Here is a 44,688-nt window from a genome sequence, read left to right as displayed (position 1 = left end):
GGGCGGGAAGGTGAACTTCTTGAACCCGAGCAAGAGGCCGTAGTGGCGCTTGGTGTAGTCCACGGCGTTCTTCGTGGGCAGGTGCTCACGGAACCGCTTGGCCGCCATGAGCGTGTTGGCGCCGTAGTAGAAGGTGCCGAACAAGAACATCACCACGAAGGCGAAGTGGACGTTCATCCACGTCCAGACCCCTTCGCCGCCCGAGACGAGCGCCGGTGTGAAGAACAGCCCGAGCGCGATGCCTGATATGAGCAGCATCATCGTGCCCACGCCGTGCGTCCAGTGCGTGATCCGCGCCGGGACGTCGTGCCGCAGGACCTTGTCGCCTTCGATCACCGGGTCCCTGCGTCTGCTGAGCCCGGCGGCGAGCACGCCTGCAAACGGCGCGAACCACACCAGCCAGGTGGCCGAATCGAACCACAGCGTCTCAGCCATGGCCTCACCCCTTTCCCCTATGTCTGTGATCGCGCCCTTGCCGGGGGCGGCGCCCCACGGCGGGGCACCGCTACATCACGCCGAAAGCGCCGGAACTGTGCAACTTTCGGAAATCGATAGTTTGCTATAGAGTGGGCTTGTGGCAGATGGAGAGGTCGGCCATCCCTGCGTTGACAGCATTCAAACGCTCCAACTGACGAGAATCGATAGAAAGTCAGGTGGGTATCATGGTCGAGCCCGGGGTGACTCCCTCGAGGCAGCAACTGCGCGATCTTCTTGCGGTGATGACCCCGGAAGACCTGCATACCTTGCTGCGCCTGGCCAACCAGGACTACGCCTACGAGGAGGAGCTCGCCAAACGAACCGCCACGCTGGACGAAGATGCGCGAACGACCGCCTGGTCGATCCTCGACTTCGCGCGTCGGGTCTGCGCGCACGAGATCACGCTCGGCACCGTGGACTCGCGGTGGTTCATCCCTACGCCGGAGATACTCCGGCACCTGCACGAGATCGACACGCTTGCCTTCGGACGCCTGTCCACCGCGCTTGGCAGGCTCGGAGACGAGCAGCAGCGCTTCGCCAGCCAGACGCTGATGGACGAGACGACCGCGGCTTGCCTGATGCCCGACGAGAGCAAGAGCTTCCAGGATGTGCGCGAGTTCCTCGGTCACGGCACCAAGCCCCGGACCCGAACGGAGCGGTTGGTGGTGAACTTCTACACCACGATGCGTGACGTACCCAGACTGGCCTCGGCTCCCCTCGGCATGGACACAGTCCTCCAGGTGCAGCGCATGCTCACGAAGGGCCTGTGTGCCGAAGGTGAGTGCACCGCGCTGCGGCGGAAGAACATACCGCGGCGGACGACCGTCGACCGGTGGCCCGGGGCATACCAGGTGCCCTTGGCGCGCGAGGTCGAACCGACGCTCCAGCGTATGCTCGCAGCCGCAAAGCGTGAGGATCCGTGGGTCCACCCGTTGGTCCGCGGCCTCCTCCTGTACTTCTCGCTCCTCAACCTCCGTCCGTTCGAGCTCAGCGACGTGGGACTGGCGCGCGCGATATTTCAGATCTACATGCACCGCGCCGGGTATCCGGTACTCCAGCTCATGCCGATCTCACAGGTCCTCCTCCACCGCTATGGTGAGTACGCGAGACGTTGGCCTGCCGAGAATCACGGAGATCTCACCGGATTCGTATCCTGGGCGCTCGAGAGCGTGTGGAGGGCCCTCGAGACGCTCGGTCGCAACATCGATGCGCGCGTGGACGAGAACGAGCGCCTGCGGTCACAACTGCGCTTCGACCCGTCTCTGAACCACCGTCAGCGGACCGTCCTCGGCCGGGCTATACGGCTCCCGGGGGCGACGTTCTACATCGACTATCACCGTCGTTCGTACGACATCGCGTACTCCACGGCCCGCGCCGATCTGATCGGCCTCGTCGACCGCGGCTACATGAGGGTGCAGCGACAGGGACATGCGTTCATGTTCACGGCGGCTCCCGGACTGAGACGACTGGTGACGACGAAGTCGAAGGGACGAACTTAGACGCCCGCGTCCAACCTCGTGTGTGGTTGCCCCCTCAGTCCCTGACCGAGAGCACGCCCCAGACGATCGAGAGGGCGCCCAGCACGAGCGACCACGCCCCGGCGGCCACTCCCACGACCGCAAGCCCCGAGATGTCCTCCACGATCACCCACACACCCGCTCCGATGAGCAGCAGACCTCGCAACAGCCGCAACCACCACCAGCTGAAGACGCGCGCGATCGCCAGAGCGCCAGCGAGATCGTTGAGGCCCGCGATCACCGCAAGCACGGCGACTATGGTGAGCACGAGCGTGCTCACGAGATCCGGACTGGTGAGCACCACGATGCCGAACACCATCAGGGCGACAGCGGGCACCAGCGATACCACCCAGAGGCCGCCCCAGACCGGACGCAGCCGCCAGGCGCTGTAGAGGAGCACCGCACCGGCGGCAGCCAGGAAGACGCCCACGATGGTCATGAGCACGGTGCCGGTGAGGTTGGGCCACGCGAGGAGCGCCATGCCGAGCACGATCAGGAGCACGCCCCAGAGGATGAACGTCACCGCCCTCGTCCGCAGCGACTCCCGGTCGGTCGTCCACGGTGATCGCATGGTGACTCCTCCCTCTCAGTTCCCTATGGTGCCTCTACCCGTTGAGAGCTTCTTCTGAAGCCGTCTGGCGACCGTGGAGATGACGAAGTTCACGGCGAAGTAGACGAGGGAGATCACGATGTAGATCGTGATGATCTGAGATGGCCGCCAGTACTTGGCCGCCAGGATGGTGCCCTTGAACATCAGCTCGTACGCGCCGATCGCCATAGCGAACGACGAGTCCTTGATGACCGTGACGAACTGGGAGACGATCGGCGGGATCATCTTCACGACAGCGGGGGGCAGCACGATATACCGCATCGACTGCAGGAACGAGAACCCCTGCGACCGGGCGGCTTCCCACTGACCCACCGGCACGGAGTTCAGCCCACCGCGGATCACCTCGGCGATGATGGCCGACGTGTAGATGGTGAGGCCGATCGTGGCCGCCCACATCGCGGGAAGCCCGAGCACGAAGTAGCTCACCAGGATCAGCAGGAGCTGCGGGAGGTTCCGCACCACCTCGATGTACGTGGTGGCCAGGTGGCTGACCACCGGGAAGCCCGAGTAGCGCATGGCGCCGATGATGGTGCCGAACACCGAGCTCAACACGATGGACATGCCCGCTATCTCCAGCGTGAGCAGCAGGCCCTGCCCAAGCCCGATGTACAGGACCGGGTCAGAGAGCATCTGGATCACGGGGTTGCTCATGATGGCGTCCATCAGGCAGCCCTCGCTCTCGACTCGAGCCTACGTGCCAGGCGCGCGAGCGGGAAGCACATGAGGAAGTACAGCAGACCCACGACCACATACGTGGGACCGTAGTGCCCGTAGCGCCCTGCGAACGAGTCGCCGGCGTACATGAGATCGCCGCCCGCGATGATTGCGATGACCGAGGTGTTCTTGATGAGGCTGACCGCCTGGTTGGTGAGCGGCGGCAGCACGACCCGCATCGCCTGCGGGATGATGATGTAGCGCATCGCGCCTACGTAGCCGAAGCCCTGCGACAGGGCGGCTTCGAGCTGACCCCTGCCGATCGACTGGATGCCGGCGCGGACCACCTCGGCGATGTAGGCACCGTGGTACATCCCCACGCCGATGATGCCGATCGTGACCACGGGGATGAACATGCCCTTGAAGATGATCGGCAACGCGTTGAAGATCATGAACACCTGGATGAGCAGCGGGGTGTTCTGGTAGAACTCCACGTACGCCCTGGCGAACGCACGAGGCGCGCGCCAGCTCGACGCCGACATCACGCCGATGATCGTCCCCAGGGCCAGCGCGAGCGCCAGCCCCAGGGACGCCACCAGCAGTGTCACGAGCGCGCCTTGCCAGAGCACGTCCATGTTCGCGAACAGCGCCTCCCAGCGCGGGACCGAGAACGGCCCCTGCTGCAGGAAGCCTATGCTCGCGATGAGCTCAGACATGCGCGTCTCCGGTCTGATCGCGAACGATCAGCCCAGGTTCCACTTCTCGAGCAGGGTGTCCATCTCGCCGCTGGCCTCCATGTCCGAGAGCATCTCGTTGATGAAGTCGCGGAGCTCATCGGTGCCCAGCTTGGTGGCGACACCGTAGTCCTGGGGCGAGAAGCCGTCGGGCAGGATGACGGAGTCATCGGTGAGGTATCCCGAGAGGATCGATTTGTCCACGGAGAACGCGTCGACGCGACCCGACTCAAGGGCTGCGTTGATCTCCGGGTACGTGGCGAACTCAAGGAACTCCACATCGATGCCGAGAGCGTCGGCCTCGACCTGGACGGCGTCACGCGAGGTCGCGCCCTGAGCCACGCCGATGACCTTGCCATCGAGGTCCGCGAGGCTCTCGATACCGGCGTCCTTCTTCACGAGCAGGCCGACCTCATCCTGGTAGTACGCGTCCGAGAAGTTCCACTGCTCGAGACGCTCGGGCTTGATGGTGAAGGTGGCGATGACCACGTCGAGCTGGCCGTTGTCGAGCAGCGGGCCACGGGTCTTGGCCGTGACGGCCTCGAAGACCACGTCGTCCCTGGAGAGGCCCATGCGCTCGGCGAGCTCGTAGGCGAGGTCGATCTCCATGCCGGAGAACTCACCGGTAGCCGCATCCTGCAGACCGAAGTTCGGAACGTCGGCCTTCACACCCACACGGAGCTCGCCCTCGTCGGCGATCTCCTGGACGCCGGCGGGAAGATCGCTGGCGGCCGGCTCCTCGGACCCGTTGTCGGCGGGCTCGGCGGGCTCCTCCGAGCTGCAGCCCGCCAGCGCGGAGACGCTCAACACGAGCGCAAGCGCAAGGAGCAGAGACAGTACGGTCCTCTTCATGCTTCCTCCTTCTCCCCGGGATACCCGGGATGCGTGATCACGCGTTCACTGCCAACCGGCCACGGAACCCGATCGGTCCCGGAGAGCCCCGCTTGCGATCCCCTACCGCAGGATCTTGCTCAGGAAGAGCTTGGTGCGCTCGTGCTGCGGGTTCTCGAAGAAGTGCTCGGGAGTACCGTCCTCGAGGATCAAACCGTCGTCCATGAAGACCACGCGGTCCGCCGCTTCCTTTGCGAATCCCATCTCGTGAGTCACGACCACCATCGTGATGCCCCCATGGGCAAGGCCGATGATGACCTCGAGCACCTCCTGGATCATCTCCGGATCGAGCGCCGAGGTGGGCTCGTCGAAGAGCATGATCTTGGGATGCATGTTGAGTGCCCGGGCTATGGCTACGCGCTGCTGCTGACCGCCCGAGAGCTGTGCGGGATACTTCTCGGCCTGGCTGCTCAGCCCTACGCGCTCCAGGTACGCGAGTCCCGACTCGGTGGCCTCTTCACGCGACACGCCCGAGACCACGATCGGCGCGAGCGTGACGTTCTCCAGCACTGTCTTGTGCGGGTAGAGGTTGAACGACTGGAAGACCATCGCCACCTGCTGACGCACCTTGGCGATCGGCGCCCGGGGAGCGGTGACCTCGATGCCGTCCACGATGACACGGCCGGCGCTCGGCTTCTCCAACATGTTGATGCACCGGATGAGCGTTGACTTGCCGGAGCCCGACGGTCCGATGATGACCAGCTTCTGTCCGGACGGGACGAACAGGTCGATCTCTTTGAGCGCTTGATGGTTCCCGAAGTGTTTGCTCACTCCGATGAGTTCGATCAATGCATGCTCCTAGTGTCCGCAATGTATCGGAGCCAACGCCGGATGGCACTTGGTCGGCCGACCTGTGCCCCGGAGGCTCGAGCCCTCGGGCGATACACAGACCGCACGCTCTCGCGTGCGGAACAGTTTACAGTATGTTGACGTTGTCATGCATCGGTGATCGAGCGCTCGATCCTGCGGGCCGTCGGAGTGGCAGCGAGACCACCCTGGGCGGTCTCCCGCAACGATGCCGGGAGCGCGCGTCCCACGCCTGCGAGCGCCTCGGCCACCTCGTCGAACGGGATGGGGAATCGCACGCCCGCGCGGGCCATCTCTATCGCCGAGAGCGCCACGCCGGTAGCCGTGCCGTTGCGCGCCACACAGGGCACCTCCACGAGGCCGCACACCGGGTCGCAGACAAGGCCGAGCAGGCCCTGCAGCGCGAGAGCGGCCGCGTGCCCGGCCTCCTCCGGCGAACCGCCGAGAAGCTCCGTGGTGGCGCCGGCCGCCATCGCCGCGGCAGCCCCCACCTCGGCCTGACATCCCGCGGCGGCGCCCGAGAGGTTGGTGCGCGCCTCGATCACCGCCCCGATCGCGGCAGCGGCGAACAGGGCGTCCACCACCGCGTCGTCGGCCAGGCCGCGATCGTCGGCTGTGGCAATGAGCACGCCCGGCAACACTCCCGACGCGCCCCCGGTGGGAGCGGCGACCACGCGACCCATCGCCGCGTTCACCTCGGAGACGGCCAGCGCTGCAGACAGCGCGCGGGAGAACAACCCGCCGAGCACGCCGGAGCCGGATGCCGCCACCCGTGCGGCATCGCCGCCCACGAGGCCCGAGCGGGAGCGCGCGTCTCCCTGCAGCCCGAGCGACACCGCTTCGCGCATGACACCCAGATGATCTCGCATGCGGGCACGGAGCGCCTCTTCCGGCTCGCCGGTCTCGTACGACTCTCGCTCGATCGCGGCGGCTGCGAGCGAGCCGTGCACCCGCGCGGCCTCGAGGAGTTCCGCGAACGTCGTGTACGCCACTGCCGCCTCCCCTAGACCGCCGGCACCGCGCGGGTCACCATCACGCCAGGGAGTTCGGCGATGGCGGCCAGCGCGTCCGCGTCGAGTTCGGTGTCGGTCTCGATCAGCATCAACGCCTCGGCGCCTCTGCGCGTGCGCGACACGCGCATCTCGGCGATGTTGGCGCCATGTTCGGAGATGATCCGCGTGACCGCCGCGATCTCTCCCGGCAGATCGGTGTGCTCCACGATGAGCAGCGGCATGCGGCCCGTGGCGTACACCTCAAAACGGCCCATACGCGTCACGAGCACCTCGCCACCGCCGATCGACGATCCCATGATCTCCACCGTGCGGTCACCGAGTGACAGCTGGAGAAGCGCCGTGTTAGCGTGCACGTCGCCGAGGTCGCCGGTGCGGATGTCGAACTCCATTCCGGCGTCCGCCGCCCGCTCGAAAGCATCCACGATCCCCGGGTCGTCGGGACGCATGCCGAGCAAGCCCGCAACAATGGCGAGATCGGTGCCGTGGCCCTTGCCTGTCGAGGCGAACGATCCGTGGAGCGTGACCGTGACAGAATCAGGCAGTCGGCCGACGATCGCCCGGGCCAGCAGGCCCAGCCTCACCGCTCCGGCGGTGTGGCTCGAGGAGGGGCCGATCATCACCGGACCGAGTATGTCGAAGACGGATCGTGTGGCAGCCATGGAGATACCGTAGCGCACACGGGCCGCCCGCGACAGCACCCGATGCCGCAGACGGCGTTCGATCAGGCCTCCGCCGCGATCTCCTCCATGCTCCGGCCGGTCTTAGCGGAGCCGGGCTCCTCGGCCAAGACATCGTACGAGTCACGTGGTCGGGCCTCGTCGTCGCGCTCCTTGATGAGCAGCCAGTTGTCCCGCTTCTCGCCCTCGCGCCGCTTCATGCGCACCAGCGCGAACCCCCCGCGAAGCTTCTCGCCGCGCATGTCCACCTTGATGCTGCCGTCGGCGCGCATCTCCGCCATGTCGCCCCGGGGCTCATACGTGCCCCGGTCCCACACCATCACGGTGCCGCCACCATACTCGTCCTCGGGTATGACCCCCTCGAAGTCGGCGTAGTCAACCGGGTGGTCTTCCACCTCCACGGCGAGCCGCTTGTCCTTCGGGTCGAGGCTGGGCCCCTTTGGCACTGCCCACGAGAGAAGCACCCCGTCCCACTCCAGCCGGAAGTCGTAGTGCAGTTGGGACGCGTCGTGCTTCTGCACCACGAAGCGCAGCCCGCCCGCAGGACCCTCCCCGGACCGCCCGGCGCTCCCCGCGGGCTCGGGCGTATGGCCGAAGTGACGTTTCTCGTTGTAATCGTCGAGTGACATGCCGCCCTCCTTCCGCTGCACGCCGAGATTACCGCGTACGGGCGCACGAGGCGAGACCGGCGGCGCAGGCCCTAACCCGGCGTGTCTGGCCGCCCCGACCGCTCGTCCCTCGCGACGTGCCACACCGTTACGTCATCTCCGGGGGCGGGTACAGCGTCTTATCCACAAGGGGGGTGTCACGCGCAGCGACACCGCGCAGGAAGGGGGACGTGATGAGACTCACTCATACGCGTCAGGTCGTTCTGTGTTGTGTGACGGTGGTGATGCTGCTCGGGGGCTCGGCGTCCGGCCTGGTGGTGATCATGCCCACGGTCGACTGGACGCAGGTCGTCGTGTCGGGCAGCGGAACCGCCGCCGAGGACACCGCCGCGCTGGACGGCCATCTCCTCGCCTACGAGTACGAGAACGGCATCCGGGTCAGGAACATCGCCACCGGCGTGACGCGCACGATCCCGAGCACGGGAGGCACGCAAGCCGAACCGGACGTCTCGGGTGACCGGGTCGTCTTCCAGGACAACAGCTCCGGCAACTACGACATCAAGATGTACCAGTGGAGCACGAACACTGTGAGCACGGTTCGGGCAACGGCTGCCGTGGAAGAGTTCCCGCGCATCGACGGCAACTTCGTGATCTGGTGGGACGACACGAACGATGACCTCTGGGCCCGCAACTACGACATGGGCGGATACACCGCCAGGCAGCTGTCGGACGGCCCCTCGGATATCGCCTACGACGTAGACAACGGCTTGTGTGTGATGGCACAACGCTCCCCGGGTAGCGCCAACCTCTACCACCGAACACTGTCACCGGTGGGGGACTACTGGGAGGGGCCGTTTGCGATCAGCGACTACGTGGCTAACATCCAGATGCACGGTCGCCGCGTTGCGCTTGAGACCAACGACGGCGTCGGTGACACCGACATCGTCGTGTGTGACTTGAACACCGGTGCGATCGAGAACGTCGCCACAAGCGACACGCTCGACGAGCACGCACCCACGATCTTCGACCGCTCTGTGGCCTGGCACGAAGCGGAGGGCACCGCATTCGCGGACATCGGCTATCAACTCATCGCCGGCCTCTACCTGGTGCAGACACCGAGCTTCGGCGGCGCCGAGTCGGACCGCTACCCCAGCCTGTACGGTCATCGGATCGGGTATCAGCGGAGCGACGGTGGCGACCAGGACGTCATGCTGGCCACCTCGGACATGAAACTCCGCAACCGCACGTCGGGGACCGACAGGTACGCCACAGCCGCAGCCGTGAGCACGCGGTACTTCACCGACGCCACGGATGTGGTCCTGTGCAACGGGCTGAACTTCCCTGATGCGCTGTGCGCGGCGCCGCTCGCCAGGGCGCTTGGCGCACCGCTGCTTCTCACAGCGCCCAACTCCATACCATCGGCGACGCTTGCCGAGATCACACGGCTGAACCCCACGAAGGTCTGGATCATCGGCGGCAGCAGCGTGGTGTCCGATGCGGTCATGACCCAGCTGGATGCCAGCTACGCTGTTGAGCGGATCTGGGGCGACAACCGGTACGAGACCTCGGCCGAAGTCGCACGCCGGCTGGGGACGATCCTCGGCGCCGGCGAGATGGACCGCGCCTGCTTCGCTACCGGTGAGAACTTCCCGGATGCGCTGGCGGTGGGACCGGTCGCCGGAGCGGCCAACGCGCCGATCATGCTCGTGCAGAAGGATTCGGTGCCCGGTTCCGTGGCGGATGCCGTGGATGACCTCGACATCACCATCGGGTACATCGTGGGCGGCGAGAGCGTGGTGAGCGCCGGCACCAACACCGCGCTCAGGACGCTCATCATCGCCAACGGCGCCATCGGCACGATCACCGAGCGCTGGTGGGGCGACAACCGGTACGAGACCGCGACGGCTGTGGCCGAGAAGGGTCTCGCCTACCGCTGGATCGACCTCGACACCTGCGGCTTCGCCACCGGCACGAACTTCCCCGACGCCCTTGGCGGGGGCGCGGCGCTGGGCGTGTACGGCAGCGCACTGTTGTTGACCGACGGGGGCACCCTGTCCGCGGATACGGGCGCTTTCCTTGACGCCCACCGCTATCAGATCGGCCGGACGGACTGCTTTGGCGGATCCGATGTGCTGAGCGCCACCGTCTACGACGCGATAGCGGCTAAGATCTACTAGTATCAGTCCGCTTCGACGTCACTGCCACCCGGCGGTCCGCGACCGCCGGGTGGTCGTTCAGGCCTCGGCTACCGGGATGATGACCTCGTTGTGCCGGATGAACCCGGGCTTCCAGGGCGCATCGTACTGTGCCGCCTCCGGCTCGCCACCCGGAGCCAGGTCCATCTCGGCCATCCACGCGCGGAGCCGCTCGGCCGATGCCGCGACCATCTCGTCGTCCAGCCGCCCGCCGAACCCTTCGGCCACCGCCCGATGCACAGGCACCACGTCGAGCCGGACACGCGGGTCGTTAGGCTGTGGAAGGTCCGCCAGTTCGGTGTAGCGCGAGGGCATGGTGAACCGTACGGTATACTTCCCGGCGCAGTTGACGGTGCACAGAGGGGCCGCCCCGGTCAGCTCAGCGCTCCTGACCCGCTCCGAGGTCACCGGTGCCGTCATGGCGATCCGGGCCCCTTCCGTCCGGCTCGTGCTCACGGGCGCGGTCATCGGGATGGAGCCTGCGGCGACGTTGTTGCCGAAGATGTAGTCGGCGAGCACGCCGAACGCCTTGTAGGCGGCGCCGTTGTGGCTGTCCGCGCGGACCGTGACACTCGCCGTCAGATACCGCTCGTACCGGCGCAACTCGAACGACCCCTCACGCCGTACGACCTCGTAGGCCGGACTCTCAACAGACATCGCCACATCACCGCTTCCTGTCGGCTGACAGTCGGTTCATACCCCCGGCAACGCCGGGGCGACCGGCGCACGAGCATGAACCCGAGACGTACGGCCCGCCTCGGGAGGCGGGCCGTCTCGTCCTGATAGGACCGGCGGATGCGGCCCCCTACGTCACGTCGAGATCGCGTCGCCGGAAAGCAACGAGACCGGCAGCGACCAACCCCACGGCGATCGCCACGAGCACGGCTACCGGCACGAGCTCGAACTCCTCGAGCGGCATCCGTGCCGGGTGCTCGAACGGCGAGATGTCGAAGGCGACGTCGGGCAGGTCCATCAGCGCGCCGAACGTGCCCACGATGAAGCCGTACGCGACGAGCGCCCAGGATGCGCCGGTCGCCCTCGGCAGAAGACCGAAGAGCAGCGCCGCCACGCCGAGCACTACCAGGATCGGCGGCACGTGGTTGAGGTGCGCAGCGGTGACCTCCCAGATCAGCGCGTTGTCGCCAAGCACCGAGGCTGCACCGAGTCCGGTCATCGCCCCCGCTACCCCCATGATGACCACAACGCCGATCGTGCCGACGAGCAGGTTCGCGCCCAGCCACGACCAGCGGCTGACCGCGGCGGCCAGTACCGGCTCACCGCGTCCGCCGGTCTCCTCGGCACGCAGACCCTGCATCGCAAGGACCGCGTAGACGGCAACGATCGAGGCCATGAACACGCCCATGTACGCCAGGTAGCCGGCTGTGATGTTCTCCGCACCACCGAGCACCACCAGGAGCGCCTCGGGCATCTCACCCGGCACGGCACGCTCGGCGAATGCGCCCATGCTCATGCCGAGCACGCCCAATCCGATCGCCCACCACATGATCGTCCGACGCTCGAGCCGCCATGCCAGACCGACCGGCGTACCGAGCCAGCCTTTGGCGCGCGCTTTGCCCGCACGTGGGGCGATGAGCCCGGCTCCTACGTCACGTCGTGCGGCAAGCCAGTAACCGAGCGCCGCAGTCGCCACGGCAAACGCGACCGAAAGAGCGAGCGGCCACCAGCGGTCGAGCACGAACGGCGCGGTCTGTTGCGGCCAGGCCATGGGCGAGAACCACGAGAGCAGCGTGCCGTGCTCGTGACCCATGTCGCCGAGCGCCTTGATCAGGAACGCTCCGCCAAGGCCCGCCCCTGCCGCCAGGCTGGTGGCGGTCCGCGAGTACTCGGTCACCTGCACGATCGCCGCCGTGAGTCCGGCGAACGCGAGTCCGCTCGCGAAGCATCCCGCGGCGAACAGCAGCGAACCGGCGGTGGAGAAGATCGGGTCGGCAATCATCATGATCGCGATGAGCCCGGCGGTGGCTCCGTTGGCGATGAGCGCCACCAGCAGTGCCGCGGTAAGCGGCGCGTGCCGTCCCACCACGCTCGCCCGCACGAGCTCGGCCCGGCCGGTCTGCTCCTCCACACGCGTATGCCGCACGATGAGCAGGATGCTCATCAGCACGATCACCAGGATCAGATAGCCGCCATATGCGGCCGGGATGAACGTCTCGTACGTCATGTTGTCCAGGAAGTACGTCGGCCCGGTCCACATGCGCCCGGTGGCCCCGCCCATCATCCCCACGATGGCGTCAAGGTCGGCCTTGGTGGGATACGCCGTCGGTACGAGCCGTGTGTAGTAGAGCCAGAAGAGCGATATGCCGAGGATCCAGCTCGGCAGTTTCACGCGGTCGCGGCGGAGCATCATCCGCACGAGGGATCCCGTGCCAACGAGCGTGCCACCACCGCGTGCGGGGGTGGTCGCCGTCATCGGGCCACCTCCGCCCTCTCACCGTTGTGCGCGGCCATCTCATCGCCGTAGTGGCGCAGCAGCAGCTGCTCGAGCGTGGGCGGACGGGAGGTGATCGCCTGCACGCCGAGGCCGGAGAGCGCGCTCACCACGGTGCCGACGTGCTCGGCATCCACGTCGAACCGTACCTGGCCATCGGTCGGCTCGAAGTTGAAGACGCCCGGCATCTGCGCGATGGCGCTGGCCGGCTGGGCGGTCTCCACCGTGAACGTGGTGCGGGTGAGATGCCGCAGGTCACGGAGGGTTCCCGACTCCACCACCTTGCCCTGGCGGATGATCGAGATGCGGTCCGCCAGCACCTCCACCTGCGCGAGGATGTGACTCGAGAGCAACACCGTACGACCTTCGGCCATCATGTCGCGGATCACCTCCTGGAAGACGGCTTCCATGAGGGGGTCGAGACCGGCCGTAGGCTCGTCGAGCAGCAGCAGTTCCGCATCGGAGGCCAGCGCCGAGATGAGCGCCACCTTCTGCCGGTTGCCCTTGGAGTACGTGCGGCCCTTCTTGGTGGGGTCGAGATCGAAGCGCTCCACGAGCATGTCGCGTCGCGCCTTATCCAGGCCGCCGCGCAACCTTCCGAGCAGGTCGATCGCCTCGCCGCCGGTGAGGTTGGGCCACAGCTCCACGTCACCGGGCACGTACACCAGACGCCGATGCAGCGCCACCGCGTCGTCCCACGGGTCGCCGCCGAGCATGGTGGCCGTGCCCGCGTCGGCCCGCAGCAGTCCCAGGAGGATGCGGATCGTAGTGGTCTTGCCGGCGCCGTTGGGCCCGAGGAAACCGTGCACCTCCCCCTTGGCCACGCTCAGGTCGAGCCCGTCGAGCGCGCGCACCTTGCCGAAGTCCTTGACGAGACCCGTGGTCTCGATGACGTTGCTCATGCTCACCGCTCCTTCGTGTCGGGGCGGCCCGGCGGGCTGCCCTCGGATGCCGTCAGCCCCGCTCAGGCGGGGTCGTCCTGCACAGGGGGCGGCTCCCCGCTCGCGGCGTACTCGCGCCATGCGTCCTCGTAGCGGGTATCAGCGAACACACCGTGGGTGAGCGCCTCGATCGAAGCGCAGGCGTAACGGGGCATCATCTCGGCCGCATCCGTCCCGGTGCCAAACACCTGCGCGACCTGCTCCTGGAGCAACAGGCCGCCGAACTGCCATCCGAGCAGGACGGCGGTGAGGTCGTGCAGGTTCTCGCTCGGCCTGATCACACCTTGCTCGACGCTCAGCTCCATCAAGCGCAGAGTCTCCTCGAACAGCGATCTGAACAGGCGGCCGGCACCGGGTGAGTTATCTCGCAGGCCTTGCAGGAAGTAGCGCATGAGATGCTGCTCACCCTGCACGCCCGCCATCGCGGCGAAGGGGTCCGTGGTCCCCGACTCCACGGCCTCGATGCGGGAGCGGCCGAACTCGGCCACCACATGCTCGTCGCACGCCTCCCGAAGGCCCGCCTTCGACCCGAAGTGGTGCAACACCAGACCCGGAGACACCCCTGCATCAGCGGCGATGTCCCGAACGGTCGCCTTGCCGAAGCCGACCTCCCCAAACCGCAGGATGGCCGCGTCACGTATGCGCGCGGCGGTGGTGCGGTCGTCTGTACGTTCTGCTGAACACATGTTCAATATACTAAACACGTGTTCAATACCGGTCAACGGTGAGCGCGCATGAGCAGTCGGGTACGAAGTCCCAACAGACGTGGCTGCGGGGCATCGGCTCAACGTCGGCCGATCCCCACGCCCGAAGGGGGTGTGTGGCTGTGGGGTTCTTCAACAAGAAGCGCCAGAAGGGTGATGCGCAGTCGATCCACGGGATGCTCGTGATGGTGGTGCACCCCGACACGACACTGCTGGAGCCGCCCGGCAACGTGAAGGAGTTCTGCGCCAACGTCGCGGGCGATGTGCTCCCGGGCGTGCCGATGGCCGCCGACGCGAAGACCGGGATCGTGACCGCGCCCTATTCGGGGAACCTGGATGAAGCCGTCGCCCGCGTGCGGCGCGACATCACCGGCGTGATGGATGACTTCGCGGCGCAACAGAGCCTCGATCTCGGCGCGTACGAGACGACCGTGCTCGACGACGACTTCACGCCCGAGATCAGACTCGTGACGATGTTCGCCCTTGCCTAGACGCCGCGCGGAACGCTCGCGACCTCAGAGGTACCCGAAGAGCGGCGGGAACGCGACCACCACGAGAGCCGCCCACAGCGCGTAGACCGGCATGTACCCGGTCTGCCATCGCTCGACCTCGGGGAATGTGCCCCGTTTGCCGAGGAAGCGGATGTAAAGCACCGCCGACCACGCGAGGTTCACGAGCAGGATCACGTTCATGCCCAGCGCCGCCACGCGGTTGGGCGTGAAACCGAACTCGGAGATGCGCGCACCGATCGCCTGGAGCGCCACCGCGTCTGCAGCAAGCGCGCTCACGATGAGCACCACCTGCACCACGTCGAAGACGCCGGGGCCAGACTGCGGGTCGCGCGCTGAGATCGAGTAGAGCAGCAGCGCGAGCACGAGCACCAGGAGCAGGTCGAAGGCGATCAGCACCTCCCGCTCGATGTTGATGCCGGCGCCCGTCCAGACCATCGTGCCGAGGAACGTCAGCAGCACGATCGCGAAGAGCGGCGTGAACAAACGCGTGAGTACCGGCGCCATGTTCTCGATCACGCTCTTCTTGGCCTCCACGAGCCACGACGCCACCAGTACCGCACCCGCAGCGCCGCAGGGCAGGATCCACGACTCGAAGAGCGGCTCGATGTCCACTCCGATGGCCTGGAAGATCAGCGCCGAGAACGCCATCAGCACACCGCCGCCGAGGGCGATCAGCACGTAGTAGATGAAGAGCTCCCCCGAGAACCGGACGAAGTCCATCCGTCCCGCTGTCTCGCGCCAACGGCTGCCCGCGTAGGCGGCGCCCACGACCGCGACCCACAGCGCGATGGGAAGGTGGAGCGCCGTAAGCGCCTCCGTGGAGCCTCCGGGCTCGAACGGGTAGACGTTGGCGAACACCGCGGCGCCCACGAACGCGATACCCAGCCAGCGCAGCATGGCCGAGCCGAGAAGCCCGCGCTTCCAGGCGAAGTAGCCGGTGAGCACGGGGAGGACGAAGAAGCTGAGATTGCGCGCGTAGAACGCGCCATCCTCCACGAAATCGAGCCCGAAGAGCGCCGGCAGCTTGATGAGCAGTGCTGCGAGCACCGCCAGCGCCACGGCGACGACGCCCTCCCTCCGGGCACTGGTCTCGGCCTCGCTGGTGTCCGCACCCGGCGTGACGAGCTGTTTCCACAAGCGCTCGGAGTGCTCGCGGGCGAACTCGGCGGAAAGCGTGTCCAGGTCGCCCATGCGTTTCACGGCCACAAGGAACGCCTCGTCAGCGTCGAGTCCCGCCTCTGTGAGCCCGTCGATCTGCTCTCGCAGGTGGTCCTCCAGCTCGGCAACGTCCGCGGAATGGATGGTCTGGTGCCCGAGCAGATAGGCCCGCCACTCGGCGATACGCTCCTCGAGACGCGCCTCGCGCTCATCGCTATGCATAGGTCACACTCCCTGTGAACGTGAGTAGAGACGGGATCGTACGGAGTGCAGCCACGGCGTCCGCGCGCGCGTCCCGGATCCCCCGCAGCGTGGCGTCGACCGCCTGCCACTGCCGCCACTGCTCGGCGAGATGCGTCCGGCCGTCGGCAGTGATCCGGTAGTACTTGCGGCGGCGGCCGGACTCGGCCACCTCCCAGCGCGACTCCACGAGGCCGAGGCGCAAGAGCCGGTGCAGCACCGGGTAGAGCATGCCGTCGGTCCACTCGAGGCGTCCGCCGGAGAGCTCCTTCACTCGCTGCAGGATCGCGTAGCCGTAGCTGTCGCCCTCGGCCAGTATGGCGAGGACGATCGGTGTGGAGGACGCTGCCACGAGGTCCTTGTTGATCTCCATGGACGCACCTTGCGCTCGGTGCCGCCGACGCGGCAGGACTATACCTCGCAGCATTATACATAGCGGTACAAGGTATGTCGAACAGGCAGACGCAGGCCCGCCCGAGGGGCTGGAGCCAGGCTGCGAAGGCGTCTACCCTACGTGCAGCACGCCGCCGAGCACGAGCGCCGCGGTCGTCACCGACACCGTCACCCATAGCGCGAGGCCGAGGAGCAGCGGTCGCACACCGACCGTACGAAGGGAATCCGGCGTGAGGGTCGCGCCCACCAGGAAGAGCGTGGGCATCATGAGCGTCTTTCCGAGCGACGCGAGACCGTCCCACAGCCCGGACTCCGGCACAAGCCAGGCCACCACCGACGCCGCTACGAATCCGATGAGGAACGGCTGGATCTTGGGCCCCTTCGCCGCGCCACCGTGGAGTCGCGCCAGAACGAACGCCACCGGCGCGATCCATAGCGCGCGGGTGAGCTTCACAACGGTGGCGATGCCCAGGGCCTCCGCCCCGTATGCCGATGCCGCCCCCACGACGCTGCTGGTGTCGTGGATCGCGATCGCCGCCCATACACCGAACTGTTGCTGGGTCATCCCCAGGAGGTGGCCCACCCACGGAAACACGAGAAGCGCCACGCCATTGAGCACAAAGACCACGGAGAGCGCCACAGCGGTGGATACGGGCGACGCTCCGATCGCGGGAGCCACGGCGGCGATGGCGCTGCCGCCGCAGATGGCGGTGCCCGACCCGATGAGCGTGCGCGCCTCGGCGTCCACGCGCAGCCACCGGCCGATCACCGCCGCCAGTACGAGCGTGCCGCCCACCGTGAGCAGGGTCATGCCGGCCGATGACAGCCCCACCCGGGCGACCGCGTCGATACGCATCCCGAAGCCGAGAAGCACCACCGACGCCTGCAGCAACCGCTTCGACCATCGCGCCGGCTGGAGCCGCTCGGGAGCGCCGATGAGGACTCCGGCGCCGAGACCGGCGAGCAGCGCGAGCGCGGGCGACGCTCCCGTCAGGGCGAGGGTCGCGGCTGCGGCCACCCAGAGAAGTGGATGGCCGGACAGTTGGGATATGCGTTCTTGATACGACACAAGGCCAAGTGTCTGCCGCACCGGCCGGGCAGTCCACACCGACCTGGGAATCGACGGTTTCCGGTTCGCGATGTGCCACATGAACCGACAGAACGCATCGTCACGGTACGTGCTGACAAATCGAAGGACCCGCCCTCGTGGTTCGGAAGACGGGCCCTTCGGGACTATCCACACGTTGCAGTGGACGAACCTACGGCGTCACGCCAGCCGCGGTGAGGACGGCGCTTCTCACACCCGGCACAACCGCATTCGCACCGCCGAAGAACGTGACGCTGTCGATCTCAGCCTTGTTCGCCGTAAGAGCCGCCGCAGGCGCCGAGCTGAGCGTGTCCGGTGCCGTGAGCAGCATGACGGAGTTCATCTTGCCCTGCGCGACACCTCCTGCCAGCGCATCCGGGAAGTTCATCCCGGTGGTGACACCCACCCGGTCCCAGTCATGACCTGCGTTGCTCACCGCGTACGTGGCGACCGCCACGGCGGTGGCGTACCGGTCGGCGCCCCACAAGCGGTGCACGGTACCGGACAGATCCGTATTCAGCTGCGTCTCCACGTTGGTCGAGACGACCGCCGTGCCACCGAGAACCGCAGCATCCGTCACATCGGCCATGGCTGCCTTCGTAGCAGCCGTGAGGCCGTTCACCGGATGCGCGAGGAACAGCGGCCAGTGCTGCCGGGCGGCGAGCGGCGCGGCAGCCAGAGCGTCGGGGAAGTCCGCGCCCGTTGCCACGAACGCCATACCGTCGTAGTCCTCGCCGAGTTCCGCGATCACCCGCAACGCCACGGCGTTGGCGGTCTCGTACCTGTCGTTCCCCTTGATGCGCTCTACGTTGTCTGAGCCGAGCTGCGTCTTGAGGGCGGTCTCCACCTCTGCCCCCACCGCCGAGGTGCCGCCGAGGATGATCGCGTTGGTCGCACCAAGGCGATCGATCTCCTGGGACACGACCGAGGGAACGACGCTGGTGCCCACAAGCAGCACGGGGCCGTCAAGCGCTCCCGCGAGCGCGGTGCCGCCGAGCGCATCGGGCCAGTTGGCGCCAGTGGCGATCACAACGGTCTCAGCGCCGATGGGGAACACCCGCTGCGACACGTCCACCGCCGTGGCGTAACGATCGTCGCCCTCAAGCGGCGTCACCGCAGGAAGCGGCCACCGGTAGGCCACCGTGTGGCCGCCAGCGCCAACACCCCACCCCGTGTTCGCGTCCACGAAGTACAGATCGCGCATGTAGCGCGTTCCGCCGCTGTGCTGGACCACCCACGTCTCGCCGCCGTCGTCGGTGGCGAGGATGAGCCCGCCGTTGCCCGACACCCAGCCGGTGCTCGCATCCACGAAGTGCACGTCGAGGAGCTCCGTGGTAACGCCGGAATCCTGGAAGACCCAGCTGTCCCCCCCGTCGGTGGTGTGCATGATGAGTCCATTGTCACCAACGACCCAGCCGGTATTGGCGTCAACGAAATACGGCGTCCAGTACAGCCGCCATGTCTCGTCCGGCCTGATGTCTTCCCAGGTGACACCACCGTCGGTCGAACGGATGAGGTTATCGTTGCCCGCGGCCCAGCCGGTGGTCGCATCGATGAAGAATATGGTCTGCAGGGTCTGGTTCGCGAGGCTCCCGTGGTTCGTCCACGTCTCGCCGCCATCGGTGGTTCGCAGGATCGGACTGTACTCGCCGGGAGGCGGAGGACCATACCCGCCGGGGATGCCCACAGCCCAACCGTTGTTCTCGTCAACGAACTGGACTCCCCACAGGTTCTTGGTCGTGCCCGAGGTCTGTGCGGCCCAGGTGGTCCCGCCGTCGGTGGACTTCAGGATGGTACCCCCGTCGCCCACGACCCACCCCGTGCTCTCGTCGAGGAAGAACACTCCGGAGAGCCACACCGAGGTACCCGGAGTCAGTGCGAGCCAACTCTCACCGCCGTTGGTGGTCTTGCGGAGCGTGCCGTTCGCGCCTGCCATCCAGCCGATGTTCTCGTCGATGAAGTACACGCTGTGAAGATCGGCGGTGTGTCCCGAGTCCTGCAGGGACCACCCTGCAGCTCTCACATCAAGGGAGTCGGGGTCTACAAACGCATGCGCGGCCGGGAGCCCCGTCAACATCAGCACCAGTGCTGCCGACAAGCACAGCGCCATCGTCCTTCTAAGTCTGGATCCAACCATCATCATCTCTCCTTATGGCGCGACACGAAGTCGGATGCTCTGACCCGCCTCGCCCCTGCCTTCTAACCATCCGTCCCTTCCGGGATCCCGTAATGGAGTACCACCCCATCGTCACCAACGACCCAGCCATGCCCGGCATCCAGGAAGTGCACGCCGTACAGGACCGGCGTTCCCGCACCGCCATCGCGCTCCTGGTTCCAGGTGGCGCCTCCGTCGGTCGTGGAAAGCACGATGCTCCCGGCGCCGACCGCCCATCCGCTCTGAGCGTCGATGAAGAAGACATCTTCGAGGGTGCGACGCCCGGCATCCTGTGCCGACCATGTCTGACCACCATCGGTCGTGGCCACCGCGCCGTCCTGACCTACGGCCCACCCGTTCTGCGCGTCCACGAAGAAGATCGCCTTCAGGAACTCCACGGTGGGATCCTGGCGCGTCCATGTCTCACCGCCATCAGTGGTGGCAACGATCACCCCGTCACGGTCCCAGCCAACAGCCCATCCTGTCTGCGCGTCCACGAAGTGGAGGTCGTACAGGTGGTTGGCCAGGCCCTCGACCCCGGACTCCTGCTGCTCCCAGGTAGCTCCCCCATCGGCGGTGGCCCAGATCTGGCCGGCCGAGGTCACGATCCAGCCATGGTCGGCATCGGCAAAGAAGACGTCGTTCGGCGAGCGCACCGCGCCGCTCGTCTGCTTCTCCCATGTCTGGCCGCCGTCAGTGGTCTTGACGATGTCGCTCTCCCCATCGCCTTGATGCGCGGCCCATCCGGTCTGCGAATCGATGAAGTGCACGGCGTTGAACGCGTAGTCGTCCTGCGTGTAGACCTCGGCCCAGGTCGTGCCGCCGTCAGTGGTGCCGAGGATGACGCCTCTGCCGTCTCCGCCCACCGCCCATCCCGTATCGGGGTCGACGAACGCGACGCCGTACAGCTTGTCGGTCACTCCCGAGACCTGCTCCTGCCACACGGGCTCCGCAGGCTCGGCAGGCTCCTCCGCCGGAGGCTCTACCACCACGTCAGTCTCGGGCTCCGGCTCCACAGGCTCCTCGGCGCTGCACCCGGCAAGCCCGGCAACGAGCACAGCCAGCAGCAGGACTACCGGCAGCCATGTTCTGCCGTGGGTGCAGGGGTGGTGCGATCGTGTGCTCGCTCTTGTGTCTGGAGCCATCCATTCCCACCTCACTTCTCAATCGGCTTCCTGGGCAAGGGCACGCAACAGCAGCGCTTGTGTGGCGCGTGTCTTGTGCGGGATCGAGTGTGCGGGCGCGCCGATGACGGACGACAGGCCGCCTCAAGAGGCGAAGCGATCGTCCCGGGCGTCAGGGGCTCGCGGGAGGCGGGACGCCCATGACCACGAACCTGATCCAGGCCCGTCCCAGATGCGTGTCGCGAAGCCGCACGTCCTGGGTGGTGGCCCTCCAGAGGCACAGGTCGCTCGCCGGCGACATCCGACGATGGCGGCATGACGTGCCCTGCAGCAGCGAGAGGGGCTTGTTCCCATCCGTGCTCGAGTGCGGGACGACAGCGCGCGATGAGGCCGGGTGCCGGTTCATGGACACGACGACTCACCCCCCGAGACGGCAACAGACAACATCCCACGTGCCGTCAGCCCTGGTCCCTCGACCATACCACAGCCGATCGACCACTCATGCGTACGACCTTCCCGGCCCTCACCCCGTGGCGTCCAGCAGCCTCTCCAGGTAGGCGCGGTAGGCGGTGAACGCTTCCCTGCCCTCCGGTGTCATCCTGGCGGTCGTACGAGGCGTCTTTCCCACGAACGTCTTCTCGATGGCGATGTAGCCCGCTTCCTCCAGACGGCTGAGCTGCACCGAGAGGTTCCCGCGCGTGAGTTCCGTCTCTCGCATGAGGTACGTGAAGTCGGCGCTCTCAGCGACGGAAAGCACCGACATGATCTTCAGCCGGGCGGGCTCGTGGATCACCCGGTCCGGATCGGCAGCGAACTCGAACGTGCTCATTCGGCCTCCCCGGGAAGGCCCGAGGTCGCACGCAGATACCGCCCGAGCGCGGTCAGGCCGGTGATCAGCGACGCCGCGCCCAGCGCCATCCATACCGCTCCCATGCCGGCGATGAAGCCGCACCCTTGCGCAAGGCCCCATGCCGCGGCGGCAGCCACAGCCGCGGCGGAAAGGTAGAAGCGCGGCATCCCCATCCGCCCGGCACGGACCGCGAGGGAAACCGAAACGGCCACGCCAAGGCCAAGGAGCATGTACGTGCCGAGCGTGCCATCGAACGTGGGGTCGCCGAGAGTGATGGCGCTCGCCGCGAAGACAACGCCGAGCACTCCCGCCACGACCGCACTCGTCGCACGGCGCTTGCCTGAAGGCTGTGGATAGCTCACGTAGCCGGTGCGCTGATGTGTGAGACCGTCCTTCGCCCAGCGTACGGCCTTGGCGCTCAATGGGAAGCCGAGGATCATCACGAACAGTGCCATAGTGGCGAGGCCCTGGTTGTCGGCCACGACCGAGAGGTACAGCAACACTCCCACGGCAGCAAGCGCGACGCCGCCGATCATCTCGGCCAAACCGTCTACGAACCAGTATGCCTGCGTGCGACGCTGCGTCTTGGTGATCTCGTTCATGTGGCACGCCTCCTTGTCTGCTCGGCAAGGAGTTTATACCACAAACTTGTTTCTTTCAACACCGCTGCTTGCGGGAAACCTGGCGCGCACGACGCTCCCCGGAGGCGCCCGCGCGGCATCCCCGAGCTCTACGAAGACTCCCTGTGTGCGTAGCTGGCGGCCTACGGCATCAGACCGGACAGCGTGCTGCGCACCCCCTCGGAGACCACATCGGAGCCGCCGAAGACGTCGGCCCGTCCGATCTCCCACGCATGATCCTCGAGTACGGCTTTCACCGGCGGTGACAGCACGTCGGGGCGCGTGAGCACGAGCGGGCTCCCGTAGGAGCCGAGGGCCGCGCCGCCGCCGAGGGCATCGGGGAAGTTCAGGCCTGTGGCAACCCCTATGGTGTCGAGATCGAGCCAGTTCATCGAGATAGCGTTCCCCAGCACCCTTGCCGAGGTGTCGTACCGGTCCACGCCGGCGATCCGGGTAGCCGGACTGTTCGCTCCGAGGTGTAGCGTCGTCCATTGCTCGATCGCGAGCTCGACGTCGCCATCCACCACATCGGTGCCCCCGATGATGAAGGCCTCCCAGATCGGGAGACGCTCGAAGACGTCGTCACTGGCGGCCGGCAACGGCGCATGCGTCTTCACGAGGATGATCGGCGAGTACGTGGCGGCCGCCACTGGCGCCACCGACAACGCGTCGGCGAACGAATCACCGCGCGCAACGAACGCCATGTTGCTGAATGGCCGGCCGTCGGCGAGCAGCGCATCGTAGAGCGCGTCGGCGACCTTGGCGGCGGTAGCGTAGCGATCGGGACCCTGCAGCTGGCGGTTGACGGTGAGCCCCTCGGCCTCCAGTTGTGCTTTCACCGCCGAGGAGACCGCAGAGTCGCCGCCGATGATCCATACGTTGGTGGCGCCGAGGCGTTCGATCTCGTTCATCACCGCCGCGGGCACCGACGTCCGCTGCGTCAGCAGGACGGGCGCCTTGAGGAACCGCGCCCAGGGGGCAGCTGCCAGCGCGTCCGGGAAGTCCTCGCCCGTACAGAGCACCACGTTGTCGGCGCCGGCGAGGAAGTACCGCTTGCTCACGGCCGCGGCGGTGTCGTAGCGATTCGCACCGGCCGTGCGATCCACCAGCGGCTCGGACGACCGCGTCATGATGATGTCGCCGTTGTAACTGTCGCGCTCGAACGCCACACGGTTACCGAACGCGCTGGGGTTGGTCTCTACGTTCGTGGGAAGCCCCAGTATCGTGCTCCACACGCCGTTGAGCGTGAAGCCGATGTTGTCGTTGGGGATGATCTCGTACGCATACATCTCATGGAACAGGTCGGCGTCCCGCCCGCCGGATGTCAGAGGCCCGGCATCTCCGTCGTGGATCAACATCACGCCTACGTTGTCGAGCGCGGCCCCATACGTGTAGGTCATCCGGCCGTTGTGTAGCCGGACGTCGGCGATATCTCCCGCGTTGAGATGCGTTCCGAATGCCTCGGGCGCGGCATCGGACCAGAGGGTCCACTTGTAGAACGTGAAGTTGCCGGCGGTCTGTTCGCGCGCATACACAACGGTGTCACCGTCGATGTCCCAGGAGCCTTCGTAAGGACTCACGGATCCGGGTACCTGCTGGTTCATGTACTGCGGCCAGTCGACGCAGTAGTACTTCAGGTAGTCCAAGCCTGCATCGTGCCACAGGATGTATCGGCCCGAGATACGCGGGAGCGTCTGTGCCGCGGTCTCGTTCGTGACCGCGCGCCAGTTGTACCAACTCGTGTTGTACATGTAGATATTCAGGTGTGCGTTGAGTGTGCTCTGGTAGACCACCGTGTCCATCGAGACATCGGGATTGGTGTCATCCACGTCGTTGTCGCCGGCACGATCGCTCGCCTCCTGGACCGCGCCCGTCTCGATGTCGTAGACCTTGATGTCTGTGTCGAGGGGAGCCACCCCGATCCCGGGCGTGTACTCGTACACGATGAGGCGCCCATCCATCTCCGGGGCGGCCTGAGTTGGTGGCATGAGGTAAGGACCGCTCTCCCCGGCGATCACGGTCTCGGAGAACGTTGGCGCCGCGAAGGCAGGCGCCGAAGCGAACGAGATGCTGGCTACCAGACACACGGCCAGGACGATCCGGACAGGGCGAGATACGCTCATGATGCACCCCCGCGCTCCGGCCATCCCGTTGCGGCCGCTTGATACTCAGTACCCATTGCCACGCATCAGCAACACTCGCTCTTGTCCGGAGAGCGTGAAGCCGGCTCGGCGACGTACGGCCTTAGCTGGATGCGGACCAGCGATGACAGGGGGCGCTCGTGGAGCGCGAGGGCTACGCGCCGAGCACGCGCGGCTCCTGACCCTCGCCCCGCTCCTCTCTCTCCAGCTCGCCGATCTCCGGGAACGCCCGGGTCACCATCTCCACGAGATCGTCGACCGGGCGCGTCAGGGCATCAGTGGCCGGGATGCCGAGTTCCAGCTCGTACATCAGGATGGCCGCCGTGACGTCGGCATCGGTCATCCCCTCGTGATTGATGGTGAGGCCGATCACCTGCGTATCGGCGAACGTCTCGATCAGGTTGATCTCGACGGCCGGCGACGGAACGGGCAGGCCCCCGAAGTCGCAACGGATCTTGCGAGCGGGCGCGTGCTGCAGGATGACGGCCTGCGGTTGGCTGCCGCGAAGGATGAACCCCGACGACAGGTACGCAGGATGGCCGAGCGCGCTCTGTCCTTCGATGATGATCACGTCGGGGCGCTCCGCTGAAAACGCACTGACGACCGCGCCCTCCACCTCGCCCGCGCAGAACTGGCTCGGCATCGCGTCCAGGGCGACGCCGTATCGTGCACCCTGGATGAGCCCCGTCTGGCCGGTCGCGATCATCACAGCGTGGATCCCGCGCTCGTTCAGCGCGCGTGTGAGCAGCGTTGCCGTCGTCCGCTTGCCGATGGCGCAGTCCGTTCCCAGGATTGCGATGCGCGGGCACGTGACCGCAGCGATGCTGCCGTCGAAGAGCCGGAGGTCTCTCTTGGCGGGGGGTCGCCGCACGTCCCTGATCGCCACCTGGTGTTCCGCCTGGGCTGCAATGAACACCGGGTCGTCGCCGAGGAACTCGTGCAGTCCGCTGACGATGTCCATCCCCCGGCTCATCGCCTCCAGCACGACGCCACGCTCATGCACGGAGAGCAGGCCGCTTGCAGGCGCGATACCGAAGATGAACACGTCGGGAGTGCACTCCGCAACGGCAACCGCCTCGGCGAGGTCTCGGCGGATGGTGATGCCGTTGTTCCCCTCGCCGAGCACTTCGCCAGCATCGAGACCGGCCTTCTCACTGTCTATGACCGAGACGATCCTGTACTTGTCCGACTGGCGGACCAGGCCGTTGGCCGTCTTGCCATCGATCCCGCCGAAGTTCGCTTCGCAGTAGACGATGGCCGTCGGGACGTGCGCGCTGACACGAACCGGCCTCAGCCGCTTGGTGGGTGACATCGGGTCTCCTGAAGATGACGGAGAACCGATCGACCCGGCACTGAGCAGCTGCCGTATCGCACGGACTCCGGACTGCGGCTGCCGGTCTGAAGGGACTCCAGCAGGTTCATCGCGACGGATCCGCGGGCGCTGATGCCGATGGCGCGCTGTGCCCCAGCCGAGGTAGGACACGCGCGATCTCGAGGTCGAGAGTGTCCCCACTGTACCACGCCGACACGGACGGGCCGGCCGTGCAGCAGGCACCGTTCGTCGGAACGGACGCCGGCGCGCCGCGTTCAGCCTTATTCCGTGAGCGGCAGCACCACGTCGTTGTCGGCCGGCTCGGGATCGGCCCACAATCCGTCGGCCACATAGCGCTGCTGCGACCAGATGAACCGGCCCCATAGGTTCAGCTTGCTGTTGTCGATAGCGGGCTTAGCCGAGAGGTCCTCGTCCCCCTCGTAGTGCGCCACGAACGCCGGCGCCACGTGGTCGGCGATGTAGCGCGACTGGTCCTCGGCGACGTTGTAGCCGCGCGAGACGTCATACGCTTCCGACGCGATCGTGGCGAGCACGAAGGCGCGCGCCTCCTCGCCGAAATCGGTGCCGGGCTTCAGCCGGTCCACGATCGTCTCGGAACGTACCGCGAGCTCATCTCCGGACAGTTCGCAGTAGCGGATCGGGCACGGAGCCGTTGCCAGCGAGCCGGTCTCGATGTCGTAGAGGAAGCCGCTGTCTCCGTAGTCGGCGAGCGCGATGTCCTGCGCGTGGTAGTGACCGGTGAAGACCACGCGCACGCCGTACGACGCGAGCAGCTCCCCCACCCACGGGTAGTCTTCCACCAGGTACTCGGGGTGGAGCTTGGCCTGGCCGTCCCAGTGCTCGACGACGCCATGGTGCATCATGCCGATCACCGTCGCTCCCTCGGCCCGGGCGTCCTGTAGGACCTCCTCGATCCAGTCGACCTGCGCCTGGGTGAACGCTCCGCCCGTGACCTCTTCCCCGCCGGGCTCGTTCTCGTCCGAGCGGGTCGAGTCGAGCGCCAGGATCCACAGCCCGTCGACCGGCTCGGCCACGTAGCTGAGCGAGGTCTCGTCACGCATCAGCGCTTCTCCGTAGCCGAAGTCGCGGTATACCTCGGCGAACTCCTCCTGCGAGACAGCGGGCACCGGGATCTTCTCGGCGCCGCTGAACTCGAACGCCTCCGGGTTGTTGGCGTCGTGGTTGCCGGGTACCACGTAGACCTCCACGCCCGCTTCGACCAGGCGCGCGAGGGCCGCGGAGACGGCGTCGTGGTTGACGACCTCGCCGTCCTTGGTGAGGTCCCCAGGCACCAGGACGAAGTCGGCCCCTGACGCGAGCACGTCATCGATAGCGAGATCGAGCAGGTCGGCGGTTTCTTGCAGCAACTTACGATCCGAGCCGAGGACCTCCTCGAACGCCTCCCCGCTCGTGCCGAGCGAGGTGTCGTAGTAGTGAAGGTCGCTCATCACGGCGAAGCTGACCTCGGGGTACGTGGTGCTCTCCACCGCCGGCTCGGCCATGGCGTACTCCAGATTCGGCAGGCTCTCGAGGTAGCCCGTGACCGCCAGGTAGGCCACGCTGAGCGTCACCAGGACCGCCAGGGCGCCGAGTATCAGGGTGCGGGTGCTCGACTTCATGCTCACGATGCCTCCGGGATGTCTGCGTGCCGCTCGATGGGCCGGGCTCGCCCACTAGTATACGGGCACCGGCCGAACCTCCGCCTCGGCATCCGTGGTAGCGGCCCCGTTGGCGCGGATATCCTCGATCAGCCACTCCATCTCACGGATCTCGCGCTCTTGCGCGTCGATGATCGCATCCGCCAACTCCCGGACCCGTACGTCCTCGATCTGCGCGTTCTCGCTCGTGAGGATGGCGATCGAGTGATGCGGGATCATCCCTTGCATGTAGTCGACATCGGTCACCGTAACCTGGCTGCGGATGAGGAAGACGACCACGGCGAAGACAACGACCGCTCCGGCGAATATCGCCACGTTGGTCCGCGTGCGCGTGTACATGCGCAGCATGTAGCCAAGCATGACCACCGTCATTGATGCGCCCATCATCACGGTCATCAGGATGCGCATCTCGCTGATCCGCGCATGGCCGAGGACATCGGCCGAGTTCACGTACATCAGCACGTGCATCACCACCATCGAAGTGGCGATCATCGCGAAGAACCGCAGGTAGGCCTTGCCACTGGTACGTTCAGGTTGCACGGGAGTCCTCCTCCCATCTGGTTGCGGGCTGGCGTGGGAAACATCGCCGCTGCTCTTGTATGTGTACCCGCGCAGGGATCTCCTGGGGGCGGGTACACTGGAACACACGGAAGAGAGCGCGGCGACAGGAGCGGCACCATGAAGACGATCGGCGTGATCGGCGGCATGAGCTGGGAGTCCACGGTCCCCTACTACCGCGACCTCAACGAACTGGTGAAGCGCCGGCTCGGTGGGTTGCACTCGGCCAAGGTGGTGCTCTACAGCGTGGACTTCGCCGAGGTCGAGCGCATGCAGGCCGAAGGCGCGTGGAACGAAGCCGGCGCGCTGATGGCGCACGCGGCGCACTCGCTTCAGGCGGCTGGCGCCGAGGTGGTGCTGCTCGCCACAAACACCATGCACGAGGTGGCGTACGCGATCGAAGCCGCCATCACGGTGCCGTTCATCCACATCGCCGATCCTACCGGCGAGGCGGTCCGGGCGGACAGGCTCACCACCGTGGGCCTGCTCGGCACGCGATTCACGATGGAGCGCGACTTCTACCGCGCCCGGCTGTCCGAGCGCCACGGGATCGCCGTGGTCACTCCTGCCGAGGAGGACCGCGCCGAGGTGCACCGTGTGATCTACGAGGAGCTCACCCTGGGCATGATCAGCGAGCGGTCGCGGGCGGCGTTCACCGCCATCATCGGGCGGCTCGCCGATGGTGGCGCGCAGGGCGTGATCCTCGGCTGCACCGAGATCCCGCTGCTCGTGCGGCAGGAGGACTCGGCGCTGCCGTTGTTCGACACCGGAGCGCTGCACGTCCGCGCCGCCGTCGACTTCGCGCTTGCCGGGGAGTGAGGCCGATGAGCCCCGAGAGCATCGACCGCCAGCAAGGAGCCGACATGATCCCCGAACTCACCCCGATCGGCCGAGTGCACTCGCCGGTGACCGACCCCAAGAAGATGGTGCGAGGAGGCGTTGCCGCCACGATCGAGCTCGATCCGCGCTATGCGGACGCGCTGCTCAACATCGAGGAGCACTCGCACCTGTGGATACTCACCTGGTTCCACCTGAGCGACCGCGAGACCCTGCAGGTGACTCCCGGCCGCCTGGACCCCGATGCGCCCACGTACGGCGTCTTCGGTCTGCGCGCCAACAGGCGTCCCAACCCCATCGCGCTCTCGCTCGTGGAGCTCGTGCGGGTGGAAGGCGCCACGCTCCATGTGGACGGCCTCGACGCCGTGGACGGCACCCCGGTGCTCGACATCAAGTCGTACTTCGAACGTGACTGCGTCTTCTCCCCCAAGGCGCCCGTCTTGCGGCCTCCGGAGCGCGGGCCACGCTATGCCGACCTCGTCCGGCTCGCCCGCCAACACCACCGGGAGCTGTGCGCGGACCTCCATCTCGGCGCACGCATGGCGCTCGCCGCCGAGGAGCGCATCGGCAAGCTCACCTCCCCGGGACTGCTGGTGACGGTGGAGGGGCCGCGATGCCTGGTGGACACGATCCAAGGCCTCACGCGCGCCCGCTTCGCGAACCCTGCCCGGCTCACGTATGTGGAAGGCCCGGGGCCAGGGGTGACCGTGTGGGAGAAGCCCGGGGCACGGCTGGTGATCTCGGCCACGGATAGTGCGGCCGGGCGCGACGACTGGGCGCTCGACGCCGTGAGCGACGAGGAGCTGTTCGTGATCGAGGAGGCGTAGGGCGGGGCGCTACCCCGCGCGTCCGTCGACGTACTCCCGGTACCACGCCAGAGCCGAGAACGCGCGTATCGCCGCGACCGGAGAGTACACGATCACCGCGTCGTAACGGCCGCTGCCGTGGAACGTCGCGGTCTCGAGCGGACGCAGGGGGACGTTGATGATCGGCTTGCCGGTACGTTCCATGAGCTCGGTCACCCGCATCAGGAACGAGGTCTCCTCGGCATTGAACATCCCCCGGCACGGCCCACCGGGGCCGTCCACGAGCAGCGCCTCGTCGGCGATCGCGCCCGTGGACGGACTGTTGAGGATGCCGAGCACCGCCACGGCGTCTACCGCCTCGCTCTCCACGAGCACCGTGAGCGCGCGTTGCGCGAGGTCCGAGCCGATGGCGGCCACCAGGTCGATCGGGTTGTTGCGGCTCCAGTAGCCGGGCAACAGCGCATCCAGCTCGGCGAAGACTTCCGGCGTGAGCGGCGCCAACTCGAGGCCGGCGCGAGCCACCTCGTCGGCAGCCAGCACGCCCCACCCGCCTCCGAGCGTCATGACGGCGATGCGTCGACCCTTCGGAAGCGGGAGCGCGGTGAGGCACATCGCCACATCGAGACTCTCATCGGGGCCCGTGCGCACGAGACATCCCGCCTGATGGGCCGCCGCCATGAAGACCTCGGCCGCACCCGCCATCGCACCGGTGTGCGACACCGCCGCGCGGACGCCGAGCTCGGTCAGGCCACCCCGGAGCACCACCACCGGCTTCTTGGGCGTAATGCGGCGCGCCACATCGAAGAAGTGCCGTCCGTCGCCGACGCCTTCCAGGTAGACGAGTGCGGCAGCGGTCTTGGGTTCGTCGGCCATCGCGTCGAGCACGTCGAGCGCGCTGGTGCTCGCCTGGTTGCCTACGCTCACGTACGCATCGATGCCGATACCGCGCCGCTCGGCCCTTGTCACCAGCTGCACGCCGATGTTGCCCGACTGCGACACGATGCTGAGGCGGCCGGCCGGCGGCCGCAACTCAAGGAAGCCCACGGCGTGGAGATGGCTGTGCAGCGAGAGCAACCCCATGCAGTTGGGACCGATGAGCGTGATGCCCCACCGCCGGGCGGTCTTAACAAGCTCGGCCTCAAGGGCCGCACCCTCCTCGCCCGCTTCCGAGAAGCCAGCGGCGACCACGAGGGCCGCGCGGACGCCACGCCGGCCGCACTCCTCGAGAGCGGCGTTCACCTGCGGCGCCTTCACCGCCACGAGCGCCAGGTCGGGCGCCTCGGGCAGAACGGCCACGCTCGCGAAGGCGGGCAGGTCCTGCACGGTCCCGCCGCGGCCGTTCACGGGGTAGATGGGACCCGCGAAGCCGCCCTCGATGAGGTTGCGCATGAGGGAGCCGCCCCATTTGCGCAGGTCATTCGACGCGCCGATCACCGCCACGGAACCCGGTGCGAGCAACGGAGACAGATCGGGCGCGGCGTACGTGCGGTGAGCTGGCGGATGCTGCGCGGCTGACGGATCGAGCACCACGAGCGCATCGGCCGCCACTGGCGTCGCGCCCTCGATGATGAGCGGATTCACGTCGATCTCGACCACGGCCGGGTGGTCGACAGCGATCCGCTCGAGCGCACGGATCGCGGCGGCCAGCGCTTCCCGGTCCACAGGCGCCATGCCGCGGAACCCGCCGAGCAGCGAACTCGCCCTGATGCCTGACAGCATGCCCTCGATATCCCGCTCCTCCAGAGGCGTCACGCCAAAGGCGATGTCCTTGTGTGCCTCGGCGAAGATGCCGCCGATGCCGAAGAGGATCACCGGCCCGAACAGCGGATCGCGCTTCATGCCGAGCATGAACTCGCGTTGCCCGCGCACCATACGCTCAACAAGCAGCACGGCGTCCTCGCAGCCCGCGCGTACCAGGAGATCGCGAGCGGCGGCGCGCACGGCGTCATCACCGTACAGGTTGAGCGCCACGAGCCCGCGATCGGTCTTGTGGCCGATGTGGGACCCCACCGCCTTGAGCGCCACCGGGCAGTCGAGCCCGCGGGCGAGCGCTGCCGCCTCATCCGCATCGCTCGCCAGACCGCCCTCGGGGACCGGCACCCCGTACTCCGCAAGCAGCGTCTTAGCCTGCCGCTCGTCAAGCGCACCGAGACCCCGGGCAACCGCCTCCGCAACGACACCGCCGCGGGGCGCAGACGCGACACTCGGCTCCTCGTGCACTCCTCGGCTCTCCCCTCACCGGCGGCATCACGGGGAGTATTCCCGTATGGGGCACGCGGCGCATCGGGGCCAGTTGCGCAGGCAGGACTTGACACTGCCACCAATGTAAGTGAATACTCACTTTGACCACGTGTACGCCAAGAATAGGAGCCCCCGATGCATCTCAACCCCCCTGTATCCCGCACCCTCGATCCGGCCTGGCTCGAGGCTATGCAGTCACGGATCTCAAGCCGCCGCTACAACGGTGAAGCGATAGACGGCGCGCTTCTCGACCGGCTCGATCAGACCTGCCAGCGCCTTTCAGACACCGAGGCGCCCGCCCGCGCCGTCCTGGTCCGCCAGGCGCCGCCCGAGGTGTTCACCGGTCTCGTGGGCAGCTACGGACGGGTGGAGGATTCCCCGTCGCTCGTGGCGTTCGTGGGCACGGATGACGCAGCTCACGACATCGGCTACGTGGGCGAGGCGGTCATCCTCGAGGCCACCATGCTCGGGCTCGATACGTGCTGGATCGCCGCATCCTTCGACCCCGAGCGCGCAGGCCGGCTTGCCGAACTCGGCGAGGGCGAGCGCGTGCACGCAATCACCGCACTGGGACACGCCACCGACAAGACCGGCATCTCGGAGAAGCTGATGCGGGCTTCGCTGAGCGCCAGGAAACGGCTGCCGATGGATACGATCGCGCCCGGTCATGGGGACTGGCCTGCATGGGCGCGGGAGGCGGCCGCGGCCCTGCGCCTGGCCCCTTCGGGAGCCAACAAGCAACCATGGAGGCTGCACATGGACGGCGACGCGCTCGTGATCACGGAAGCCCCGAAGGTCTACTGGACCGCGCCGATCGACTTCGGTATCGCGATGCTCCACGCCGAGCTTGGCGCAGAGCATGCGGGTGTCTCCGGACGATGGACCACCGACCGGAACGATGAAGTGGCCCGGTTCGTTCCCCACACCGCATCATGACACCGAGGCCGAGCAGTCAGGCGGCGATCGTGGATGCTGCGCTGTCCTGCTTCGCACGCACCGGCTACGACGCCACCCGCATACGGGATATCGCGCAGGCGGCCGGCGTGTCCGAGGGCGCCCTCTACCGACACTTCGCCTCCAAGGAGGACCTGGCGCGCGAGCTGCACCTGCAGGCCATGTCGCTCTTCGGGGAGGAGCTGGTCGCCGCCTCGCGGCGCGACACACCGCTGGAATCGCTCCGCGCGATGGCCGCCCGCGTGCTCGCACTGTATCGAGAGCGGCCCGCGGCGTTTGTGTTCGCCCTTGTGCAGGCCCCGCCCGCGGCGCTCGCCAGCATGCCCGCCGATGACCTGCCCATCGACATCATCGCCAGCGTCATCGAGCGCGCGCGAGCGGAGGGCGGCGTACGCGACGGCGATGCACGCGTGCTCGCGTCGTGCTATCTCGGCTGCCTGATGCAGCCCATAAGCCTTTCGCTCTCGGCTCCGGGATGCGTGCATGATGTCTTCGCTGACGACTCGGCCGACCCGACGATCATCGAGGCGGCGCTTGGCGCGGTAGGGCTCGTGTAGCCGGGACGCACAGTGCGCTGGCGCCGCTACATCGGTTCCATGCGTCCCGTGATGCGTGCCCACATCAGCTTGAAGCCGCCGAGCATGCCCCGTACGGCACTGCCCGCACGACGCACCTCACCCGATCCCTTGCCCGGAACGGTGCATGCGGCGTCCACAAGCGCTGGACCTACCGCCTCGATCGGCGTGCCGATGGCGTCGAGCACGACCCGCACGTTGTCCACGATCGGCTCCAGGCCTGGCGTCACGGCCATGTCGGCGCCGTAGAAGTCAGTGTCCACCATCCCCGGCATGAACACGAGGATCGAGACGGGATCGTCCTCATGCTCGGCCGCGAGGCTCCGAGTGAAGACCATCACGCCCGCTTTGGTGGCGGCGTATGCGGCCGTGTACGCTGCCGCGTCTCCCCGTCCTCCCCTGCCGGAGACGTTGATGAGCACACCGCTTCCACGCTCGACGAAGTACGGCACCACCATCCTGGACGCCAGCATCGTGCCGATGAGGTTGATGTCCACGATCGAACGGATCTCGTCGGGCGACGTGTCGATGTGAGTGCGCAGGCCGAGCGAGATACCAGCGTTGTTCACCCACACGTCTACGCCGCCGTGCGTCTCGATCGCGTGTGCCAGCAGCGCCTCAAGCGCTGCCGGGTCGGCCACGTCGCACGGTATTCCCGAAGCCTGCGCGCCGCGGTCTCTGAGTGCCTCCACCGTTTCATCGACCGCGCCCACAGTGCGAGAGCTCACCACCACGGTCGCGCCCGCATCGGCGCAGGCCTCGGCCATCGCACGGCCGATGCCGCGCGTTGAGCCCGTGATCACCACGACCTTGCCGCTGAGTGTGCTAGACATGCGTATCTCCTTGGTCTTGAGACGCGATGCTCCCCGACAGCGCCTCGAAGACCGCCTCGGCGATCAGCGTCTGACCCGCCGCTCCGGGGTGCACCCCGTCGAACCTGAGCGCCTCCGGATGCTCGGCGGTGATGGCGTTGACGTCGATGAGCCCGCAGCCGAGGTCGTCCGCGATTTCCTTGATCGCGCCGCACATCTCCGCCAGCGCCAGCTCGTCCATGCCGTAGCGGACCTTCGTGCTGCGTCCGAGCCGGAAAAGCGTCGGAGGCGTGAGCAGCCATGCCGCCGGGTGTGAATCGAGGGACAGGTAGTGGACGACCAGTTCCCGATAGTCGTGGGCGAACGCGCTCAGGCTCTTCCAGTTGTCGCCTCTGGAATCGTTGGTGCCGAGCATGATGAGCACGATGTGGGGAGCGAACGAGGAGCTCTCAGCGAACGCCTTACTGCTCCAGTACGGGAAGTCCGCGGACCGCTGTGCGGCATGTGCATTCACACCGAAGTTGCGTACGCGGTACCCGCTCCCGAGCATCTCCTGCAACTGTGCAGGGTACGCGTTGACCCTCCGGCGCCAGGCGAACGTCCCGCGGGTGATGCTGTCGCCTACACATGCGACCCTCACGTTTCGCATGTGCTCTCTCCGACGGCTCCCAGCCTGTCGTTCATCTCGTCCACCGCGCGCTCGAGATCCTCGGCCGTGCGCATCGATGTCGCCGTGGGGTAGGTCGTGGTGACGAAATGCTGCGCGTACGGGAAGACCGCCGCCTCGAAGGGCTTCGGGTCGAGCATGCCTCGCCCGAACGTGTTCACGCACAGCGAGATGTCCTCGAGCGGCAGCTTCAGCGCCTCGGCCATCTCCCCGGGATCGAAGATCAGACCGAACGGCTTGGTGGACTGCTGCAGGTCGCTGCCGTAGTCGACCGAGAGGTTGCCCTCCACCCACACGCGCTGGTCGAGCGGGGTGCGCACGGCATTCGTCATGTCGGCGACGAGCGAGAGGCCGTTGCCGGACTGCTCGCTCGACATCTCTACGATGACCTCACCGCGATACGAGGTGGAGACGACAGAATGCGACGTGCTCGGCAGTGCGAAGCCGCTTGCCGGATCGTAGCTCGGGGCGTTGCTCTCGTATTCCTCGATGATCCACGAGAGCAGACCGGTCTCGGCGTTCTCGGCCATGAGGTAGAACTCCACCCGGCTGCCCCAGAAGACGTTGGTGTGCACGTTGAACGCGCTCACGATCGCACAGGGTCGCGGGGGCGTGTCAGCGAACATCGCCGAAGGATGCAGGCGATAGCCCGGCGGGAGGAGCCGCCCGGCCGCGTCCGGATCGGTAATCTCGAAGGACAGGAAGACCGCGTACGGCTCCACGATGAAGCTCATGTACGGATCGGTACGCGACCCGTGCTCGACGATGCGGTTCTGCAGCCAGCGGGGCAGCTTGCGCAGGATGCCCATGCCCTGAACCCGCATCGCCACCGTGCCCGGCACGACGGTCTTCTCGGTGTTCCTCACGTAGCGCCGAAGGTCTGCAGGTCTCATCGCGATGTCTCCAGTTGTGAGGCGCGCTGACACGTCGAAGTCTGACGGTGCTGCGATGCCCCGTCTACTTCCTCCGCGTAAGACCGGCCTCAAGCTCCCCGGCCTGATCCATGAGCTCCACGCCCGCGTGCAGCCCCCGGCCCTCGAACAGGAGCGCGTCTCCACGGGTCAGCTTCACGCCGATGCTCGCATCGAGACTCTCCCACACCGTGCCGTCCATCGCGCCGAGCACCGGCGAGCGGAGTTCCCCCGGATGCGCGCCCTCGACTGTGAGTTCGAGACGCAAGCCGGCCTGCTCAAGCGCCATGCGCGCTTCACCGTCCCGGATGGAGAACGCCCGCATCTTCGCGCCGTTGTAGGTGGTGAACTCGTGGAGCTCCCCATCGTGCAGCAGCCCTACGATGTAGCCCACGAACGAACCGCCGAGCCACGGGATGCGGGCTACCGAGATCATCATCGAGATCCCCGGCGTCCCGAAGTGATTGCTTTGCGCCCAGACCCACGCGCTCGGGAACGATCGGCCCCAGTCCTTCTCAACGTAGCCGCGCCCGCCGTCGAAGCTGAGGCTGGCGCCGTCGATCTCAAGACCGCCGTCCACAGCGTGATCGAGCCCGAGCACACCGTGGTACGTCTCCATGAACGGCACGAACCGGTACCAACCCATGACACCCGGCGAGAGCGGCCTGACTGGCCAGCCCACCCACTCGCCGAAGCGCAGTTCACCTGTGAGCCGACCCGCCGCACCATCGGCATCGAGCCACGCGCCTTCCGAGGAGAACCGGTTGGGCCCCACTTCGATCTCGAAGCGATCGGTCGCGAAGCGGAACTCCTCGGCCGGGTATTCCCAGTACGCTGTGGTCCCACCGGCACGGATCAGCTGCACGAACGCATGGGAGCCGACTCCGTCGGGCGTGAGCGAGATCCCGGGGATGAGCGCAACCGCATGCCGTGCGTCGGCATCCACACACTTGAGGTACCAGCCTTCGAAGTAGCCCCGCCGCTTGGGGCCGTCCTGGTACCAGTCGGGATGCCACAGCTTGGAGAACCGATGGGCGAGTGGCGCCGAGCGTGCGGTTGCGGCAAGCAGGTCGTTCACGTGCGACGCCCCTGTCCCTCCGTGCGGGCCGCCTCGGCTCCCTTCTGCAGCGTGCTCGCCATGAGAAAGCCGGCAAGCAGGATAGCGCTGGCGACCATCTCGGCGAAGTAGAGGCCCTGCGTGGCTCCGGCGCGCGCCATCGAGCCGGCCCCGGCGATCGCAAGGGTGCCGATGATGATGAGCACATTGGCCCACACGCGATACCGGTACGCCTTCTTGGGCCAGAAGCGGATGATCGAGTAAGTCGAGCCGCCGATCAGGAGCAGCGTGCCCGGGATATTGAAGGCGAGCGACATGATGCGCGGGAACGAGCCCGCCGCGCCCAGGCCCGCGCCGCCGACCACGATGCCCGGCTGCAACGCCTCGTAGTGAAGCTCGGTGGTGAACGCCCCCCACAGGAAGACCGCGAGCATCACGAGGTTGAAGGCCAGGTAGGCGTGCCCCCAGGTGCGCTTCCGGGTCACCAGATACAGCGTGCCAAGCCCCAGGAAGCCCACCATCGAGGCGGCGAAGACGATGTAGAAGCGGTAGACGGTAGGGTCCCAGTTCTGGGTGAACTCCGAGTAGAACTCCATGAAGGCGGCCACGGCGTAGAGCAGGAAGCCGAACGCCCACGCAAGCTGGTGCGGCTTGCGACGCGTGTACCACTGCCGCGCCAATAGGCCAACGTACACGAAACCGATGATCGCAGTGATCAACGGCCACCAGTAGCTGCTCCAGAACTCCATGGCTCCCCCTCGAAGTCGTGGCATCACGCTCCGCCTCATCATCGGTCAGCCACCACTGACGCGCAACGGGACGTCACGCTATCATCGAGTTCGGGCGCAGAAGTCTACTGCACGGAGGTCCCATGAAGAGGGCGGCAACCTGGATCGGCGTCGGCGTTGGCGTGCTGCTGTTCCTGTGGATCGCGATGCACTTCATGCTCACCACGATCAACCCCGCGCAGGAATCGCCAGCGGGCCACTTCCAGAGCGCGTGCTGGGCGTGTCACATGACGCTCGAGTCCGCCGAGCTCACCGAGTAGCCCGAGGAGCCCCCTGCCGCCCGTCAGCCACGATCGGCCGAGGGCTCGTCATCATCGACCGCTTCAGCGTACTCCTCGGCGATCTCCCGCTGGATGCGTTCGGAGAACCCTGACGCAAGGATAGCCGCCGGCAACGCGAAGAGACCCGCGCTCAACACGCTGATGGCTGCAGAGATGATGCGCCCCATCGTGGTGATGGGCGTGGCTACCGAGTTGCCGGAGAACGACTGCACCGACAACCACAGTGCCTGCGGGATGCTGGAGTACACCTGTGGCTGGCCGGGGTTCTCGACGTAGTACATGAGCCCTCCCGCCGAGAACAGCAAGATGGCCAGGACAGTGAGAGAAGACCACAGTTCTGAGCGCTTCGCGCTGAGCACGTCGATGAGCGCCTGCATGGAGTTCGAATACCGCCCGAGCTTCAAGACTCGCAGGAGTCTCAGAAGGCGCAACAGCCGCACGAAGCGTAGATCGATGCCGGTGATAGGCAGGTAGAACGGCAGCACCGCGACGAGATCCACGACTGCCGGCCACGACACCATGTAGCGTAACCTGCCCGCGACCGGACGACGATAGCGCGGGTCCTCGACGGCCACCCAAAGACGTAGCACATACTCGATGGTGAACACGACTACCGAGAACACCTCGAATGAGACAAGGGCCCCACCGTACTGCCGCTGGATCGAGTCAACGGTCCCAAGTGCGACTGCGAGCACGTTCGCAAGGATGAGCACGGTGAGGGCCATGTCGAAGGCACGGCTGACCCGATCGACCGCGATCGCGGTCTCAAGAACCTCGTAGAGTCTGCGTCTGATCCGATCGATGCTCATCCTGACTGCATCACGTCCTCAGGCCGGGTAGCCCTCGGGCCACAAGGCGGGCAGTGGCGGGGAGTCACTGACCATCATGTCCATCGGAGCCCTGGATCTTCTTCCGCATGCGCCACACCGCGACACCGACCCCGATCAGCACGAGAGCGGTCGCCGCCACACCGGCCCATGTGGCCAGACTTGCGGCCTGTCTGACACCGAGCCCCAGAAGCCAGCCAAGGCCCACGAGCGCCGGATAGTACACCGCGGAAGCTACGAGCACGTACAGCAGCGCCTTCCACGGCGACATGTCGGATGCTCCTACGATCGCCGGGACAAGGTTCTTGATCCCCCACGCAGGACGGCCTAGTAGCAGCGCGATCGCCCCGCGTTCTCGGACATACTCACGGGCCCCTTCAACGTCAGCGCCATGACGCTCCAGCCAGCCACCCCAGCGGTCGAACAGACGGGGGCCGGCGCGCCTGCCGATGGCGATACTGATCGCGTTGCCTATGATCTCGCCGACAGCCGCCGATCCTGCAACGTAGATCGGGTCGAGGCCGGAGAAGCGCGACGCGAGACCGGCCGCAAGGATGACCGCCTGCCCCGGAACGAACATCCCTACGAGAAACGTGTTCTCAAGTGCCGCCACCGCCAACACGATCGGATAGCCGTGACTTTCGAGGAGAGAGAACAGCGTGTCGAGCACGGCGCGGCCTAGCCGACGACGATCGGCAGATCGATCGTATGTGTGGCCCCATTGTCCGACACGATCTCAGCGCCCAAGACACGCGAGCCCACCACTTCTGATCTCGCCGGAATCGCCATTGGGCCTCCCGTTCCCTCGTGATCAGGATGCCCGCACCCTGTGCCATCCGCCGGGCACGAGACACAGACTACGTACCCGGCCCCGCCGCCCTCCACTCACGCCGAGCGGTGCCGGGCGTGCACTGATCGTCGGGACATCCACTCCGGCAAATCCGATGACCTCCGCCCACCCTCCAGCGAGGGCGCGAGTCTCAGGCGGCGTTCCCGGACATCTCCCTGGTGAGCCAGAAGCCGGATCCCAGGAGCAGCGCGCCTCCAACGACCATGCCCGTGCCCGGCACCTCTCCGAAGACCAGATAGCCGAGAAGAGAGGCGACCACCGGGGACACGATGACGTCTACCAACGAGTAGGTATTGGCGCGGATCTTCTTGAGCACGAGAGAGATGCCGAAGTAGGCGAACCCGGTGGATACGACTCCGAGACACAGGGCCCAGAGGACAACCGGTAGATCGATCCCCAGTGCGGGATACGGGATCATGGCCCCCACCTCGCCCGGACCGAATATGAAGATCGATGGAGAGAGCACCAGCGCAGCTACAAGCATCGACCAGGCTATGTCGTTGTCTGAATCGTTCTTGCCCTCGTGTCGCATGTAGGTGACCAGCGCTGCGTAAACGGCGCCGTCCGCCAGAGCCACCAGATTGCCCGTCATGTGGCCGCCACTAAGGGGCTTCGCGACAACGATGCCCGCCAGAGCGATGGCGAAGATGGCCGCGTGGGTCCACCTTGGCTTCTCATCAAGGAAGACGGTCGAAAGGATGAAGGTGAAGAAGGGAGCTACGCTCCAGAAGATCACGACGTTGGCGATCGGGGCCAGCGTCATGGCGTAGTTGAAGACGCTTATCTGCAACGCTATCAGCAGGCCCACGACAAGCGTGTCTTTCAAGTTGTCGAGGGGCAGGTCGTTCCTGTTTCCCGCGAGAGGGAAGGCGACCAGCAAGAATGCCGCTGCTGCTGCCAGAGCGTAGAAGTTGAGGGTCAGGATCGGTATGAGCCCGTCCGTCAGCTTGACGAAGACACCGATCGTCGCCTCAGAGAGCGTGATCAACGCAAGCAAGAGACCGGTCTTCAGTGTCACATGGAACCTCCGCGGTCTGATTGGAACCCTACACGCATCCCATGAACGCTACGGCGCGAATCTGGCGATCAGGTACTCCAGGTATCGCGACTTCATCTGCCTGCTGGCAAGCACCTGCTTCGCCGGCGGCAGCCTCAGCACCACACCGAGCAGGGCCGCAAGCGCTCGGTGATTCCACAGTACCCGCTTGTCGAAGACCAGGTCCTGGAGATTCCCGCGCTCGATAGCCATCACGATCACGCGATGCGTCGAGTTGAGCGGTGTGATGACACGCGCCGGACGAGAGCGCAGACTGAGCGCGGTTCGCGAGCAGGTTCGCACGCACACCCCACACCCGAGACAGATCTCCTCATCGACCCGCGCGATCCGGGATCTCGAATCGTGAGGGTCATTCGCAGAGACGAGGCCGATCGCCCCTACGGGACAGACGTCCACACACCGCCCACACCCGCTGCACGCAGTCTCATCGACCGTAGGCATGAAGTTCGACGTGTGCACGGGGTTGAGCATGCCGAAGTCGCGCGCCGCGATCATCGCCTCGCAGCAACACGCGCAGCAGTTGCAGATGAAGTTGACCCTCTCGCGCACGTTCTCGCCGAACTGCACCAGGTTCTGCTCGTAGGCCTGTTGCAGCAGATCGAGCCCCTCGGCGACGTCCACCTCGCGTGCGTAGCCGTGCCGGATCAGCGACGAGGCCGCGCCGTTGAAGGTCATGCATATCTCCATGGGGGCATCGCAGTTGCGACCAACGTGCATCATCTTGTGCCGGCAGTAGCACACGCCGATCCCCCGGTGCGTCGCAGACGTGACCACCTCGGTGGCGCGTTCGTAGTCGAGCACGTGAAGCGCATTCTCTCTGGACAGCACCGGTTCGTGCACGAACACCCGGCCGATCTGTGTCTCGCCCCTCACGAACAGGTTCTTGATGAACTCCTCTTCGATGTTCATGTACTGGTAGAACAGCTCGCCGAGCAGCTTCTGGTCGACGTCGCCGCGCATGCGCATCATCGAGAACTCGAAGAACCCCGCCATCGGCGGAGGCAGTGTGTAGGTCGTCTCACCGTCACGTTCCGTATCGACGAGAACGGCGCGATCGGCAAGTCCGTCCAGGACGTCGCGGGTTTCGGCCACGCTCATCCTGAGGAGGCGAGCGGCTTGTGGCGCCGTGAAAGGCCTGATGGGGAGCTGTGCGAGCACCTGGGCTTCGCGCTCGCTCACCAGCACCTCGAGGATCTTGTAGAGGGTCTCCGACGGAGGCGCGCCCTGGGGAAAGCGGTTCAACCGGTCGACGAACTCCGTGTAACCGGACTTTGTGGTGATGTGTGACACATCTCCCCCTGGCTGTTGTCCAGCATCACAACGTATGTCCAGTCTATTACCCAACGCAAAGAGGTAGGTGAGTGGCGGGGGTATACACCATGTGCGCCGTGGATGTGGCCACCTCGTCGTCTACTCGCCCAAGGAGCCGCACTTGGAGCACTCACGAAGCCTCGCGATCATTGTCACGGTGAGACGAGCGCTGGTCGTGCTGCTGGTCGGCGTGGCAGCGGTCTGCGCCTACGGATCCATCCTTGCGTACTGGGCTGACACGGTGCTGCTCGACACACCGACATTCATGAGAGCCATCGAGCCGATCGTGGACGATGACGGCGCGCGGATGCAAGCCTCCACCACCATCTCCGACGCCGTCATGGACGTCATCGACATACGTCAGATCACGGACCTGGTCGCTCCGGACTTCGATATCCCGGTGATCGACCAGCTCGCTGCGGATCTTGACTCGCTCGTCCGTCAGAAGATCGAAGCCGCCGTGAGAACCGACACCTTCGGCGACTTGTGGCTCGGCGAGATGCGTCGATGGCACATCGGGTTGGTCGGGGCAGTGCACGCAACCACCGATGAGTCGGTGACCGACGGTGCAGAGATACGCGTCGCACTGGGCCCGTATATCGATCTGCTCATCGAACAGGCCGAGAGCCCTCTCATTCGACGTCTCATCACGAGTCTCGTCCCTGACGATATCCGGCAGATGCAGGTCGTCGTCTTCAACGCAGAACTCATAGCGGACAGACTCGAGTTGCTCAGGCTCCTCGGGCGCGCCCGCCCGTACTTGCCCTGGGCGACGGCAGTCGCGCTGCTCCTCGCTTTCACGGCAGCACCTCAGGCACGGCATGCGCTCTTCGGCGCGGGGGTCTCGCTCGCCATCGGCGGGGTGATCGCCGGGGCTGTCACCGCTCGAGAGACCGAGCGGATCGAGAGCCTCATGCGCTCGACGTTCTCGGCCTCCGACGAGAGCGTTGCACACTTCGCTGGAGCGCTCTTCGAGCCACTGAGCACCTGGATCGGATACCTGGCGCTCGCAGGGCTGGCCGCCATGTTCGTGGGTGCGGCAATGATGTGGAGGCGCCGGTCAACGTCCGAGCCAAGCGAGGTCGTGTCATAGGACGCGTGCGGCACGGACCATGCCGCCCCTACTCGCTCCTGAGCGCCTCCACCGGGTCCTTGTGTGACGCGGCCGACGACGGGATCAGTCCGGCCAGGAACGTCAAACCCATGCTGATGACCACGAGGGCGGCAGCGGCGATGCCGGGCAGTATGGCGACGTTCTCGATATCGAAGCTGGCGTTGATGACAGCGTTGGCGGGGATGATGAGCAGGCGCGTCACACCGATGCCCAGTAGTCCTGCCACGAACCCGACGATCAGCGTCTCGGCGTTGAACACCCGCCGGATGTCGCGCTTCGACGCGCCGATGGAGCGCAGGATGCCGATCTCCTTGATGCGTTCCAGCACGGAGATGTAGGTGATGACACCGATCATGATCGACGACACCACCAGGGAGATCGCTACGAAGGCCACCAGCACGTAGCTCACCACATTCACGATATCGGTCACCGAGGACATCAGGGTGCCCACGATATCGGTGTAGGTGATCACTTTGTCGTCGGCGCCCTCGGACTCCATCTGTTCGTTGTAGCCGTCCAGGATCTCGATGACCCGGCCCTTGCTCTCGAAGTCGAGCGGGTAGATGTCGATGCTGGACGGTTTCGCGAAGTCGGCGTAGCCCAGCTTGGCCAGATTGCCGTCGTACGAGCTCTGCTCGGTCACCATCATCGACAGCATCAACTGCGTCAGCTCTTCCTCGTCCATATTGAACTGGAAGATCTCACTGAAGGCGTCTGCGTCCATGCCCATGAGGCCCGACATGTCGTTCGTGAGCTGGCTCATCGACGACTCCAGAGCGGCGCCGATCTGCTCCTGCAGAGCAGTGCCAAGCTCAGTGGTGACCTGCTCCGCGACCATGGAGAGCACCTGCTGCATGTAAGCGGCCATGCTCGCCTGGAGCTGCTCCCCTATCGCCGCTGAGACCGAATCGATCTGCGATTGAACAGCATCGCCGAGACTCTCGGTCAGCGCCGCGAGCAGCCGGCTCTGCAACTCGCTCAGGCCGGTCTCCGCCCCACTGAAGAGCGCCTCGGCCTCTGCCAGGATGGCCTCGCCGTCGGTGGACTCGAGGAAGAGCGGGAAGTTGGCTTGCGTGTCCACCGGATCCAGACCCTCCGCGGTGCAGAACTCCAGGTAGCCCTGCACCATCCGGTTAGCCACGTCAGCGGCCTGCTCCGCGTCCACCCCGAAGTCGATGCCGTCGATGAGTGCCGCGAAGTCTATGTCGGCGAGTGCCGCCTCCAGGTCGATCTCGCCCAGCCCCTCGGTCAGGTCGAGTCCGGCGAGCGCGTCATCGAGGTCAAGCCCCGCAAGCAGGTCTGTCGTATCCAGCGCGGGCATGGCCGACGGATCCAGGCTGAAGTCCTCCATCGAGATGTCCAGCGCAGAAGCGTCGAACGCCAGTTGCGACGCGTCGAAGCTGAACATCGAGGCCATCGCGCCCTCATCCACGGTCACCAGCGATGCCAGGTCGAAACCGTCCCTGTCCGGGTTCTCCTCCTCGTCCAGGAAGG

43 protein-coding genes and 1 pseudogene (1 of these 44 cut by a window edge) are annotated in these 44,688 nt (G+C 66.3%); 9 read left to right on the top strand and 35 right to left on the bottom strand.

The genetic code is table 11. The features are described 5' to 3' along the window. Positions 1-435: pseudogene (locus MSB02_RS07680) on the bottom strand (cytochrome b/b6 domain-containing protein); the annotation flags it as partial. A 227-nt stretch (positions 436-662) separates the two neighbouring features. Between MSB02_RS07680 and MSB02_RS07675 the strand changes: the two are divergent. Further along, a complete protein-coding gene (locus MSB02_RS07675; protein ID WP_267194637.1) occupies positions 663-1,976 on the top strand; it encodes a Fic family protein in 1,314 nt (437 codons plus the stop codon). Positions 1,977-2,010: 34 nt separating this feature from the next. Here MSB02_RS07675 and MSB02_RS07670 read toward each other — a convergent pair whose 3' ends face one another. From MSB02_RS07670 to MSB02_RS07635, 8 genes are all read right to left on the bottom strand, one after another. Beyond that, complete coding sequence (locus MSB02_RS07670; protein WP_267194636.1) at positions 2,011-2,565, bottom strand: HdeD family acid-resistance protein; 555 nt, start codon at positions 2,563-2,565, stop codon at positions 2,011-2,013. 15 nt (positions 2,566-2,580) lie between these two features. After that, positions 2,581-3,267 (bottom strand): amino acid ABC transporter permease, encoded by a 687-nt coding sequence (locus MSB02_RS07665; RefSeq protein ID WP_267194635.1) that lies wholly within the window; start codon positions 3,265-3,267, stop codon positions 2,581-2,583. Further along, positions 3,267-3,974 (bottom strand): amino acid ABC transporter permease, encoded by a 708-nt coding sequence (locus tag MSB02_RS07660; RefSeq protein ID WP_267194634.1) that lies wholly within the window; start codon positions 3,972-3,974, stop codon positions 3,267-3,269. The genes MSB02_RS07665 and MSB02_RS07660 overlap by 1 nt, the downstream gene beginning before the upstream one ends. 27 nt (positions 3,975-4,001) lie before the next feature. Next, on the bottom strand, positions 4,002-4,844 hold the full coding sequence (locus MSB02_RS07655) for a transporter substrate-binding domain-containing protein (RefSeq protein WP_267194633.1): 843 nt from the start codon (positions 4,842-4,844) through the stop codon (positions 4,002-4,004). Positions 4,845-4,946: 102 nt separating this feature from the next. Next, on the bottom strand, positions 4,947-5,672 hold the full coding sequence (locus MSB02_RS07650) for an amino acid ABC transporter ATP-binding protein (protein ID WP_267194632.1): 726 nt from the start codon (positions 5,670-5,672) through the stop codon (positions 4,947-4,949). Positions 5,673-5,818: 146 nt separating this feature from the next. After that, entirely contained in the window at positions 5,819-6,682 is an 864-nt protein-coding gene (gene sdaAA / locus MSB02_RS07645; RefSeq protein ID WP_267194631.1) for an L-serine ammonia-lyase, iron-sulfur-dependent, subunit alpha, read from the bottom strand. An 11-nt stretch (positions 6,683-6,693) separates the two neighbouring features. Continuing rightward, positions 6,694-7,362 (bottom strand): L-serine ammonia-lyase, iron-sulfur-dependent subunit beta, encoded by a 669-nt coding sequence (gene sdaAB, locus MSB02_RS07640; RefSeq protein ID WP_267194630.1) that lies wholly within the window; start codon positions 7,360-7,362, stop codon positions 6,694-6,696. A gap of 62 nt (positions 7,363-7,424) precedes the next feature. After that, on the bottom strand, positions 7,425-8,009 hold the full coding sequence (locus tag MSB02_RS07635; protein ID WP_323748514.1) for a DNA polymerase ligase N-terminal domain-containing protein: 585 nt from the start codon (positions 8,007-8,009) through the stop codon (positions 7,425-7,427). A gap of 212 nt (positions 8,010-8,221) precedes the next feature. On the opposite strand from MSB02_RS07635, the gene MSB02_RS07630 reads away from it, so the two are divergent. Further along, positions 8,222-10,165, top strand: a complete 1,944-nt coding sequence (locus MSB02_RS07630) for a cell wall-binding repeat-containing protein (protein ID WP_267194629.1) — start codon at positions 8,222-8,224, stop codon at positions 10,163-10,165. Between the two features lie 57 nt (positions 10,166-10,222). On the opposite strand, the gene MSB02_RS07625 is transcribed toward MSB02_RS07630, so the two are convergent. From MSB02_RS07625 to MSB02_RS07610, 4 genes are all read right to left on the bottom strand, one after another. Further along, the gene (locus MSB02_RS07625) at positions 10,223-10,840 is read right to left on the bottom strand and encodes an SOUL family heme-binding protein (RefSeq protein ID WP_267194651.1); all 618 of its coding nucleotides are present in this window, start codon (positions 10,838-10,840) and stop codon (positions 10,223-10,225) included. A 148-nt stretch (positions 10,841-10,988) separates the two neighbouring features. Continuing rightward, positions 10,989-12,614 (bottom strand): ABC transporter permease, encoded by a 1,626-nt coding sequence (locus MSB02_RS07620; protein WP_267194628.1) that lies wholly within the window; start codon positions 12,612-12,614, stop codon positions 10,989-10,991. After that, positions 12,611-13,534 (bottom strand): ABC transporter ATP-binding protein, encoded by a 924-nt coding sequence (locus MSB02_RS07615; protein ID WP_267194627.1) that lies wholly within the window; start codon positions 13,532-13,534, stop codon positions 12,611-12,613. The genes MSB02_RS07620 and MSB02_RS07615 overlap by 4 nt, the downstream gene beginning before the upstream one ends. Before the next feature lie 62 nt (positions 13,535-13,596). Beyond that, positions 13,597-14,259, bottom strand: coding sequence for a TetR/AcrR family transcriptional regulator (locus MSB02_RS07610; RefSeq protein WP_267194626.1), 663 nt, complete (start codon positions 14,257-14,259; stop codon positions 13,597-13,599). A 134-nt stretch (positions 14,260-14,393) separates the two neighbouring features. On the opposite strand from MSB02_RS07610, the gene MSB02_RS07605 reads away from it, so the two are divergent. Beyond that, positions 14,394-14,768 carry a hypothetical protein gene (locus MSB02_RS07605; RefSeq protein WP_267194625.1) on the top strand — a complete coding sequence of 125 codons (375 nt, stop codon included), beginning with the start codon at positions 14,394-14,396 and terminating at the stop codon, positions 14,766-14,768. Positions 14,769-14,792: 24 nt separating this feature from the next. Here MSB02_RS07605 and MSB02_RS07600 read toward each other — a convergent pair whose 3' ends face one another. The 11 genes from MSB02_RS07600 to MSB02_RS07550 form a co-directional block, all read right to left on the bottom strand. After that, a complete protein-coding gene (locus tag MSB02_RS07600; RefSeq protein WP_267194624.1) occupies positions 14,793-16,169 on the bottom strand; it encodes a permease prefix domain 1-containing protein in 1,377 nt (458 codons plus the stop codon). After that, entirely contained in the window at positions 16,162-16,560 is a 399-nt protein-coding gene (locus tag MSB02_RS07595) for a PadR family transcriptional regulator (protein ID WP_267194623.1), read from the bottom strand. Before MSB02_RS07595 ends, MSB02_RS07600 begins: the two co-directional genes overlap by 8 nt. A gap of 132 nt (positions 16,561-16,692) precedes the next feature. Further along, a complete protein-coding gene (locus tag MSB02_RS07590; protein ID WP_267194622.1) occupies positions 16,693-17,670 on the bottom strand; it encodes a YeiH family protein in 978 nt (325 codons plus the stop codon). A 169-nt stretch (positions 17,671-17,839) separates the two neighbouring features. After that, positions 17,840-19,807, bottom strand: coding sequence for a cell wall-binding repeat-containing protein (locus MSB02_RS07585; protein ID WP_267194621.1), 1,968 nt, complete (start codon positions 19,805-19,807; stop codon positions 17,840-17,842). 59 nt (positions 19,808-19,866) lie between these two features. Beyond that, entirely contained in the window at positions 19,867-20,967 is a 1,101-nt protein-coding gene (locus MSB02_RS07580; protein ID WP_267194620.1) for a WD40/YVTN/BNR-like repeat-containing protein, read from the bottom strand. Between the two features lie 502 nt (positions 20,968-21,469). After that, positions 21,470-21,775 (bottom strand): winged helix-turn-helix domain-containing protein, encoded by a 306-nt coding sequence (locus MSB02_RS07575; protein WP_267194619.1) that lies wholly within the window; start codon positions 21,773-21,775, stop codon positions 21,470-21,472. Continuing rightward, a complete protein-coding gene (locus tag MSB02_RS07570) occupies positions 21,772-22,398 on the bottom strand; it encodes a hypothetical protein (protein WP_267194618.1) in 627 nt (208 codons plus the stop codon). Before MSB02_RS07570 ends, MSB02_RS07575 begins: the two co-directional genes overlap by 4 nt. 161 nt (positions 22,399-22,559) lie before the next feature. Beyond that, positions 22,560-24,539, bottom strand: a complete 1,980-nt coding sequence (locus MSB02_RS07565) for a cell wall-binding repeat-containing protein (protein ID WP_267194617.1) — start codon at positions 24,537-24,539, stop codon at positions 22,560-22,562. A gap of 172 nt (positions 24,540-24,711) precedes the next feature. Continuing rightward, positions 24,712-25,869: a DUF1611 domain-containing protein gene (locus MSB02_RS07560; protein ID WP_267194616.1), complete on the bottom strand. Its 1,158-nt coding sequence runs from the start codon at positions 25,867-25,869 to the stop codon at positions 24,712-24,714. 281 nt (positions 25,870-26,150) lie between these two features. Continuing rightward, positions 26,151-27,509: a metallophosphoesterase family protein gene (locus tag MSB02_RS07555; protein ID WP_267194650.1), complete on the bottom strand. Its 1,359-nt coding sequence runs from the start codon at positions 27,507-27,509 to the stop codon at positions 26,151-26,153. Between the two features lie 54 nt (positions 27,510-27,563). Continuing rightward, positions 27,564-28,088, bottom strand: a complete 525-nt coding sequence (locus tag MSB02_RS07550) for a DUF305 domain-containing protein (RefSeq protein ID WP_323748513.1) — start codon at positions 28,086-28,088, stop codon at positions 27,564-27,566. Between the two features lie 138 nt (positions 28,089-28,226). Between MSB02_RS07550 and MSB02_RS07545 the strand changes: the two genes are divergently transcribed. Both MSB02_RS07545 and tsaA read left to right on the top strand, forming a co-directional pair. After that, positions 28,227-28,925 (top strand): aspartate/glutamate racemase family protein, encoded by a 699-nt coding sequence (locus tag MSB02_RS07545; RefSeq protein WP_267194615.1) that lies wholly within the window; start codon positions 28,227-28,229, stop codon positions 28,923-28,925. A 5-nt stretch (positions 28,926-28,930) separates the two neighbouring features. Continuing rightward, complete coding sequence (gene tsaA, locus MSB02_RS07540; RefSeq protein ID WP_267194614.1) at positions 28,931-29,770, top strand: tRNA (N6-threonylcarbamoyladenosine(37)-N6)-methyltransferase TrmO; 840 nt, start codon at positions 28,931-28,933, stop codon at positions 29,768-29,770. A 9-nt stretch (positions 29,771-29,779) separates the two neighbouring features. On the opposite strand, the gene MSB02_RS07535 is transcribed toward tsaA, so the two are convergent. After that, positions 29,780-31,969: an acetate--CoA ligase family protein gene (locus tag MSB02_RS07535; RefSeq protein WP_267194613.1), complete on the bottom strand. Its 2,190-nt coding sequence runs from the start codon at positions 31,967-31,969 to the stop codon at positions 29,780-29,782. Positions 31,970-32,125: 156 nt separating this feature from the next. Between MSB02_RS07535 and MSB02_RS07530 the strand changes: the two genes are divergently transcribed. Both MSB02_RS07530 and MSB02_RS07525 read left to right on the top strand, forming a co-directional pair. Continuing rightward, entirely contained in the window at positions 32,126-32,926 is an 801-nt protein-coding gene (locus tag MSB02_RS07530; protein ID WP_267194612.1) for a nitroreductase family protein, read from the top strand. 29 nt (positions 32,927-32,955) lie between these two features. Continuing rightward, the gene (locus MSB02_RS07525; protein WP_267194611.1) at positions 32,956-33,501 is read left to right on the top strand and encodes a TetR/AcrR family transcriptional regulator; all 546 of its coding nucleotides are present in this window, start codon (positions 32,956-32,958) and stop codon (positions 33,499-33,501) included. Between the two features lie 26 nt (positions 33,502-33,527). Here the strand turns inward: MSB02_RS07525 and MSB02_RS07520 are convergent, their stop codons facing one another. The 5 genes from MSB02_RS07520 to MSB02_RS07500 form a co-directional block, all read right to left on the bottom strand. Then, on the bottom strand, positions 33,528-34,352 hold the full coding sequence (locus tag MSB02_RS07520; protein ID WP_267194610.1) for an SDR family NAD(P)-dependent oxidoreductase: 825 nt from the start codon (positions 34,350-34,352) through the stop codon (positions 33,528-33,530). After that, a complete protein-coding gene (locus MSB02_RS07515) occupies positions 34,345-34,980 on the bottom strand; it encodes a GDSL-type esterase/lipase family protein (RefSeq protein ID WP_267194609.1) in 636 nt (211 codons plus the stop codon). Before MSB02_RS07515 ends, MSB02_RS07520 begins: the two co-directional genes overlap by 8 nt. Next, positions 34,968-35,891: a hypothetical protein gene (locus tag MSB02_RS07510; protein WP_267194608.1), complete on the bottom strand. Its 924-nt coding sequence runs from the start codon at positions 35,889-35,891 to the stop codon at positions 34,968-34,970. Before MSB02_RS07510 ends, MSB02_RS07515 begins: the two co-directional genes overlap by 13 nt. A 64-nt stretch (positions 35,892-35,955) precedes the next feature. After that, positions 35,956-36,987: a tocopherol cyclase family protein gene (locus MSB02_RS07505; protein WP_267194607.1), complete on the bottom strand. Its 1,032-nt coding sequence runs from the start codon at positions 36,985-36,987 to the stop codon at positions 35,956-35,958. Continuing rightward, positions 36,984-37,715: a hypothetical protein gene (locus MSB02_RS07500; protein ID WP_267194606.1), complete on the bottom strand. Its 732-nt coding sequence runs from the start codon at positions 37,713-37,715 to the stop codon at positions 36,984-36,986. The genes MSB02_RS07505 and MSB02_RS07500 overlap by 4 nt, the downstream gene beginning before the upstream one ends. 122 nt (positions 37,716-37,837) lie before the next feature. On the opposite strand from MSB02_RS07500, the gene MSB02_RS07495 reads away from it, so the two are divergent. After that, positions 37,838-38,014, top strand: coding sequence for a hypothetical protein (locus tag MSB02_RS07495; protein ID WP_267194605.1), 177 nt, complete (start codon positions 37,838-37,840; stop codon positions 38,012-38,014). A 23-nt stretch (positions 38,015-38,037) separates the two neighbouring features. Here MSB02_RS07495 and MSB02_RS07490 read toward each other — a convergent pair whose 3' ends face one another. The 4 genes from MSB02_RS07490 to MSB02_RS07475 form a co-directional block, all read right to left on the bottom strand. Then, a complete protein-coding gene (locus MSB02_RS07490) occupies positions 38,038-38,844 on the bottom strand; it encodes an ion transporter (RefSeq protein WP_267194604.1) in 807 nt (268 codons plus the stop codon). Positions 38,845-38,908: 64 nt separating this feature from the next. After that, positions 38,909-39,532: a DedA family protein gene (locus MSB02_RS07485; RefSeq protein ID WP_267194603.1), complete on the bottom strand. Its 624-nt coding sequence runs from the start codon at positions 39,530-39,532 to the stop codon at positions 38,909-38,911. A gap of 310 nt (positions 39,533-39,842) precedes the next feature. After that, positions 39,843-40,724 (bottom strand): DMT family transporter, encoded by an 882-nt coding sequence (locus tag MSB02_RS07480; RefSeq protein ID WP_267194648.1) that lies wholly within the window; start codon positions 40,722-40,724, stop codon positions 39,843-39,845. Positions 40,725-40,778: 54 nt separating this feature from the next. Beyond that, positions 40,779-42,059, bottom strand: a complete 1,281-nt coding sequence (locus MSB02_RS07475) for a 4Fe-4S dicluster domain-containing protein (protein WP_267194602.1) — start codon at positions 42,057-42,059, stop codon at positions 40,779-40,781. 142 nt (positions 42,060-42,201) lie between these two features. Here MSB02_RS07475 and MSB02_RS07470 point away from each other — a divergent pair, with 142 nt between their 5' ends. Further along, positions 42,202-43,173, top strand: coding sequence for a hypothetical protein (locus tag MSB02_RS07470; protein ID WP_267194601.1), 972 nt, complete (start codon positions 42,202-42,204; stop codon positions 43,171-43,173). 28 nt (positions 43,174-43,201) lie between these two features. Here MSB02_RS07470 and MSB02_RS07465 read toward each other — a convergent pair whose 3' ends face one another. Next, positions 43,202-44,688, bottom strand: partial view of an ABC transporter ATP-binding protein/permease gene (locus tag MSB02_RS07465; RefSeq protein WP_267194600.1) — the 3' end only. 1,837 nt of this gene lie beyond the right edge of the window; only the last 1,487 of its 3,324 coding nucleotides appear in the window; its start codon lies off the right edge, out of view — the gene reads right to left on this strand; its stop codon occupies positions 43,202-43,204.

It is taken from the genome of Anaerosoma tenue (assembly GCF_023161965.1).
Taxonomy (GTDB): Bacteria; Actinomycetota; Coriobacteriia; order Anaerosomatales; family Anaerosomataceae; genus Anaerosoma; species Anaerosoma tenue.
Note: the sequence above shows the minus strand (reverse complement) of the source record. Positions and strands in the feature narration are given on the sequence as shown.

Coding starts and splice junctions, on each gene's coding strand:
- MSB02_RS07585 (WP_267194621.1), bottom strand. CDS start 19,807: ATGATGGTTGGATCCAGACTTAGAAGGACGATGGCGCTGTGCTTGTCG.
- MSB02_RS07665 (WP_267194635.1), bottom strand. CDS start 3,267: ATGGACGCCATCATGAGCAACCCCGTGATCCAGATGCTCTCTGACCCG.
- MSB02_RS07490 (WP_267194604.1), bottom strand. CDS start 38,844: ATGAGCATCGATCGGATCAGACGCAGACTCTACGAGGTTCTTGAGACC.
- MSB02_RS07625 (WP_267194651.1), bottom strand. CDS start 10,840: ATGTCTGTTGAGAGTCCGGCCTACGAGGTCGTACGGCGTGAGGGGTCG.
- MSB02_RS07500 (WP_267194606.1), bottom strand. CDS start 37,715: ATGGAGTTCTGGAGCAGCTACTGGTGGCCGTTGATCACTGCGATCATC.
- MSB02_RS07580 (WP_267194620.1), bottom strand. CDS start 20,967: ATGGCTCCAGACACAAGAGCGAGCACACGATCGCACCACCCCTGCACC.
- MSB02_RS07595 (WP_267194623.1), bottom strand. CDS start 16,560: ATGGAGATCAACAAGGACCTCGTGGCAGCGTCCTCCACACCGATCGTC.
- MSB02_RS07530 (WP_267194612.1), top strand. CDS start 32,126: ATGCATCTCAACCCCCCTGTATCCCGCACCCTCGATCCGGCCTGGCTC.
- MSB02_RS07655 (WP_267194633.1), bottom strand. CDS start 4,844: ATGAAGAGGACCGTACTGTCTCTGCTCCTTGCGCTTGCGCTCGTGTTG.
- MSB02_RS07600 (WP_267194624.1), bottom strand. CDS start 16,169: ATGCATAGCGATGAGCGCGAGGCGCGTCTCGAGGAGCGTATCGCCGAG.
- MSB02_RS07545 (WP_267194615.1), top strand. CDS start 28,227: ATGAAGACGATCGGCGTGATCGGCGGCATGAGCTGGGAGTCCACGGTC.
- MSB02_RS07515 (WP_267194609.1), bottom strand. CDS start 34,980: ATGCGAAACGTGAGGGTCGCATGTGTAGGCGACAGCATCACCCGCGGG.
- MSB02_RS07610 (WP_267194626.1), bottom strand. CDS start 14,259: ATGTGTTCAGCAGAACGTACAGACGACCGCACCACCGCCGCGCGCATA.
- MSB02_RS07560 (WP_267194616.1), bottom strand. CDS start 25,869: ATGTCACCCACCAAGCGGCTGAGGCCGGTTCGTGTCAGCGCGCACGTC.
- tsaA (WP_267194614.1), top strand. CDS start 28,931: ATGAGCCCCGAGAGCATCGACCGCCAGCAAGGAGCCGACATGATCCCC.
- MSB02_RS07630 (WP_267194629.1), top strand. CDS start 8,222: ATGAGACTCACTCATACGCGTCAGGTCGTTCTGTGTTGTGTGACGGTG.
- MSB02_RS07635 (WP_323748514.1), bottom strand. CDS start 8,009: ATGTCACTCGACGATTACAACGAGAAACGTCACTTCGGCCATACGCCC.
- MSB02_RS07615 (WP_267194627.1), bottom strand. CDS start 13,534: ATGAGCAACGTCATCGAGACCACGGGTCTCGTCAAGGACTTCGGCAAG.
- MSB02_RS07620 (WP_267194628.1), bottom strand. CDS start 12,614: ATGACGGCGACCACCCCCGCACGCGGTGGTGGCACGCTCGTTGGCACG.
- MSB02_RS07495 (WP_267194605.1), top strand. CDS start 37,838: ATGAAGAGGGCGGCAACCTGGATCGGCGTCGGCGTTGGCGTGCTGCTG.
- MSB02_RS07660 (WP_267194634.1), bottom strand. CDS start 3,974: ATGTCTGAGCTCATCGCGAGCATAGGCTTCCTGCAGCAGGGGCCGTTC.
- MSB02_RS07570 (WP_267194618.1), bottom strand. CDS start 22,398: ATGAACGAGATCACCAAGACGCAGCGTCGCACGCAGGCATACTGGTTC.
- MSB02_RS07575 (WP_267194619.1), bottom strand. CDS start 21,775: ATGAGCACGTTCGAGTTCGCTGCCGATCCGGACCGGGTGATCCACGAG.
- MSB02_RS07555 (WP_267194650.1), bottom strand. CDS start 27,509: ATGAAGTCGAGCACCCGCACCCTGATACTCGGCGCCCTGGCGGTCCTG.
- MSB02_RS07510 (WP_267194608.1), bottom strand. CDS start 35,891: ATGAGACCTGCAGACCTTCGGCGCTACGTGAGGAACACCGAGAAGACC.
- MSB02_RS07675 (WP_267194637.1), top strand. CDS start 663: ATGGTCGAGCCCGGGGTGACTCCCTCGAGGCAGCAACTGCGCGATCTT.
- MSB02_RS07520 (WP_267194610.1), bottom strand. CDS start 34,352: ATGTCTAGCACACTCAGCGGCAAGGTCGTGGTGATCACGGGCTCAACG.
- sdaAB (WP_267194630.1), bottom strand. CDS start 7,362: ATGGCTGCCACACGATCCGTCTTCGACATACTCGGTCCGGTGATGATC.
- MSB02_RS07565 (WP_267194617.1), bottom strand. CDS start 24,539: ATGAGCGTATCTCGCCCTGTCCGGATCGTCCTGGCCGTGTGTCTGGTA.
- MSB02_RS07670 (WP_267194636.1), bottom strand. CDS start 2,565: ATGCGATCACCGTGGACGACCGACCGGGAGTCGCTGCGGACGAGGGCG.